At 41.3% G+C, this 57,671-nt stretch carries 53 protein-coding genes, 2 tRNA genes and 2 pseudogenes (1 of these 57 running past the window's edge); 37 read left to right on the top strand and 20 right to left on the bottom strand.

The features are described 5' to 3' along the window. Window positions 1–1,285 carry the start of a sensor domain-containing protein gene (locus tag SANK73390_RS15530; RefSeq protein WP_462767043.1) on the bottom strand. The gene continues 1,316 nt to the left of window position 1, outside the view, so 1,285 of the gene's 2,601 nt are visible here — the first part of the coding sequence; the start codon lies at window positions 1,283–1,285; its stop codon lies off the left edge, out of view. A gap of 168 nt (window positions 1,286–1,453) precedes the next feature. Between SANK73390_RS15530 and ubiD the strand changes: the two genes are divergently transcribed. Together ubiD and fre are read left to right on the top strand one after the other, a co-directional pair. Then, window positions 1,454–2,929 carry a 4-hydroxy-3-polyprenylbenzoate decarboxylase gene (ubiD, locus tag SANK73390_RS15525; RefSeq protein ID WP_462767040.1) on the top strand — a complete coding sequence of 492 codons (1,476 nt, stop codon included), beginning with the start codon at window positions 1,454–1,456 and terminating at the stop codon, window positions 2,927–2,929. A 76-nt stretch (window positions 2,930–3,005) separates the two neighbouring features. Continuing rightward, entirely contained in the window at window positions 3,006–3,719 is a 714-nt protein-coding gene (gene fre, locus SANK73390_RS15520; RefSeq protein WP_462767037.1) for an NAD(P)H-flavin reductase, read from the top strand. A gap of 178 nt (window positions 3,720–3,897) precedes the next feature. On the opposite strand, the gene add is transcribed toward fre, so the two are convergent. The 7 genes from add to cyaY form a co-directional block, all read right to left on the bottom strand. Continuing rightward, entirely contained in the window at window positions 3,898–4,890 is a 993-nt protein-coding gene (gene add, locus SANK73390_RS15515; protein ID WP_462767034.1) for an adenosine deaminase, read from the bottom strand. 299 nt (window positions 4,891–5,189) lie between these two features. Continuing rightward, window positions 5,190–6,299: a heme biosynthesis HemY N-terminal domain-containing protein gene (locus SANK73390_RS15510; protein WP_462767032.1), complete on the bottom strand. Its 1,110-nt coding sequence runs from the start codon at window positions 6,297–6,299 to the stop codon at window positions 5,190–5,192. Then, a complete protein-coding gene (locus SANK73390_RS15505) occupies window positions 6,296–8,101 on the bottom strand; it encodes a uroporphyrinogen-III C-methyltransferase (RefSeq protein WP_462767031.1) in 1,806 nt (601 codons plus the stop codon). Before SANK73390_RS15505 ends, SANK73390_RS15510 begins: the two co-directional genes overlap by 4 nt. After that, the gene (gene hemC / locus SANK73390_RS15500; protein WP_462767030.1) at window positions 8,101–9,036 is read right to left on the bottom strand and encodes a hydroxymethylbilane synthase; all 936 of its coding nucleotides are present in this window, start codon (window positions 9,034–9,036) and stop codon (window positions 8,101–8,103) included. Before hemC ends, SANK73390_RS15505 begins: the two co-directional genes overlap by 1 nt. Before the next feature lie 20 nt (window positions 9,037–9,056). Then, on the bottom strand, window positions 9,057–9,908 hold the full coding sequence (locus SANK73390_RS15495) for a DUF2914 domain-containing protein (RefSeq protein ID WP_462767028.1): 852 nt from the start codon (window positions 9,906–9,908) through the stop codon (window positions 9,057–9,059). Window positions 9,909–9,923: 15 nt separating this feature from the next. Continuing rightward, a complete protein-coding gene (locus tag SANK73390_RS15490; RefSeq protein WP_462767026.1) occupies window positions 9,924–10,577 on the bottom strand; it encodes an alpha/beta hydrolase in 654 nt (217 codons plus the stop codon). Beyond that, window positions 10,577–10,897 carry an iron donor protein CyaY gene (cyaY, locus tag SANK73390_RS15485; protein WP_261627007.1) on the bottom strand — a complete coding sequence of 107 codons (321 nt, stop codon included), beginning with the start codon at window positions 10,895–10,897 and terminating at the stop codon, window positions 10,577–10,579. Before cyaY ends, SANK73390_RS15490 begins: the two co-directional genes overlap by 1 nt. Window positions 10,898–10,969: 72 nt before the next feature. On the opposite strand from cyaY, the gene lptM reads away from it, so the two are divergent. The 7 genes from lptM to SANK73390_RS15450 all read left to right on the top strand — a co-directional run bounded on the left by lptM (window position 10,970) and on the right by SANK73390_RS15450 (window position 16,760). Beyond that, entirely contained in the window at window positions 10,970–11,218 is a 249-nt protein-coding gene (gene lptM, locus SANK73390_RS15480) for an LPS translocon maturation chaperone LptM (protein ID WP_462767024.1), read from the top strand. After that, window positions 11,219–12,472, top strand: a complete 1,254-nt coding sequence (gene lysA / locus SANK73390_RS15475) for a diaminopimelate decarboxylase (protein ID WP_462767022.1) — start codon at window positions 11,219–11,221, stop codon at window positions 12,470–12,472. Between the two features lie 65 nt (window positions 12,473–12,537). Continuing rightward, complete coding sequence (dapF, locus tag SANK73390_RS15470) at window positions 12,538–13,368, top strand: diaminopimelate epimerase (RefSeq protein WP_462767021.1); 831 nt, start codon at window positions 12,538–12,540, stop codon at window positions 13,366–13,368. 18 nt (window positions 13,369–13,386) lie between these two features. Next, a complete protein-coding gene (locus SANK73390_RS15465) occupies window positions 13,387–14,013 on the top strand; it encodes a DUF484 family protein (RefSeq protein ID WP_462767019.1) in 627 nt (208 codons plus the stop codon). Continuing rightward, window positions 14,010–14,951, top strand: a complete 942-nt coding sequence (xerC, locus tag SANK73390_RS15460; protein ID WP_462767018.1) for a tyrosine recombinase XerC — start codon at window positions 14,010–14,012, stop codon at window positions 14,949–14,951. The genes SANK73390_RS15465 and xerC overlap by 4 nt, the downstream gene beginning before the upstream one ends. A 29-nt stretch (window positions 14,952–14,980) precedes the next feature. Then, window positions 14,981–15,679, top strand: coding sequence for an HAD-IA family hydrolase (locus tag SANK73390_RS15455; RefSeq protein ID WP_462767017.1), 699 nt, complete (start codon window positions 14,981–14,983; stop codon window positions 15,677–15,679). Between the two features lie 205 nt (window positions 15,680–15,884). Beyond that, window positions 15,885–16,760: a dTDP-4-dehydrorhamnose reductase family protein gene (locus SANK73390_RS15450; protein WP_462767016.1), complete on the top strand. Its 876-nt coding sequence runs from the start codon at window positions 15,885–15,887 to the stop codon at window positions 16,758–16,760. A 48-nt stretch (window positions 16,761–16,808) separates the two neighbouring features. On the opposite strand, the gene SANK73390_RS15445 is transcribed toward SANK73390_RS15450, so the two are convergent. Beyond that, window positions 16,809–17,648, bottom strand: coding sequence for a glycosyltransferase (locus tag SANK73390_RS15445; protein WP_462767014.1), 840 nt, complete (start codon window positions 17,646–17,648; stop codon window positions 16,809–16,811). 139 nt (window positions 17,649–17,787) lie between these two features. Between SANK73390_RS15445 and SANK73390_RS15440 the strand changes: the two genes are divergently transcribed. From SANK73390_RS15440 to SANK73390_RS15430, 3 genes are all read left to right on the top strand, one after another. Beyond that, window positions 17,788–18,477 (top strand): pseudouridine synthase, encoded by a 690-nt coding sequence (locus SANK73390_RS15440; RefSeq protein WP_462767013.1) that lies wholly within the window; start codon window positions 17,788–17,790, stop codon window positions 18,475–18,477. 69 nt (window positions 18,478–18,546) lie between these two features. Then, complete coding sequence (locus SANK73390_RS15435) at window positions 18,547–18,924, top strand: BlaI/MecI/CopY family transcriptional regulator (protein WP_462767010.1); 378 nt, start codon at window positions 18,547–18,549, stop codon at window positions 18,922–18,924. A 1-nt stretch (window position 18,925) separates the two neighbouring features. Continuing rightward, window positions 18,926–20,143 (top strand): M56 family metallopeptidase, encoded by a 1,218-nt coding sequence (locus SANK73390_RS15430; protein WP_462767009.1) that lies wholly within the window; start codon window positions 18,926–18,928, stop codon window positions 20,141–20,143. Between the two features lie 37 nt (window positions 20,144–20,180). Here SANK73390_RS15430 and SANK73390_RS15425 read toward each other — a convergent pair whose 3' ends face one another. Then, on the bottom strand, window positions 20,181–20,564 hold the full coding sequence (locus SANK73390_RS15425) for an MAPEG family protein (protein ID WP_462767007.1): 384 nt from the start codon (window positions 20,562–20,564) through the stop codon (window positions 20,181–20,183). Window positions 20,565–20,806: 242 nt separating this feature from the next. Between SANK73390_RS15425 and SANK73390_RS15420 the strand changes: the two genes are divergently transcribed. Next, window positions 20,807–21,679, top strand: a complete 873-nt coding sequence (locus SANK73390_RS15420) for a multidrug transporter (protein ID WP_462767005.1) — start codon at window positions 20,807–20,809, stop codon at window positions 21,677–21,679. Here the strand turns inward: SANK73390_RS15420 and SANK73390_RS15415 are convergent. Continuing rightward, complete coding sequence (locus tag SANK73390_RS15415; RefSeq protein WP_261595049.1) at window positions 21,672–23,204, bottom strand: carbon-nitrogen hydrolase family protein; 1,533 nt, start codon at window positions 23,202–23,204, stop codon at window positions 21,672–21,674. The genes SANK73390_RS15420 and SANK73390_RS15415 overlap by 8 nt on opposite strands. A gap of 241 nt (window positions 23,205–23,445) precedes the next feature. Between SANK73390_RS15415 and SANK73390_RS15410 the strand changes: the two genes are divergently transcribed. Beyond that, window positions 23,446–24,492, top strand: coding sequence for a GGDEF domain-containing protein (locus SANK73390_RS15410; protein ID WP_462767003.1), 1,047 nt, complete (start codon window positions 23,446–23,448; stop codon window positions 24,490–24,492). Between the two features lie 6 nt (window positions 24,493–24,498). Here SANK73390_RS15410 and SANK73390_RS15405 read toward each other — a convergent pair whose 3' ends face one another. After that, a complete protein-coding gene (locus tag SANK73390_RS15405) occupies window positions 24,499–26,787 on the bottom strand; it encodes a penicillin acylase family protein (protein WP_462767001.1) in 2,289 nt (762 codons plus the stop codon). Between the two features lie 228 nt (window positions 26,788–27,015). Here SANK73390_RS15405 and SANK73390_RS15400 point away from each other — a divergent pair, with 228 nt between their 5' ends. The 6 genes and pseudogenes from SANK73390_RS15400 to folX all read left to right on the top strand — a co-directional run bounded on the left by SANK73390_RS15400 (window position 27,016) and on the right by folX (window position 33,737). Next, window positions 27,016–30,351 (top strand): ATP-binding protein, encoded by a 3,336-nt coding sequence (locus SANK73390_RS15400; protein WP_462767000.1) that lies wholly within the window; start codon window positions 27,016–27,018, stop codon window positions 30,349–30,351. 24 nt (window positions 30,352–30,375) lie between these two features. Next, window positions 30,376–30,999, top strand: a complete 624-nt coding sequence (locus SANK73390_RS15395) for a YceH family protein (RefSeq protein ID WP_462766998.1) — start codon at window positions 30,376–30,378, stop codon at window positions 30,997–30,999. A gap of 58 nt (window positions 31,000–31,057) precedes the next feature. Further along, window positions 31,058–31,894 carry an ammonia-dependent NAD(+) synthetase gene (nadE, locus tag SANK73390_RS15390; protein ID WP_462766996.1) on the top strand — a complete coding sequence of 279 codons (837 nt, stop codon included), beginning with the start codon at window positions 31,058–31,060 and terminating at the stop codon, window positions 31,892–31,894. A 200-nt stretch (window positions 31,895–32,094) separates the two neighbouring features. Continuing rightward, window positions 32,095–32,802, top strand: a complete 708-nt coding sequence (gene folM, locus SANK73390_RS15385; protein ID WP_462766995.1) for a dihydromonapterin reductase — start codon at window positions 32,095–32,097, stop codon at window positions 32,800–32,802. 12 nt (window positions 32,803–32,814) lie between these two features. Next, window positions 32,815–33,369 (top strand): GTP cyclohydrolase I FolE, encoded by a 555-nt coding sequence (folE, locus tag SANK73390_RS15380; RefSeq protein ID WP_261595042.1) that lies wholly within the window; start codon window positions 32,815–32,817, stop codon window positions 33,367–33,369. Between the two features lie 9 nt (window positions 33,370–33,378). Next, a pseudogene (gene folX, locus SANK73390_RS15375) lies at window positions 33,379–33,737 on the top strand (dihydroneopterin triphosphate 2'-epimerase). 4 nt (window positions 33,738–33,741) lie between these two features. On the opposite strand, the gene SANK73390_RS15370 reads toward folX, so the two are convergent. Beyond that, a complete protein-coding gene (locus SANK73390_RS15370; protein ID WP_462766991.1) occupies window positions 33,742–34,179 on the bottom strand; it encodes a YqaA family protein in 438 nt (145 codons plus the stop codon). 72 nt (window positions 34,180–34,251) lie between these two features. On the opposite strand from SANK73390_RS15370, the gene SANK73390_RS15365 reads away from it, so the two are divergent. Then, on the top strand, window positions 34,252–34,755 hold the full coding sequence (locus SANK73390_RS15365; protein ID WP_462766989.1) for a TlpA family protein disulfide reductase: 504 nt from the start codon (window positions 34,252–34,254) through the stop codon (window positions 34,753–34,755). Between the two features lie 65 nt (window positions 34,756–34,820). Here SANK73390_RS15365 and SANK73390_RS15360 read toward each other — a convergent pair whose 3' ends face one another. Beyond that, entirely contained in the window at window positions 34,821–38,315 is a 3,495-nt protein-coding gene (locus tag SANK73390_RS15360) for a S8 family serine peptidase (protein WP_462766988.1), read from the bottom strand. A 341-nt stretch (window positions 38,316–38,656) separates the two neighbouring features. On the opposite strand from SANK73390_RS15360, the gene SANK73390_RS15355 reads away from it, so the two are divergent. Next, window positions 38,657–39,106, top strand: a complete 450-nt coding sequence (locus SANK73390_RS15355; protein WP_462766987.1) for a c-type cytochrome — start codon at window positions 38,657–38,659, stop codon at window positions 39,104–39,106. Between the two features lie 55 nt (window positions 39,107–39,161). Here the strand turns inward: SANK73390_RS15355 and SANK73390_RS15350 are convergent, their stop codons facing one another. Both SANK73390_RS15350 and SANK73390_RS15345 read right to left on the bottom strand, forming a co-directional pair. After that, a complete protein-coding gene (locus SANK73390_RS15350; RefSeq protein WP_462766985.1) occupies window positions 39,162–39,803 on the bottom strand; it encodes a cytochrome b/b6 domain-containing protein in 642 nt (213 codons plus the stop codon). 180 nt (window positions 39,804–39,983) lie between these two features. Then, on the bottom strand, window positions 39,984–41,138 hold the full coding sequence (locus SANK73390_RS15345; RefSeq protein ID WP_462766984.1) for an iron-containing alcohol dehydrogenase: 1,155 nt from the start codon (window positions 41,136–41,138) through the stop codon (window positions 39,984–39,986). Window positions 41,139–41,315: 177 nt separating this feature from the next. Between SANK73390_RS15345 and SANK73390_RS15340 the strand changes: the two genes are divergently transcribed. Together SANK73390_RS15340 and SANK73390_RS15335 are read left to right on the top strand one after the other, a co-directional pair. Next, a complete protein-coding gene (locus SANK73390_RS15340) occupies window positions 41,316–42,191 on the top strand; it encodes a LysR family transcriptional regulator (RefSeq protein WP_462766982.1) in 876 nt (291 codons plus the stop codon). Window positions 42,192–42,229: 38 nt separating this feature from the next. Further along, window positions 42,230–42,715 carry a glutathione peroxidase gene (locus tag SANK73390_RS15335; RefSeq protein WP_462766980.1) on the top strand — a complete coding sequence of 162 codons (486 nt, stop codon included), beginning with the start codon at window positions 42,230–42,232 and terminating at the stop codon, window positions 42,713–42,715. A gap of 40 nt (window positions 42,716–42,755) precedes the next feature. Here SANK73390_RS15335 and SANK73390_RS15330 read toward each other — a convergent pair whose 3' ends face one another. Then, window positions 42,756–42,938 carry a PA3496 family putative envelope integrity protein gene (locus SANK73390_RS15330; RefSeq protein ID WP_261595024.1) on the bottom strand — a complete coding sequence of 61 codons (183 nt, stop codon included), beginning with the start codon at window positions 42,936–42,938 and terminating at the stop codon, window positions 42,756–42,758. A gap of 312 nt (window positions 42,939–43,250) precedes the next feature. Between SANK73390_RS15330 and SANK73390_RS15325 the strand changes: the two genes are divergently transcribed. Further along, a complete protein-coding gene (locus SANK73390_RS15325) occupies window positions 43,251–44,048 on the top strand; it encodes a YggN family protein (RefSeq protein ID WP_462766978.1) in 798 nt (265 codons plus the stop codon). A 33-nt stretch (window positions 44,049–44,081) separates the two neighbouring features. On the opposite strand, the gene SANK73390_RS15320 is transcribed toward SANK73390_RS15325, so the two are convergent. Beyond that, a complete protein-coding gene (locus SANK73390_RS15320) occupies window positions 44,082–45,524 on the bottom strand; it encodes an aminotransferase-like domain-containing protein (protein ID WP_462766976.1) in 1,443 nt (480 codons plus the stop codon). Between the two features lie 132 nt (window positions 45,525–45,656). On the opposite strand from SANK73390_RS15320, the gene SANK73390_RS15315 reads away from it, so the two are divergent. Further along, complete coding sequence (locus SANK73390_RS15315) at window positions 45,657–46,568, top strand: DMT family transporter (RefSeq protein ID WP_462766974.1); 912 nt, start codon at window positions 45,657–45,659, stop codon at window positions 46,566–46,568. Between the two features lie 36 nt (window positions 46,569–46,604). Here SANK73390_RS15315 and SANK73390_RS15310 read toward each other — a convergent pair whose 3' ends face one another. Next, the gene (locus SANK73390_RS15310) at window positions 46,605–47,444 is read right to left on the bottom strand and encodes a diacylglycerol/lipid kinase family protein (RefSeq protein ID WP_462766972.1); all 840 of its coding nucleotides are present in this window, start codon (window positions 47,442–47,444) and stop codon (window positions 46,605–46,607) included. 284 nt (window positions 47,445–47,728) lie between these two features. Between SANK73390_RS15310 and SANK73390_RS15305 the strand changes: the two genes are divergently transcribed. The 6 genes from SANK73390_RS15305 (at window position 47,729) to SANK73390_RS15280 (ending at window position 53,683) form a co-directional block, all read left to right on the top strand. Continuing rightward, window positions 47,729–47,872, top strand: coding sequence for a hypothetical protein (locus tag SANK73390_RS15305; protein ID WP_261595011.1), 144 nt, complete (start codon window positions 47,729–47,731; stop codon window positions 47,870–47,872). A 194-nt stretch (window positions 47,873–48,066) separates the two neighbouring features. Continuing rightward, window positions 48,067–48,157: transfer RNA gene (locus SANK73390_RS15300), tRNA-Ser, on the top strand. Between the two features lie 19 nt (window positions 48,158–48,176). After that, window positions 48,177–48,269: transfer RNA gene (locus SANK73390_RS15295), tRNA-Ser, on the top strand. 246 nt (window positions 48,270–48,515) lie between these two features. Further along, on the top strand, window positions 48,516–51,221 hold the full coding sequence (locus SANK73390_RS15290) for a CHASE domain-containing protein (protein WP_462766970.1): 2,706 nt from the start codon (window positions 48,516–48,518) through the stop codon (window positions 51,219–51,221). A gap of 79 nt (window positions 51,222–51,300) precedes the next feature. Then, window positions 51,301–52,575 (top strand): alpha/beta hydrolase, encoded by a 1,275-nt coding sequence (locus SANK73390_RS15285; protein WP_462766968.1) that lies wholly within the window; start codon window positions 51,301–51,303, stop codon window positions 52,573–52,575. Further along, window positions 52,562–53,683 carry a GNAT family N-acetyltransferase gene (locus tag SANK73390_RS15280; protein ID WP_462766967.1) on the top strand — a complete coding sequence of 374 codons (1,122 nt, stop codon included), beginning with the start codon at window positions 52,562–52,564 and terminating at the stop codon, window positions 53,681–53,683. Before SANK73390_RS15285 ends, SANK73390_RS15280 begins: the two co-directional genes overlap by 14 nt. On the opposite strand, the gene SANK73390_RS15275 is transcribed toward SANK73390_RS15280, so the two are convergent. After that, a complete protein-coding gene (locus SANK73390_RS15275; RefSeq protein WP_462766966.1) occupies window positions 53,663–54,250 on the bottom strand; it encodes a DUF938 domain-containing protein in 588 nt (195 codons plus the stop codon). The two genes, SANK73390_RS15280 and SANK73390_RS15275, sit on opposite strands and share 21 nt — an antisense overlap. Window positions 54,251–54,427: 177 nt before the next feature. Between SANK73390_RS15275 and SANK73390_RS15270 the strand changes: the two genes are divergently transcribed. From SANK73390_RS15270 to SANK73390_RS15250, 5 genes and pseudogenes are all read left to right on the top strand, one after another. Next, window positions 54,428–54,607 carry a hypothetical protein gene (locus SANK73390_RS15270; RefSeq protein WP_462766964.1) on the top strand — a complete coding sequence of 60 codons (180 nt, stop codon included), beginning with the start codon at window positions 54,428–54,430 and terminating at the stop codon, window positions 54,605–54,607. Between the two features lie 225 nt (window positions 54,608–54,832). After that, the gene (locus tag SANK73390_RS15265; protein WP_462766963.1) at window positions 54,833–56,212 is read left to right on the top strand and encodes a class II fumarate hydratase; all 1,380 of its coding nucleotides are present in this window, start codon (window positions 54,833–54,835) and stop codon (window positions 56,210–56,212) included. An 83-nt stretch (window positions 56,213–56,295) separates the two neighbouring features. Next, the gene (locus tag SANK73390_RS15260; RefSeq protein WP_462766962.1) at window positions 56,296–56,826 is read left to right on the top strand and encodes a hypothetical protein; all 531 of its coding nucleotides are present in this window, start codon (window positions 56,296–56,298) and stop codon (window positions 56,824–56,826) included. Between the two features lie 9 nt (window positions 56,827–56,835). After that, complete coding sequence (locus SANK73390_RS15255) at window positions 56,836–57,216, top strand: hypothetical protein (protein ID WP_462766961.1); 381 nt, start codon at window positions 56,836–56,838, stop codon at window positions 57,214–57,216. Between the two features lie 271 nt (window positions 57,217–57,487). Then, window positions 57,488–57,671: pseudogene (locus SANK73390_RS15250) on the top strand (transposase); the annotation flags it as partial.

Raw genomic sequence — 57,671 nt, 5'->3', positions numbered from 1 at the left:
GCTTACGGGAAGTAATATCGTTAAACAAAGCAACATACATCTCAATGTCACCTTGTTGGTCAAATACCGCTGACACTTGTAACCAACTAGGAAATACATCACCGCTTTTACGACGATTCCAAATTTCCCCTTCCCAGTGCCCACGCTCATTTAATGTTTGATACAGCCGACTAAAATAAGCGTGACCATGATGCCCAGAGTTAAACATAGCAGGTGACTGCCCCATGACTTCATCACCGCTAAATCCAGTGATTTCACTAAAGGCACGATTAACCATTTGAATACGGTTGTTCTTATCTGACACCATAACCCCTTCACTGGTGGTCTCAAATACTGTTCGAGCTAAGCGCTGCTCTTTTTCTTGAGCTAAAAGCTCACTAATGTCCTGTAACACATAAATATAACCTAGTAGCTGCCTATTAATATCTAATACTGGATTTTTAGTTACACTGAAGGTGCTAATTTGATTTTGAACCTGCAACTCATATGGAATTTGATGACATGAACTTTCATTCGTACAAGGATTGTTTTTTAGCATCTTTGCGATTGATTGATTGAGCCATTGCGTTTGAGAGCCAAACCTATCCGCAACTCGCTTATTGGTAGATAAAATTGTGCCATGCTCATCTGTAAAAATTAACAAGTCATCAATACCATTAAAAATGGCTTCTAATCTTGCACCTTGTGCCTCTGAGCGCAGTTTGGCTGTACGTAAGCGTAAAAATAAAACACTCAACACCGCTATTGAGACCAACAAAATAACGATGGTCGAAGCCAATAACAGCATACGCATACTATTTATTTGCTGAATTTCTTGCGTTTGAGCCTGTACTTGCTCTTCTAAGTTATTTTGATAATACCAGAGCGAATCTTGCAACTCTCGCTGGGTGCTTATGTCATGGATCACAGATAACAACTGTGACCGCCCATTCTCATCAACAAATGGGGTTGAATATACACTGACGGTTCTTAGCGAGCCATCAGCTAATTCATGGCGAAAAATAAAATAATTGCGACCCTCAGCCAATGCTTGCGTTCGCTCTTGTGCCACTTGCTCTGCATTAAGTTGATTAATATCTTGAATACGCATGCGCGTAAGTTCATCAGGCGGATAACCATAAAACTTTGCAGCAGAATTGTTTGCCGCGATAATCTGACCCGACTGAGGGTGAATGACCATCATCACCGCACTATGTTGCACAAAAACGGGGTCATGCGAAGACAGTGCAACCACACTGCTACAATACAAAGCTAAATACAACGTGATTGTTTTTATAATTTTCAATCTAGCCACCACAAAAATTAAGGCTCGAGGCCGACTATAGAGCAAAGCATACCCTTTTAAAACATATGGCAGCTTCAAGTATTACACAACATCAAATAAAGCGCAGGTTACTGCCATTTCAAAGTCATCTTGTTATACTTATGACAAATTCAGATGTCTAGTAATCAAATGAAATATAAAGACTTGCGAGATTTTATCTCGCGCTTAGAAGCGCAAGGCGAATTAGTACGTATTTCTCAGCCTATTTCAACCAAGCTAGAAATGACCGAAATAGCCGACCGCACACTCAGAGCTGGCGGCCCGGCTCTGCTATTTGAAAACCCAGTTGGGTTTGATATTCCCGTTTTAGCCAATTTATTTGGCACGCCAAAGCGCGTCGCCATGGGGATGGGCCAAGATGATGTGAGCGCTTTACGAGAAGTTGGCAAACTACTGGCTTTTTTAAAAGAACCAGAACCCCCTAAAGGTATTCGCGAAGCCCTTGGTCAGTTACCGGCATATAAGCAAGTGCTAAATATGCCAGCCAAAGAAGTGCGCAAAGCTCCCTGTCAGCAAGTTGTACTTAGCGGTGAAGATGTCGATTTAACGAAGTTGCCCATTCAACATTGCTGGCCAGGTGATGCAGCCCCTCTGATTACTTGGGGTTTAACCGTTACCCGTGGACCTTACAAAAAACGTCAAAACTTAGGCATCTATCGCCAACAATTGTTAGGTAAAAATAAAATCATCATGCGTTGGTTATCTCACCGCGGTGGTGCGTTGGACTTTCAAGAATGGTGTAAAGAACACCCTGGTGAACCGTACCCAGTATCAGTGGCATTAGGCGCTGACCCTGCCACTATTCTCGGCGCAGTGACCCCCGTGCCTGACACCCTTAGCGAATATGCATTTGCAGGACTGTTGCGCGGTGCTAAAACTGAAGTTGTAAAGTCTCTATCCAACGATTTACAAGTACCAGCTAACGCAGAAATAGTACTTGAAGGGTATATCATGCCCGGTGAAGTAGCGCCTGAGGGACCATATGGTGACCATACTGGGTACTACAATGAAGTGGATGACTTCCCTGTTATGACAGTCACTCACCTTACCCACCGTCAAGACCCTATTTATCACAGCACCTACACAGGCCGCCCGCCTGACGAGCCTGCAATTTTAGGGGTTGCACTAAACGAAGTGTTTGTACCAATTTTACAAAAGCAGTTCCCCGAAATTGTAGATTTTTACTTACCGCCTGAAGGGTGCTCATACCGTATGGCGATAGTGACTATGAAGAAGCAATATCCAGGTCATGCAAAGCGCGTAATGATGGGTGTTTGGTCTTTCCTTAGACAATTTATGTATACCAAGTTTGTGATAGTATGTGATGATGATGTCAATGCCAGAGATTGGAATGATGTGATTTGGGCCATCACCACCAGAATGGACCCAACCCGAGACACAACGCTAATTGATAATACGCCAATAGATTATCTAGATTTCGCCTCACCCGTTTCAGGACTAGGTTCAAAAATGGGCTTAGATGCAACCAATAAATGGGCTGGAGAAACCGACCGAGAATGGGGAGAGCCCATTGTAATGGATGACACCACAAAACAACGTGTAGACGAGATTTGGGACAGCCTAGGCATTAAAGTCAAGCAATAGGATAACCTTAAAGGCTGTGATAAAGTGCCGATACTTTATACAGTGATAAAATTAACCGCCGTGCGAAAGGTAGAATATGCAATTAGTAAAAGCGCAAGTGACCGCGATTAGCCCACTTACAGAATTTGTTCACAAAGTGACACTTAAGCCTGATGAGGCTGTGACATTTGAAGCAGGCCACTATTTACAATTAGTGTTAGGTGAAAAAGATAAGCGAGCTTTTTCTATCGCCAGCAGTCCTTCTTTACACGATGAGTTAGAGTTGCACATCGGTGCCTCTGGCGCTGATTCATATGCAATGCAATCTCTTGAACATTTACGAGATGCGCATGCAAACAATACCTCAGTGACACTTGAAGTTGGTTTAGGCGTATCTCAATTACGTGTTGATAAGCAGCGCCCCATTGTATTACTTGCAGGAGGTACTGGTTTCTCTTATGTAAAATCAATGGCCGATCACCTGGCTGAAATCAATTTTGACCAACCAGTACTATTTTACTGGGGAGTGAAAGAGGCATCGGCATTGTATGCAAAGCAAGAAATGGAAGCTTGGGCTGCCAGCCGTAAAAACTTTCAGTTTATTCCTGTGATTGAAAATGCGTCAGACTCTTGGAGTGGTCATACCGGCTATGTCCATAAGGCCGTAATGAAAGACATTGTTTCACTTGAACCTTACTGTATTTATATGGCTGGTCGCTTTGACATGATTGGCATTGTACGTGACGACTTTATCAATCACGGTGCTGAGCGCGAGCACATGTATGCAGACGCGTTTGCGTTTATTAAATAAATTATCAGCTAATACTGATAGATAAATGACCGAGTAGCATGGCAAAATTTCAGTACATAGTTATTCTGCATGAGTCATTTAGCTCGCTAAAATAATCAATGCTTTAATAACATTGGTACAATCTCATCGATATAAAAAGCGCGCCAGTTGGCGCGTTTTTTATATGTTCCTAACCACTCTAATAATGTGCGATTAACGCCTGCTTGTCGCAGTCACTTAGATAAGCTATTTCTAGCGCATTACGCTGTGTCTGTTCAATATCAGCTTGGGTTAAACCCGCTTTGGGCGCTGCTACTTGATATTCATATTCTAATTCAATACCTTGTACAGCTGGGTCGTCAGTATTTATACATGCCAATATATTATGAGTTAAAAACTGCTTTAGCGGATGCGTTTCTAAGCTGCTCACCGTACTGGTTAAAATATTACTGGTTAAGCAAGATTCAATACCAATACGACTATCGCGTAAGTAATCCATAAGTTTAGGGTCTTCAATGGCTTTAACACCATGACCGATACGGGTTGCACCCAGCTCTTTGATAGCTTGCCAAATACTTTGAGCGCCACGCGCTTCACCTGCATGAATCGTTGCCCCTAAGTATGCATTGTGCACTTGTTTAAAATGCTCAATAAAAAGCTCCCCTGGATAACCTATTTCATCACCTGCAAGGTCAACAGCGACCAAATCATTCTTACATGCCAAGAGTGCATCGAGTTCATACTGACACTTTTCTACGCCATAGGTTCTGGACATTATGCCGATTAGATTTACTTTAATATGTTGGCCTTGAGTGGCTGCTTTTACGCCATCAATCACCGCTTCCGTCACGCCTTGTGGGTGTAGATTATGGCTTTGTGCCATGTAATAAGGGCTAAAACGCAGCTCGGTATAGTCAAGATTTTGAGCTTGTGCATCTGCCACATTCTCCATGGCAATACGCCGGCATGCATCATAATCACCCAGTACTTTGACACCCCAGTCTAACTTCGCCAAAAATGACATGAGATCAGGCGCATTATCTATTACTTGCACATGCTCACGCAGCCCTTCTAAATCATGTGCTGGCAGGGGTAAGTTAAATTTCTGGCCAAGCTCTAAAATTGTACTAGCACGTACATTTCCATCAAGGTGGCGGTGTAAATCAAGCAAAGGTAAGGTTTTATTGATCATAGGTCACTCGGCTGCAGATAAAATTTTTGGGATCATACGCACCCATAGATAAATATCAAGGACACATGTCCATTTTTCATACCAATCGCCTTAAAAAGGCGTCTATTTTTAGTTAAAAAAATTGCTCGATAACAAGGCAGAAATTTTGCTATTTAGTTACTCTAAATGGTAAATTTCTAACGCAGTTAGCGTGAAATTTAATTCTAAAAATTGATTAAATACTTATGTCGATTGGTATAACACTGCTTGCTATTTATGCAAGTACAAAAAAGCCAGCATTTCGCTGGCTTAAAAATAATTTACCACTGATGACGGGTCAGTTGATAGGCCCGCTTAAATTGCCCTGTTTGCTCAAAACTATGCAGTGCAGGGTCTATCCAGTAACTTTGCCAGTCTTGCTCTGGTAAACTAGCAAATATTTTTGCAGCTAATTCGAAGTCTCCTTCTGCATTCGCCATACAAGCTAAGCAAAATAACAATTCACTGTGTTCTGGCTGTTTTTTTAAACTTGTTTGAATTGCTTGCGTCAGTTTTACATCCGCTCCTTTGGCATGGGATAATACCTGAGCTAACTGCTTATATTGGCCCTTTTTAAGTAACCTGATCAGCACCTCATGCACATTGGATAACTTGCCCTGATTGACGACGCTCTGAAGATAAGCTAGCTGAGCGTGTGCTTGAACAGCTTTAGGCAATTGCGCAAAAAAACTTGTCGCTTCTTGCTTTGCTGTGTCGAAAAAGCGCTTAAAAAACCCATGCCATTGGGGCTCACTCAAATCCAGCTGCTTATGCTTACTCGATAAAGTACTCACGACTTGTGCTAACTGCTGCTCATGCAATAAACCTTCTAAGTAATTACTCACTGCCGCAGCGTTCGGCTTTTTCTGTTGCATTGGTTGAGATAGCAATGCCAAAGCTTGCTCAGATTGGTTGGCATTTAACCATAATTTAGGCACTTGTGCTTGTGCATCATCTGACATAGCTTGCAAATGTTGTAAAGCTTGCGCTTGTTCGCCAGATTGCAATGCAGCTTTAGCAAGCAACCCATGCTGGTGATCTTGCCACTGAGTCGGTGCATTCACCTTTGCAAAAGCACTTTGCACCATATGCGCATCATCATTGAGTACTCCCCAAATAGCATCAGTGAGCGCCTGCTCAGACTTAGCGTGCTTTTTATTACTAAAGTGCCCGGTCGTTGAACGATACAATCTCCAACTAAATGTTAGTACTTTAAGTATCAGCCATGAGCCAAACACGGTTATCAGCAGCATAATAACAAAGGCAACAATAGTGCCCTCTATCGTTGTATCATTAAAGGCAATGAGTACATAGCCTTTTTCATCAATCAGCAAATGCCCCGCAGCCATAGCTAAAGCAACGATGGCTATCACCATGAGTGCTTTAATCATTGTAGCCACTCCTTAACTGCCGTCGCCGATTGTAAATTAATTTGCGAACTGAACTTCAGTGGTGCTTGCTGTAGCGCTACTAAACTCGTTTGCATTGATTGCACAGCACTGTCTTGTGGATTATAAAACTGCACTAAGGTTGCTTCAGCCGATTCTAATGCGCTAAAAAAAATACTGGCTTGTTTATCCATAAGTGCGGTTTGAGCTTGTGAAAGGTGACTTCGCAGTTGCGCTCTCAACAGCTGTTGTTGCTCTGCATCTAAAAGCGGGTCTATCACAGCGACTTCTCGCGTTCTCACTTGTATGAAATCATCCACTAGAGCTTGCCAAGTTTTCTTAAAATTACTTTTAAAGTCACCCACATCGCCGGATAGCTGATTATCAATTTGCTGCTTCGGCTCTGGCAATTGCAACGTTTTCAAAGCTAAATCATCAACTTGCTGCAACATTCCATGTAGTTGCATGTAAAGCGCCTCAAAAGCAGGTTTAGGCTGCGCTTGTAAAGTGGCAATATCTGTCGCTATTGCGCTTAACAATGTTGTATTATCCGCTTCGTTTTGTACGACTTGATATAAACGTTGTAACACCGCGATGGCACCTTGGTAGTCTTGCTCTGCATTGGCTTTAAACTGCGCCATACGCTGTAAGTAGTGTACTTCGCTGTTTAATGCTGGGCTAATCTGCTGTTTTGCTTGTGATAGAGCCGCTTGCAACTGTGCATCAACCGTTTGCGTTTGTAAGGCCAGTTGTTGCTCAATATTTTTATTCACTTGCAATTGTTGTTGTTTTAAACCAATCAATTGCGCTTGAGTTTGCTTTAATTGCTCACTCAGCTGTGTATTATCAGCACGAAGCTGAGCCAATGCAGCATAAGTTTTATCGCTTATCTGTTGGCCATGAATAATCAACCCTGTTGTAGCTGCGCCGCCAACCATTGCAACCAGCAAAGCTAACACTGCTAATTTGCTGACTTTTTGTTTAAAAACTGGTTGAGTTGCTGGTGGCTCAACGTGTTGCTGTACAGGTTCAGATTGCGTGTTTTGCTCGCTCATATGGCTACCTTGCTGATGTTGGTTTGGCACTATACTGGTAAATATCGCCAGATCACCTGGCCCACTGGCAACATGAATGTGTTGCGATTCCACCCCGTAGGAGTCTTCTAAATAGCTAGCACTGCGCTGGCTTACCAAAAAGAAGAGGCGTGTTTTCAACCACATTAAATTTTCAGTATGCTGGCAATTAAATATTGCATCTATCGCTGCGTTGCTGGTTATGACTATACCGTCAATCTGTTCACTTCGCCAGTGGTCTAACCAGACATCGGAGGTGCTTTGTTGCGCAACGCGTTTGTATACAGCGCACATATTTAAAATGGCTCCACGCTGCTTCATTGTTTTGGCTAATAGTGCGCGTCCACCTTGCCCTTTTACCAACACGACTTGCTTTGTCTCTAGCTGTTGTAATTGAGCTAGCGCTAATAGCCCTTCTGAATCTTGTTGTTTTGGCGTGATAGCATGGCGAGAAAAATGTGCGTGAATAGCCAGTGCTGTTTGCTCGCCCACAGCAAATAATTGCGCATTTTGTGGTAAAGTATTTACTCGTGATGCCAACTGCCTAACCGCATCTTGTGAAATAAACACAATGATGTCAGCCTCTTGCAATGGTGCTAACTCATTGGGGCTGAGCTCACAAGGTACAATACGCAACACCGGAGTGTGTACATTGTAAATATCTTGCTGATTCAGCAACTGTGAAAGTTGCAGTCCTTTACCCTCAGGGCGAGTAATAGCAATTCGCATCATTAGGCGTTTTTATAAACTTCGGCAAGAATTTTATCTGCCCCTTGCTTGAGCAGCTCTTCAGCAAGTTCAACACCCAATTGCTCTGCCTGTTCACTTGAACCTGTCACTTGCGCTCGTAATATTTCACTACCATCTAACGCCCCAACCAAACCGCGTAAAAAGACTTGCTCACCATTCACCTGCGCAAAAGCACCAATTGGCACCTGACAACCACCTTCTAAACGGCGATTCATCGCACGCTCTGCAAGCACGCGTATACGTGTTTCGGTATGCTCAAGCGGTGAAAGTAAGCGTTTAGTTAATGCATCATCACTACGACATTCAATACCCACAGCTCCTTGTCCATTGGCGGGTAATGATTGCTCTGGCTCAATGAAACTGGCAATACGCTCTGGCATTTCTAATCTTATCAAGCCTGCGGCGGCTAGAATAATGGCATCATAGTCACCATTATCGAGCTTTGCCAAGCGTGTATTAACATTGCCGCGTAGGTCGCGAATATCTAAATCTGGGCGTAGCGCTTTAATTTGGCATTGGCGACGTAAGCTAGATGTACCCACCACAGCCCCCTGTGGCAGCGATTCAATATCTTTATAAGTATTAGACACAAATGCATCTCGTGGGTCTTCTCGTTCACAGATGGTATATAGCTCAAGCCCTTGTGGAAACTCAACCGGTACGTCTTTCATAGAGTGCACAGCAATATCCGCACGACCATCCAACATGGCTTGCTCAAGCTCTTTAACAAATAGTCCTTTACCGCCAATTTTTGCCAGCGGCGTGTCTAAAATAATATCGCCTTGTGTAGACATGGGAGCCAACTCTACATTCAGTTCTGGATGAAAATGCATCAACTGCGCTTTTACAAATTCAGCTTGCCATAATGCCAGTGCACTTTTTCTGGTTGCGATACGCAAAGTATGTTGTTGTGTCATGATTAACCTTTGTTAGCCAATTAGTCGGCCGATGAAATAATTCGAAAAGATTTTTGTGCCAGAAGCTGCCCTTGCTCAGTCACTACTTCCACTCGCCATGGCCCTGTTTGGCTTGGCATAATATTTTTACTCGAGAATGTACGAAAGCGAACTGCACTAATAGACAGTGGAATTTCAGCCATAAGCTGGTCTTGATGAAACCACAAGTGCTGTACGGTTTGGTCCTGCATATTATTAATTTCCGTAAAGAAAAATAATTTTTCTGCAAACTTTGTGCGCTCTAAATTATCGTTAAGTACATCAATGGGCTCCCTGTTGACCACACCTGTTGTCAATACTGCGCGTGATACTAAATTACTATCAATCTGTGCGCCTAAGGCCACATTAGTGATAGTTGCATGCTCGGCAAAGACATTCTCTGTTTCTTGCGCATCAAACACGTCTTGGTCAGCGTCAGTAGAAGCATCAATAGCCCTCTCTGACCCATCACTTGACTCCAAATATGGCCGGTCTACCCCATCAAAGTTAGTCGACGTTAATGGCTGAGCTGTTTTCGCAACAAGTTGTTGTTCTAATTGCTGTGACACCTCAGTCTGTTGCTCAGACTCAAGCGGTACAATTATGTCACTTATTGCAGTAGAGTTGACGTGCACTGGAACTTGAGAAAGCAGCTTAGCCTTAACGCTAGTCTGTTCAGGTTGTATTTCATCAGCATTAACCGAATTCATCAGCCCGTACATTACAGCAACTGCAAACAATAACACCACACTAGAAGCCATAAATATTCGCCGCCAATGCCATTGATAACTTACTTTAGCGTTTGTCTGTGGGACTCTATTTACCGCCGTTTTAATAACGATCCTTTGTGTCATTGTTGCAGCTCCTAATTAAGACAGTGTCGCCATTAGCCATTCACGTATTGCGACGAGTTCTTCATAACATACTTGATGTTCCATCGGGTAATCTTGCCAGCTTACCTGATAACCTTGATGCTGCAAGGTATCTCGAGCCAGCAGCCCAGCAGACATGCTCACCACCGGATCGTGACTACCATGTGCCATAAAAATATTTAAATCGGGTTGCACTGCTTCATCAACCAGTTTTTGTGGTGCACACATATAGGTTGATAATGCCATAACACCACCCACTTTAAATGCTAAGCGCGGCGCTAGATGCAGAGCAATAACCCCCCCTTGTGAAAAACCAGCCAAAATAATTCTTTCGGCGGCAATCCCCTTATCCAACTCAGCTTGAATTAGCGCTTCAACCGCTTTAGCTGATGCTTTTACACCACTTTCATCTGCACGATTATTTAAATCTAATGATTTTATGTCATACCACGCACGCATAATCATACCGCCATTAATCGTCACAGCTTGCTCTGGTGCATGAGGAAAAATAAACCGTACACCCAAATCATCAGGCAATTTTAGCTCTGGGGCAATTGGTAAAAAACCTTCACCTGAATCGCCAAGGCCATGTAGCCAAATAATGCTGGCTGTGTGCTCGCCTTTTGCAGCGTACTCTACAAATGGCAACATTAGCTATGCTGCCATACAATAGTTGAGCCTGCTTGGCGGGTCGCCGCATCACACATAAACTGCCAAAACTCTGCGCCTGAGCGATTATCAATCCATTTGTCGCCATGAAGTTCAAAATGATGACCATTAAACTTAGTTGCCACCCATACCTGTTGCAAAGGCGCTTGCTTATTGATCACTATTTTACTTTTATCAGCAAAAATTATTTCTAAAATACCTGCTGCAGACTCATAATCTAAGTCAGCATCACAATCGTCAATTTGCTCTTCTATGGTGAACATCAAGGCTTCAGCCAGTTCATGGTACTCGGAATCAGTCATTCGGTATCCCTCATTTGTACAAAGTTTTAGCTATAGAAGGAAGAAAATACTTGCCCACAATAGCTGCTTTTTTTGCGAATTCTGTTACTCTGCGATTATAAAGGCACAGACACCATTAATCTAATGAAAGCGACACTCTCTCAATCTAGCTTATTCTTTTTCGTAATTTTCACTACGCTTATGTTAGTTGGCTGCGGGCAAAGCGGACCTCTTTATTTGCCCGACAAACAAAGTACAAAGCAAACCAACAAAGTTCAACCCAAGCCAAACGCTGAGCCAACACAAGATACCCAGACCCAAATCAAGCAGCAGGAAGGTTAGATGGATTTTTTTCAATACCAAGATAAACAACTATTTGCAGAGCAAATGCGTGTCGCCGATATTGCAAAGCAACATGGCACACCTTGTTATATCTACTCACGAAAAACCTTAGAACGACACTATCATGCATTTACCGATGCAGCAAAAGGCCACCCCCACCTTGTTTGTTATGCTGTAAAAGCTAACTCAAACATTGCCGTACTTAACGTGTTGGCTCGCTTAGGTGCTGGTTTTGATATTGTCTCTAAAGGTGAACTGGCAAGAGTAATAGAGGCCGGTGGAGATACCGATAAAGTGGTATTTTCAGGCGTTGCAAAAACAGCGGATGAAATTGCGTTTGCGCTTAAGCACAACATTAAATGCTTTAACGTTGAGTCAACCCCTGAACTAAAGCGCATTAGTGAAGTGGCAACTGATATGGGAGTGCCTGCCCGCGTTTCTATTCGTGTAAACCCTGACATTGATGCCAAAACCCACCCCTATATTTCCACCGGATTAAAAGAAAATAAATTTGGTATTGATATAAAACAAGCATTTGAGGTTTACCAACTTGCTTATGCGCTGCCAAGTATTGATGTGGTTGGTGTTGATTTTCATATTGGCTCGCAGTTAACTGAGGTAGACCCATTTTTAGCGGCATTAGACAAAGTAATCGCACTGATTGAACAGCTCAAAAGTGCTGGAATTGAATTACAACACTTAGACATTGGCGGTGGCTTAGGCGTACCCTATGATAGCGAAAAGCCGCCACATCCAAGCGCTTATGCCGCGCAAGTAAAAGCACGCCTCACGCAATACCCGCACTTAGAGCTGGTATTTGAGCCGGGTCGTGCAATTGCGGCTAATGCAGGCATTTTGGTCACCAAGGTCGAATACTTAAAACGCTCTCAAGATAAACACTTTGCCATTGTTGATGCGGGCATGAACGATATGCTCAGACCTTCATTATATCAAGCATGGCAAAGTATTATCGCTGTTAACCCGCGAGATGACGATACCCCAATACATGCTTATGATGTCGTAGGGCCAGTATGTGAAACAGGTGATTTTCTTGGTAAAAATCGCCTATTAGCCATCCAAGAAGGTGATTTACTCGCGCAGCGCAGCGCTGGGGCTTATGGCTTTACGATGAGTTCAAATTATAATTCTCGCCCACGTGTTGCTGAACTGATGGTAGATGGTGACACTTGCTATGTAATAAGACAAAGAGAATCACTGTCGTCATTATGGCAAGGTGAACACCTGCTACCTTAATTTATTAATGACGCGGCGCCCTTAGCATGGCAAAGTAAACGCATTAGGAGTTGTATTAGAACATTATGTTTGTAAATTTTTCTAAAATGCATGGCTTGGGCAATGACTTTATGGTGGTTGACAACATCACCCAAAATGTATTTTTGTCTCGAGATCAAATCAAAAAGCTCGCTGATAGAAACTTTGGTGTGGGTTTTGATCAACTACTGATGGTTGAAGCACCTTATTCACCTGAGCTCGACTTTCATTACCGTATTTTTAATGCCGATGGCACCGAAGTTGAGCAGTGCGGTAACGGCGCACGCTGTTTTGCCAGATTCGTTCGCATGAAAGGCCTAACCAATCGCCATAAGGTTTGTGTTTCCACCAAATCTGGCAATATTACGCTATATTCAGAAAAAGACGGCCAAGTGACGGTCAATATGGGTGGCCCACATTTTGCACCCAGTAGTATTCCATTTAAAGCTAGTAAACCTGAACTCACCTACATTATGCGGGCTGATGAACACACCGTTTTTTGTGGTGTAGTCTCAATGGGCAATCCACATTGCGTAATTGAAGTAGATGATATTGCTGATGCCGAAGTTGAAACATTAGGGCCTTTGCTTGAAAACCACGAACGCTTTCCTGAACGTGCCAATGTTGGTTTTATGCAAGTCATTAATGAAGGGCATATAAAGTTAAGAGTTTGGGAGCGTGGTGCGCAAGAAACGCTTGCTTGCGGCAGTGGCGCGTGTGCAGCTGTAGCCATTGGTATTGCTCAAAAAAAATTAGCCAATACCGTTCGTGTCGATTTACCGGGCGGCACCTTACAAGTACGCTGGCAAGGTGAAGGGCACAGTGTAAAAATGACAGGCCCTGCTGAGCATGTGTTCGATGGACAAATCTCTTTGTAACAACACAAAAGGTGTCTCATGAGTAAAATAAATGACCTAAATGAACAATTAGTGTGTGATTATTTAAGCCATTACCCCGACTTTTTACTCAAACACCCTTATGTTTTACTCCAGATGAACTTACATGACAAAAGCCAAGGTTTACCCAACTTAGCATTACAACAACAGCGCTTGCTTAGAAAACAAAATAACGAATTAAAAAAGCAGCTCAATGAGATTGCACAAAGCGCACTCGAAAACGAGCAAATATTTAAGCTATTGAGTGAATGTCAACGTCAACTTTGGCACTGTACAAGCTTTGATGAACTTGCAAAGCAACTCACAGATACACTGTGTCGGCCTGCAAATATTATGAGCTGCCAATTACTCCCATATCATGAACAGTTCAGTGAACTGGTTAGTGCTCGCCTTAAAAAAAATGCCAGTTATTTGGGTCGTTTATCAAAAAATGAGCTGCGTACACTTTGGCCAAATGACAACGATGTTCAATCCGTGGCGCTCTATCTCATTGGCGATATAAATAAACCAAGCGCGTTACTTGCCTTTGCCAGTGATAACCCCGAACACTTTTCGCCAAACAACGATAATTTGTTCATGAAAGAGTTTGTTACGACTTTGCATGTCCGCCTAAGTGCATTAGCTTGAGGCAGAGCATGCCAAAAACAGCTGAACTCGATAATCTATGGCTACAACCTATCGATAGCTTTATGGATCACCTGCGCTACGAAAAGCAATATTCTGCGCATACCCTCAGCCAATACCGCCTGCAATTACGACAAGCAGCAGATTATTTTTCTATGCAAACAACAAGCTGGTTAACGGTCAGTAGCGACATGATCCGCCGTTTTAGTATGAAACTACGTGCTCAACAATATAATCCACGCAGTATAAACCTTAAACTCAGTTGTATTCGCAGTTTATATAAATTTTTAAAAGCCAAGCACGAACAAGCAACGCCAATCACCAACCCTGGCGAAGGCATAAAAGGCCCAAAATTTGATAAGCCCTTACCGAAAAACCTCGATGTAGATCAGATGGCACAATTGCTATCAATTAATGCTGATGATGCGCTTGCAATAAGAGATAAAGCCATGATGGAGTTGATGTATTCAAGTGGACTTCGGGTGAGTGAACTGGTTAATGTCAATATCGGCGATGTGCGTGAAGGTGAAGTGCGCGTACTGGGCAAAGGCAACAAAGAACGGGTTATTCCTGTTGGCTCAAAAGCACTGAGCGCACTTGAAGCTTGGTTACAAGTAAGACCACAATTTGCTAGTGAAGGTGAAGTGGCGGTATTTTTAAGTCGGCGAAAGCAACGTATCTCTATTCGCCATGTGCGCGAAAGAATGAAAGAATGGGGACTTAAACAAGGCATTAGTACGCCTATTCACCCACATAAATTACGACACTCTTTTGCCAGTCACATGCTTGAATCAAGCGCAGACTTACGTGCTATTCAAGAAATGCTCGGCCATACCAGCCTATCTGCAACACAAGTATATACCCACGTTGACTTTCAACACCTTGCAAAAGTATATGATAAAGCACACCCTAGGGCGAAAAAGCGCCAAAGCAAAGATTAAACAGCAACATAAAAAATGGGCCAATAACCATGCGATTTAACCGTGCTATTAGCAAAATTAAAGTACTCAGCTTTGATTTAGACGATACCTTATATAACAACCATCCTATTATTCGCGCTGCACTGCAAGCACAGGCCAATTATCTATTACAAATCCCAAAATGGCCTCATCAAGATGCTGCTTTTTGGTCTCGCTGTCGTAACCAAGCAGTACAACAAACACCTGAACTTGCCCATGATGTCACGGCATGGCGGCAACAGGCACTTTATATTGGTTTATTGGCATGTGGTTTTAATCACGCTCAAGCCACAATGCATACAAAGCAAGCCTATGCAGCCTTTGCTCAAGCTCGAAGCCAAATCGTAGTTTGCCCAAGTGTTTTAACGCTGCTCGCTGATTTAAAACAGCGCTATACCTTAATAGCGATAACCAACGGTAATGTAGAAGTCGATAAGTTTAACCTCGCAGGGGTATTTTCACTGGTGCTACAGGCAGGAAAAGATGGCCGTGCTAAACCTTACCCCGACCTGTTCGATAACGCCGCAAGGCAATTAAACGTCAAGCACTCAAACATGCTTCATATTGGCGATAATCTGGATACCGATGTTCAAGGCGCGAATAATGCAAAATGCCATAGCGTTTGGCTAAATAACCAAGACTGCCAATATCAGTACCAAGGTCTCGCTGATATAGAAATAAGCAATATCAAACAGTTAAATATCCTATAACGCATAATATGGCGGTTTAATACCGCCGCGTAACGGCGGTATTCATTGTGGCTTTAACGTACAAAGTTTGGCTGGCATAAAAAATAATAATAATGGCCGCCCCCTCACAACCAGCCAACACATAATTATGTTTTTTCAATAGCTTAATGTTGTTAAGCTAACGGCTGTTCTTTACCCATTTTGCAGCTATTATGGAGCAGCCGCTATGCAAAAGATTATGATCACAGGTGCTACTGGATTATTAGGTCGTACGCTTTTCAACACACTCATCAATGATTTTGAAGTGATTGGCACCGGCTTTAGTCGAGCCAAAGCGCCACTGCACTCACTCGATTTAGGCAATCAACACGCTGTTATCGATTTTTTAGAGCATCATAAACCAGACGCTCTCGTTCATGCCGCGGCTGAACGCAAACCAGATGTGTGCGAAGCGGCTCCCGAGCAAACCATTGCGCTTAATGTTGCCGCAAGCGAGTTTCTTGCTAAACAATGCGCGCAGCGAGGTATTCATTTTATATTTATCAGCACCGACTATGTATTTGATGGTAAAGCACCGCCGTATCTTGAATCTGCTCAAACAGCGCCTTTAAACTTATATGGGCGCACTAAACAGCAAGCCGAGCAGGCGGTAATAGCACAATCAAAGCAACATAGTATTATTCGCGTCCCTGTGCTGTATGGTGACGTGGCAGAACTCGCAGAGTCAGCTGTGTCGGTAATAGCCACCCAAATCAGTGCCACAGAAAAAACCCAACACGATAATTGGGCGGTGCGTTACCCAACGCATGTAGAAGATATAGCCCTCACGCTAAGGGACTTACTGAAACACCCAGCAAACTTGGGGGGGATATTCCATATTTCTGATACCCAAGCCATGAGTAAATATCAGATCGCGTGTATTATGGCGGATGTTTTAGGTTACTCAAGCACACTGCTAGAGGCGATTGATCAGCCAAGCCAAAGCGCCGCTCGACCTCATAACTGTGCTTTGGCCGACTCACGATTGAATAAATTAGGCATAACACATCAGCGTGATTTTAAAGTTGCGATAGGGAAAGTTTTACGTAATGTAGCAACGTAATCTGATGTGCTTGCTTAGCAACTTAGTAAGCAGGCACACTTATTTACGCTAGCGCGGTACAAAACGCTCACTGCACAGCTTAATAAGCCAATTTGGAAATGGATATTTTTTATAGATAGTATCTAAAAAGCGTTCCCACGCATTTGTCTGTAATTGTGCAATCTCTTTGTTGGGCACAATACCGCTGTATAATTTAGCAAAGTCTCTGAGGAACTGTACATCACGGCGGCGGTTATTTTTAGCATACCCTTTGCCTGCATAATGAATAAAGTCTGCTTCTAAGTAGTCTTCTTGACCAAACATATCCATACGATTAAAATTGCTTGTCAATTCTTTATGCTGCAAATTGTTTTTAAAAATATGATAATTAAAGAGTGTTTGCTCATAAAAACGAATGTGATTACATACCGATTGCAACCCGTCGAGATCAGCATAATCAAACAACTGACATGGCTTAGAGGCTAAAATTACGCCCACGTTATAATAAGTTAAGCAGCCATTGCTTGCAGGCCAGCTGATGCGACCTAGCTTCTCTTCAATTAGTTGACGTTCTAGCTGACGATCGCACACCGCACCTTCATTAAGCATATATATGGTTTCAGGATCAGGGTATTGCTCAAAAATATTTTGAGCATTAGGTGCAACCAGAATATCAGCGTCTAAGTACAGTACTCTGTCGTACTCTTTGAGTAATTCACCAATTCTGAGTTTTTCAGCCCAAGCGGGGTTTGCATCATATTTAGCGTCACAAATATTGATTGGGAAATGTAACCGCTCTGAAACGACCAAATCCGCCCCCACTTTTTCGGCGTAATACTTAAAGCTCAAAATTGCAGCTTGATACATTGGATTATCGCCAATGGCGAGCGTAAATATGGCTTTTTTCATTGCAAACGAACGTCCTAGTTCCTAATTTTGAATCATTATCTTAACGCATAATTATGAAGGTGTATTGATTGTTGATCACTACAATAAACTTTGCATGTATTATGCTACTTAACATTACGTTAGATAAAGCATTTATTACATGACCCAACCTACCCGCCTTGCCAAATACCTTGGCCATGCTGGCATTTGTTCTCGCCGCCAAGCATCACGACTCATTGACTCTGGCGATGTAACGGTCAATGGTCGCCCCGCCAATCACATTGATCATGTGAACGAGCAAGATTGCATTATGGTCATGGGAAAGCCCGTTCTAGGAACAGCCAAAAAAGTGCTGTATGCCTATCACAAACCGGTTGGAGTAGACTGCAAGCTCAATCCAGATGACCCAACCAGCCTTATTCACCATTTGCCAACAGGCACCCGAACTTACCCTATTGGCCGCTTAGATAAAGACTCAAGAGGTTTGTTATTACTTACTAATGATGGTGAGCTATGCCAGCGTCTTATTCACCCAGATCATCACATAGAAAAAGAATACTGGGTAACAGTTGATGGCTCCTTAGATGACAAGTTTTGCCAAAAAATGGCCTCAGGTATTGTTGTTGATGGGCAACTCACTTTACCTTGTAAAGTGAGCCTACTCAGTGACACGCAATTTAAGATTGTGCTTAAACAAGGGCTAAACCGACAAATTCGTAAAATGGCAAAATACTGTGGCTACCGCGTAATTGACTTACATCGCGTGCGTATTGCTAATTTTAACCTGCCAAACACTTTGTTAGAAAACCACTATCACCTCATTACCCCCGCTGCTTTGCAATTAGATTAAAAAACACCCTTGACAGTTTTGATTACAGGTGTAATCTAGATATAAAGATTACATTTGTAGGCAATAAACATGATTGAACTTTCTAAAGCTGAATTTGCAGTAATGGAAGCGCTTTGGCAAGGCCATCCAGCCAAAGCCAGTGACATAATAGAACGCTTAAGTGACGATACCCAATGGCATGAAAAAACCATTAAAACGTTGGTAAGTCGGTTAGTTAAAAAACAAGCTGTGAGTTTTGAAAAACAAGGGCGAGAATATATTTATACCCCCACCATTGGCCGTGAGGCATACACACTAAAGCAAAGCGTCAGTTTTTTAGAACGCTTTTTTAGAGGTCGAATTGCGCCGCTGGTCAGTGGCTTTGCTAAAACAGAGCAACTCTCTCAGCAAGATATTGATGAGTTAAAACAGATCATAGAGCAGTGGGAACAAAAACAAGGAAAGTAATATGCTATACCCCTATACTGAGTGGCTGCTGAGCTTCAATACACAAATTGTTATCAGCGCAATCATGGTCACCTTAATGCTATTACAAAAATATGCAACGACTTGGCTAAGCGCTCGGCTAGTTTACGCATTATGGTGGATGGTGCCACTAAGTATCATCGCACTGTGCTTACCGAATGAATTAAAACCAATCACCAGTCAGGCCATCAGTTATTTTAAAGTAACGCCACAAACCAGTCAGGTTTCTGGGTTTTGGCAGCTAAATGCAACCTTGTTGTATTTAATAGTAACTATCTCACTACTGATGTTTGTGTTTTGGCAGCATTACAAGTTTGTCAAAACACTCAACCTAGAGCCTACTGGTGATCTGAATTATAAGTCGCCTATCTTTGTGAGCGCTAAGTTGAGCACGCCGATGGTAGTGGGCTTGTGGCAGCCTTGTATCGTTTTACCAAAAGACTACCAAAAGCAATTTGCGCCAGACACGCTCAAACTGTTGCTTGAACACGAACACACGCATATCCAGCGCTACGATAATTTAGCGAATATGGCCTTACTGCTACTTTGTATTAGTTGCTGGTTTAATCCGCTGCTATGGCTTGGCTACCAAAGCTTTCGCCGTACACAAGAGCTGGCATGTGATGAAACTGTATTACAACAAAAAACAACACATCAACAACTTATGTATGCAAAAGCGCTCGTACATTGCGCAAAAAACAATCGCAATAGCGCCTTAGCATACTCGTTCTATGGAGATAAGAGTACGATGAAACAAAGACTGACACACTTACAAAACTTAAAAAATACATCACTGGGCGCTAAATGCTTAGTTATTGCTTTAGCTTGCTGTTCACTAAGCGCGATGGCACTATCAAAACCCAATGAAATTCAAGCGAACAAACAGGTTAATGAACCCCATCCCATTATGCGTATTGAGCCGCTTTATCCAATTGAAGCTGCCAATGCGGGCATATCAGGGTATGTCACATTACAATTTACCATTGATGAGCGTGGCCATACCAACAACATTGAAGTAATCGATGCTCAGCCAAACGCGGTATTTGAGAAAAGTGCCATCAACGCATTAAGACAGTGGCAGTATAGTGGCGCCACTCATACCAGCGAACGCCATATAGTCCAGCTAGATTATGCATTAAGCCCACAATCGAAAGCTGACAAGAAAAAAGTAAAGCATGAGCGGATCAGTGTCTCACATTAAAAAACCTAAGCCAGCGCTGCATGCTGGCTTATTCTTTTTACAAGCTCACCACTATCATCGCAATGGCACAGCCTGTGCCCACCGCCCAAACGAGTGAACGCAATACATGTAAGTTTAAATAGTAGAATAAACAATAGAGTATGCGCGCAACAATATGTGTTATCGCCAAATACTGTACAGTTGCACCTATTGTATTGGTGCCTAATACCACGGCCACAGCAACCGCAAAAACCGCTAATGATTCAAAACAGTTTTGGTGTGCTGCCAGCGCTCTTGCACCAAAGCCTGTTAACTGTGTTTGCTGCGCTCTAGGGTGTTGATTGTCGTAGCCACCGAGTTTATTCATGGCGACAGCCAATGGGGCTTTTGCAAGGTAGGGAAGAATAACCGCGATTAACGCACAGATTAGAATAGTCGTCATGCCAAGTCCTTGAGTGATTAGTTTTTCAATGTTCACTCTATCATGCCACAAATAAAAAAGCCGCCCCAAATTCTCAGGCGGCTAAGTCGTGTAGCATCCAACAAAATAATACGATCAATTCAGTACAAATACACTGCGACAGATTGTCGCAGTGTATAAGCTCACACTCAATGAATGAGTAAAATGCAATAGCAGCAAATACCAGACGTTGTTACACTCAAAGAAAATAATTTGGATAGACAATGGCTTGGATTGCTTTTACTATTTTAGCAGCATTTTCTCAAGCGTGGCGCAATGCGCTGCAAAGCCAATTGAGTCAAACCGTGAGTATCGCGGGAGTCACACTAGCTCGATTTTTACTGGCTGTGCCTTTGGCTTTGATGTATTTACTGTGTCTATATCAGTTTCAAAACGCGCCCCTTCTCACCTTTAGTAACTCACTTATTGGCTACATCGCAAGCGCCAGTGTTATGCAAATTATTGCTACCGGACTCATGGTACTGTTGTTTAAACAAAATAATTACGCGGTTGGTGCGGGTTTAGCAAAAAGCGAAGCGCTGATGGCAGCAATATTAGGCATGCTGCTGTTTGGCTCAACGCTGTCTTTGATTGGCTGGCTGGGTGTTGCCATTGGCGCCATCGCAGTATTGTTACTCAGTGGTTTTAGTTTAAAGCAAATACAAGCTAAAACAGTTTTGCTGGGTCTGGCTTGTGGCAGTGCATTTGCCCTTACCTCACTTTCAGTCAGAGAAGCCAGTTTAGTAACAGAGTTACCATTTTTACACAGTGCAGCATGGGTGCTACTGCTTGTTCTGTGTACCCAAACTATCATTTTAAGCCTGTATATTACCCTTAAAGAGGCCCACACTTGGCAAGCTCTACGGCAAAAGCGCAATCTCACATGTGCCACTAGCTTAACAAGCTTTATAGGGTCTGTGGGTTGGTTTAGCGCCATGAGCTTACAACATGTCGCCTATGTTAAAACGCTGGGTCAAATAGAAGTGTTCTTTACCATGCTCATTGCTATTTTTTGGTTAAAACAACCTGTAAAAGCGAGCGACAATTTGGGTTTAACCCTAATCGGTATTGCCGCTGCTTTAGTGATGCTTAGTTAACTTTTTTCTTTAGTGTCACTTGATATAAGTCTGTTCGTCGGTCTTTGAGGTTGCGCACTGTGCCTTCACTATGCAGTAACTTCAATTTATCAAGGTCTAGATCACTAAATAACAGCATTTCGGTATTGGGTGTTGCTTCATTAAGTGCTGCATCATGTGGAAACGCAAAGTCTGATGGCGTAAGTACTGCTGACTGCGCATATTGCACATCTAATGAATCAACTTGAGGTAAGTTACCCACGCTGCCTGCAATAACTACATAACACTCATTTTCAACCGCTCTGGCCTGAGCACAATGACGTACTCGTAAATAGCTATTTTTAGTGTCCGTCCAAAATGGCACAAATAAAATATCTAAACCGCGCTGGGCCATAATTCGACTCAACTCTGGAAACTCCACGTCATAACATATTTGAATGCCTACTCGCCCCGCATCGGTTTCAAACACGCCAATTTCATCGCCACCTTCGATTACCCAATCATAGGCTTCATGCGGTGTGATATGAATTTTACGCTGTTCATCAACCTTTCCGCTTCGATGACATAAGTAACTGACATTATAAATTTTTTCATCTTCCATCAACGGCATCGACCCCGTTATAATGTTCGCATTATACTCAATCGCCATGGTCGACATAGCTTCTCTAAATTGGTCAGTATAATCAGCTAGAAAGCGGATTGCTTCGGTTTGATTTCGATGCTCTTGCAGGCCCATCAGCGGCGCATTAAAAAACTCTGGAAAGATAATAAAATCGCTTTGATACTCAGAAACTGTATCAACAAAATACTCTACTTGGCGCATAAGTTCTTCAACTGAGGAGACTTCACGCATTTGCCACTGCACAGCACCAACTCGCACAATGGTTTTTTTAGTGTCAATAACAGTATCTGTTGGCTGGAACAAAATATTATTCCACTCAAGCAGCGTAGCGTACCCCTCTGAATTTTCATCCTCTGGTAAATACTGCTTTAATAGTCGCTTTACTTGAAAGTCATTCGCCAACTGAAAGCTTAAAATAGGGTCATAAATCTCTTTGTGATCAACCTTGTCAATATATTCCATGGGGGTCATTTCATCACAATGATTGGTATAGCGAGGAATACGTCCACCCGCTAAAATAGCGCGCAGATTATACTGTCGGCATAGCTCTTTTCGAGCATCATATAAGCGCCGGCCCAAACGCATGCCCCGATGGCTTTTTGCAATCACCACATCTAACCCATACAACGCATCGCCATTACCGTCACTAAACACTCGGTTGTGTGCATCCACAATTTCATCGTAGGTATGTGGATTAGAAAAACGCTGATAATCTACTTGTACACTCAACGCTAAACCAACTAAACGGCCTTCGTCTAAAATACCTATTTGACCTTCTGGGAATTGGTCTATCAACCTAAATATTGTATGGGTTGGCCATGCGCCACCTAAATCAGGGTATGCCTCATCCATTAAGGTTTTAATTTGTGGATAATCTGCTTTGTTGATATTACATAGCGTAATACGCGCTTTTTCTATCGACATACTCCCTCCTAGTTTAGTTTATTTCTTCAATGCCTCATCAGCATAAGCATAGGCCTTTGAAATGATTACACTATCACTCGCTTTATACGAGTACCAGTTTTATCAATATCTTGTATTAAAAAGTCATCAACAAACATAATATTAATACTGACTTAAAATAAAAAGTAATAGAACCATCTATACTTATATTTTGCACCAAATGATAAAGCTGGCAGCCAACTATTAACGTAAGGAGCCGTATTTGGATCACCCACATAAACAGCCCAATGAAGTAGAGCAATTAAAAAACCAATTACTTAAACAGGTTGCGTGGTACTGCATGGGATTACATGCATGTTTAATTATTACCTTTTTATATGTCGGTGTAGAGCTACTGGCTATTGTTAACATAATGAGTGTTGCCACTTGGTGGTTCGGTATTAAACTGTTGGAGCGAGCACAGCAGTCGCTGGCTTTGCGCATTTTTAGCTTAGAAGTCACCATTCACTCTATTTTAGTCTGTGCAATTATAGGTATAGACTATGGGTTTCAGTTTTATTTGTGGGCTGCTTCATGCTTACTGCTGCTGGATACGCAACTAAAATTAAAGCAAGCAGTATTATGGTGCACAATGATAATCATCATGTTTGCTTGCACTTATTTAGTCTTTGAACAACCTACCCAGCACATTAATTATGATCAGTTTGCACCCTATTTGCATTTTCTCAATGTGGTTATTTGCGGTATTCCAATGATATATACCATTGGCTTGATCAGAGAAATTACCATTGGCCAGCAAGATGAATTAGAAATGCTAGCCGCCCATGATTCCTTAACTCACCTGTTCAACCGGCGTTACGCGCATAATTTAATTCAACAAGCCTATAGAAGTTGCATGAACAACCAACAACCTATTTGTGTGGTAATGGCAGATATTGACCATTTTAAGCGTGTGAATGATCAATATGGTCATGAACAAGGTGACGAAATCATTGAACGTGTAGCACAATGCTTAACTCAGCACTTAAACAACGCCGATATTGCAGTACGCTGGGGCGGCGAAGAGTTTTTACTCGTTTTACCTGATTATTCAATGCTAAAGGCCCAAAAACACTTAGAAATTATTCGTCAAGCCATTGAAGCAATGACATTTACGAGTGGATCACTGCAAATCACCATGAGCTTTGGTGTCGCACAATGGCAAGCACAATTTGACTTTGAGACTGTGTTAAAGCAAGCCGATATTGCATTATATAAAAGCAAGCATAAGGGCCGAAATACCATCACATCAGCCCCTAAATCTCATTAAATGCTGCTATTTTTTTGCTGTGATAACCAGTTTATGTATTGTTGTCATGGGCAATAGAGGCGTTGCCTCCCCTTGTGTATAGGCTTTAAAACCCGCTCGATAAAACGAAGATAGAGGGTGCCCACTTTGTCCACCAGCGATGGTCATAATTGCATTTTCGAGTGCTCCTGGTTGTGCAATAAAGCGCTGTGATGCACCAAAGCTTGGCTTTTGTACCGCTGGCATAAAAGTATCACCAAATGCAGGCATAGTGGGCATATCTAAAAAGCCACTTAAAATAGGTATTTGCTGACTAAATGGGTGGCGTACCTTTAAAGCATTAACTTTGCCCCACTGCCAAGCAGCTATGTCAGAACCATGTTTATTAGCCAGCTTTAATTTTGCTTGTTCAAATGCATGAAGCTGCAATGCTTGCCAGCTTTCATGTCCATTTAGCCAACTGGGTGGTTTATGCTTTAATAATTGCCAAAGTGCAGGCTCAAAATATCTTTTAATATGGCTCAGTGACGTATCATGTTGCAGCATCATGGCTTCAACCGGCGCAAATGCCTCGTCTATTAATGCAGCTCGAAAATGCTTTACTAAGGTGTAACCTACAGATTCAGAGCATGCACAGCCTTGCCAATTTTCTAAATACGCTAATTCATTACTATACTGATTTTGTGGAGCCTGACTTAATAACTGTGTTAAATGCAAATGCCAAGGCGTCAAAAAGCGGGCTTCATTATCTTGTTGCAACTGATTAAAGTCTTGCTCTGTAAATTGCTGCTTAGCATATAATCTATCTCTAATTTGCTGCGCTCTTGCGCCTAATGCGTAACCTCCATCACCAAAACGCGAATGTTCAGAAGTCGACACAACCCTAGCATTAGCGGTCCAAAGACGGTGTTGTTCCGGGTTAACAACTTGGGGCCGACGCAACTCATTTTTTTGCCATAATGGCGAATGATCTGCTTTTTTTACGGCAATATCAGAGGGGGTAGTACGACTCGGAATTGCCCCTATCGGTTGCCACCCAGCATGACCTAATGCATCGACTACCATCAAGTTTTGTACTGGTATACCTACCTCTGGTGCTAGCCTCATCGCTTCATCGACAGAAGACGCACGCTCAAATTCCAGTAAGTTTAAGTTCACAGCATATGGTTGATGCGCTACCCAACTTAAGGCATATTGCATCCCATTAAAGCTTTTGACAGGGCCATAGTCACTCATCAATAATTTGTATTGTTCTGATTGCCCATCTGGTAAAGCAATGTGCTCAGTCACTTGCCAAGTGCGGGTTTGCTCATTAAGTTCAATCCAATCTGCAGTATCTAAGTAACCGTTAGTAAACCCCCAAGCAACTTGATTATTACTCCCGACAACAATAGCTGGTGCACCTGGCAAAGATACCCCTGTCACTTGATACGGCTGATCATTGTGCTGGTAATTTAGCTGTGCTCGATACCATATTGCAGGCACATTCAACCCCAAATGCATATCATCTGAAAGCATGGCCTTATTACTGTGTGTTAATTCACCGGTTACGGCCCAGTTATTACTACCATATTGAGGTTGCGAGGAAATAGCTTGTGCTTGCACTTGCTTAACCATGCCTTCTAGATTGGGTGGTATCATATCTACTTGTGGTAACTTAGAGCCATCTAAAGCAGCTTGATACTGACTGGGCTGCGTTAAAAACAAACGCATTGGTGCACCAAATAAGCTATCTAATTGAATAAGCACTTGATCACGTTGAAAATTACCCGCTTGCAAGTCTAGGTACATAGCAAAAATGACAAGTATACTGTCTGCGGGTTGCCAAGGTACGATTGGCGCACCCGTTAGCAGGTATTCAAAGCTGTCCAAACTGACTTGTGAGCGTGCGTCATTCACTCCTTTGCTGTATGCCTGCAAAGCATACTTTTGATGCTCAGGAAGTTGCTCTACAATACTTTCGCTGCGCGCTCTAAATTGATGAAAACGGATGCGCTTATCAAGGTTAAGTGCCGCCTTACCAAATAACTCGCTGAGTTCACCTGCAGCACTGCGCCGCAGCAGATCCATTTGAAACAAGCGATCTTGCCCATGAGTAAACCCTAAGGCATAAGCCGCATCAGCTCTCGTTTTAGCATCAATCACCACTTGCCCCAACGCATCCCGAGCAATACTTACATCAGCAGCAACTGCGTCACTAGCGTGTTTGCCATCTAGCTTTGGTAAGCTTAGAGAGAGTAAGCCATATAGGGTGGCAGTAAGTACTAAAAAGCCGATAATAACAACTGTAATTAGCCACTTCAGTAACTTGAACATATCCTTTCCTCGCAGAATTTTTAGTCTTTAATTTAAGCAACTCTTTATGACAGTTAGCTGATGGTTCACCATTACAGCATACATATTGCATTCAAGTGCTTATATTGGAAGTGTATTTTTTAATATCAACACTCTATAAACAGGCTATTTTTTTATTATAAAACATACCTTTTGATAAAACGCACTGTAGTCTATAGTTAAAAAACGCTCAACAACGCTCAAAAAGTAATGTTTGAAAATCTGTCAAATGCACCAAGGAAGACACGCTCCATCAAAATCAGCTTTTGGTTGCTGTTAGGTGGGATTGTCGTTTTTGGCTGGTACGTTGATACGGTTAATTACAACCGCCTCGTTCAAGAAGAAAAAAGCAGAGCATATGAAACTGTGAATGTTTATCGCACACAAATTGAAGGTATTCTTGCGACCAATATTCAGCTACTCAGAGGCTTGGCTGTTGCCATCGCTCAAGATAAAAAATTAACACAAAACTCATTTGAACGTATTGCCGAACCTTTATTTCAATCCAGCGGCGTATTAAGAAATATAGGCGCTGCACCTGATATGGTATTGCAATACATCTATCCACTCTCTGGTAATGAACAAGCGTTAGGTCTTAACTATTTAACCCATCCCACACAAAGTACTGAAGCCATACAAGCTAAAGACTCTGGAGAAATCGTGTTAGCAGGGCCACTAGATTTATTGCAAGGAGGGCAAGCATTAATTGCCCGCGTACCCGTTTCAGATAGAAATAACAATTTTTGGGGACTCTTATCTGTGGTCATTGATACCGAAAAGCTATTCTCAATGGCTAGAATGGAAGACCTGAAAAACCATTATTATGTTGCGATTCAAGGTAAGAATGGCCTAGGCAAGCAAGGTGAGTTTTTTTATGGTGACAGCAATATTTTATTAGAGCAACCACTGTCTTTAAGTATCTCTGTTGCATCAGGTAAATGGCAGTTGTATATATACCCAACTAAGGGTTGGCAGCCTCAAAGCGCCACAATCTGGCCATTTCGACTAGCATTAATCACGATTATTCTGCTCTTTATCGGTGCGTTTGTATTCTTTAACCGCTTATTAAAACAGCTACAAGATAACGCCCACTCCTTAAGTAGTATGGGAGCACTCGCAGAGGTGGGAGCATGGACGATTAACCTTAAAAGCAGAAACATTTCATGGTCAGAGGTGACTAAGCAAATCTTTGAAGTACCTAATCACTATCAACCATCTTGGATAGCCACAACTGAGTTTTTTGTAGCAGGCCATCATCGCCGATTAATGCAAGAAACATTTGATAATGCAATTAAGCAAGGCATTGACTTTGAACAAGAAATGTTGATAAAAACAGAAACAGGAAAAGAGCGCTGGCTATTAGTTAAAGGCAGAGCGATTCGACATGGTAAGTATACTAGTCAGCTATATGGCTCAGTACAAAATATTCATACCCGTAAATGCTTAGAAATAGAACGAAATAAAGTTGCTAAAAACAACGAGTTACTAGCAAGGTTAAGTAGCCATGAAGCCGTTTTAAATTTAAATTTAGACCCAGCGCAAAATGTTGCGATACAAGTTATTTGCGAGGGCCTTAAAGCACAGCGTGCAAGTATTTGGCTGCTAAACTCCGATGGTTCGCAGCTTATACCCACAGGCTTTAGTAATACTCGAGATGAGAACCTACAGCACTTTCCACCATGGCGGAAAAAACAGTTACCTGAACTTTTCTCTGCGGTTTATAAACAAGAGTTAATATCGGCTAATTTCGCGCATACACACCCATGCACCCAAGAACTTAAAGATAACTATCTCAGTCCATACGAAGTGAACGCAATACTTGGTCATAGTATTTCTTATAAAGGACATGCCATCGGCCTATTATGTGCCGAATATCAGCACCCTCACTTAGAGTGGGATATTACAGATGAAAAGCTCATCAAAGCAGTCGCCGCTACTTTAGGCAGTTTATTCGCTAGCCAAGAGCAACAACAAGCTCGTCAGCAAGCCGTTATGGAAAAAGAACTTGCACAACAATCGGCAAAAATAAAAGCTGAGTTTCTTGCTAGTATGAGCCATGAAATTCGCACCCCCCTTAATGGCGTATTAGGTATGTTAGAGATTGTCACAAACTCCAACTTATCTCCTTCGCAAAAGCACCATCTGCAACTAGCCCAAAATTCTGCAGACTCTTTATTAACCATTATTAATGACATATTAGACTTTTCAAAAATTGAAGCAGGCAAGCTACATGTTGAAACAATTGACTGCGATCTTGTACAGGTAATAAGCGATAGTATTAGCAACTTTGCGCCTCGTGCATTAGAACAGCATACTCGCCTCATCTTAGATACACATAAATTACAAGTTCAATGGGCCAGAACAGATCCTAACCGGCTTAAACAAGTACTCAATAATCTACTCAGCAATGCCATAAAATTTACCAAACATGGTACGGTTACTCTAACTTGTTATACCGAACAACAGGCTAAACACACGCGATTATGGTGTAATATAGAGGACACAGGTGTCGGTATTAGTAAGTCTCAACTCGGTAAAATATTTGACTCCTTTACCCAAGCCGACCCCTCAACCACACGTAAGTTTGGTGGCACAGGGCTTGGACTCACCATTGCTCGTCAATTATGTGAACTGCTAGGGGGCTCTTTGAATGCCTACAGCAAAATTGATGTTGGCAGTACGTTTAGTTTTTATATTGAACTTCATGAGCCACAATCAATCCAACCTATAGAGTGTAACTGTGGGGCATTAATGATTATAGACACCATGCTAAATAAAGAGGCTCAGCAACATAACTTGTTTGATGCATGGGGTATTAATGTCGTTCATACAGACTCTATAGTAAAAGCATTAGAGTATATACAAAGCCACCAAGTCACCAATCCTGACTTCATTATATCGTGTGCGCAAATTTCCGATGCAACGCCACAGGCACTTAAACGATTGCAAGCTTTAATCGAGCAATCTACTAGTAGCTTAGCGGTACTAGGTAATGAATTGACAAGTAATCAAGAGTACCCACCTTTAAAACCCGATTTATCATTACTGCGACCTTTAACACCTGCTGATATGCTGAAACTGTGTCAAATTGAACTTCCTGACTCTGAACAAAATGAAACTACTTTAGATATTAGTCACTTAAACGTATTACTTGTAGAAGATAATAAAATCAATCAAACCGTTGCCCTTAAACTGTTATCTAGGTTTGGGATAACAGCAATAAGCAAAGATGATGGTCAACAAGCCGCTGAACACTTAAAAAGTACGACTACTGCATATGATATTATTCTTATGGATTGTTTAATGCCTGAACTCGATGGCTATCAAACCACAAACTTAATACGAAGTGGGGGGGTTGGAAAGCAACATAAGCACACACCAATCATTGCACTTACCGCAAACGCTATGCAAGGAGACAAACAAAAGTGTTTAGCTGCAGGTATGGATGATTATTTATCTAAGCCGGTCAAAGTGGATGAACTAGAGGCAAAATTAAGACAATGGAATAATGAAACTAAACAAAGCGTCGCCAATAGCGTACAGTAATAAAAAACTATTGTGAGTCTGCATATGGAATTAAATGAAGTTGAGCAACGCATCGTTGGCTGCCTGCTAGAAAAACAAACTACTACGCCTGAACACTACCCATTGTCTCTCAATGCACTAACAAACGCATGCAATCAAAAGTCGAATCGCGACCCCGTCATGACTGTGATGGAATCAGATATTCTAGACACGCTAGAAACATTAAATACAAAACACATTGTAATTGTCGATGAAGGATTGTCTGGTCGCGTTAATAAATATGGTCATCGATTTTGCAATACCGAATTTAGTCAATTGCAGTTTAGCGAGCAGCAAAGAGCCATCATATGTGTATTGCTACTCAGAGGCGCACAAACACCCGGTGAGCTCAGAACACGTTGCGCTAGACTAGCCGCTTTTAGTCAAGTAAGCGAAGTGGAGTCTGCGCTTGAAGATTTACAAGCTCAAAGCTTAGTAAAAAAGCTAGATAGAGAACCTGGCAAGCGAGAAAGCCGTTATGTTCATTTGTTTCAAGATATAGCCCAGCAAGTTAATACTTCACAAATGTCGCCGCAGAAGTTAGACAGTAGTGAGTTAGATGCATTGCTAAATGAAGTAGAGCAGTTGAAAAAAGATCTCGCAGATATCAAACAACATTTAGGGCTTTAAATTAGCTGCTATTCAAAACATAATATCCCCAAATAGTATTAGCAATGAGGAGCATAAAATGCGCCAAGCGATACTGGCAGAAATGCAAGTACAACCACAAATTGATGTAGCCTTTGAGATTACTCGTAGAGTCAACTTTATCAAACAGCGCCTTATGTCGGCACACTGTCAAACACTCGTGCTAGGCATAAGCGGTGGCGTTGACTCATCGACATGCGGCAGATTGTGTCAACTAGCCGTCCAAGCACTCAATGAAGAACAAGATACAAACCGCTACCAATTTATTGCAATGCGCTTACCGTATGGTGTTCAGGCAGATGAAGATGAAGCCCAACTTGCACTTGACTTTATTAAGCCTTCACAACGTATCACAGTAAACATCAAGCCTGCAGTAGATGCTATGCACGAGCAAGCAACACAAGCAATATTATCCGCACGATTATCTATGCCAGAATCAACAGCGGTTGATTTTGTTAAAGGTAACGTCAAAGCTCGCCAGCGTATGGTAGCCCAGTATGAAGTAGCCGGATTAACTAATGGCTTGGTTGTAGGCACAGATCATAGCGCAGAAAACATTACGGGCTTTTATACTAAGTTTGGTGACGGCGCATGTGATCTCGCCCCTTTATTTGGCTTATCCAAGCGTCAAGTACGCGCTTTAGCAGAACATTTAAATGCCCCTGCAGATCTGGTAATTAAAGCACCTACCGCTGATCTAGAGTGCGACAGACCGGGACTAACAGATGAAGAAGCACTAGGTTTGAGTTACGATGAAATTGATGACTTTTTAGAAGGTAGACAGGTAACCCCAGAAGTGGCCGATAAACTGATAGTTATATATCAACGCACTCAGCACAAGCGTCAACCTATTCCTACGGTTTATGACTTACTTTAATTTCATGCTCTAATTCTTTTTTTGTTATTGATATTGGGCACATCGCAACACTTAATATGCCGTTGTGCCCGCCATCTAAAAGATAAACCTCAATATTTTCTAATGATTAGTCTTCATTGATATGATCGATAAACCATAACATGACGTAAAAATTACGTTATAGTTAACTTATTGATATTTTCAGAGGATAAGCGTTTTTAATGACTGCACCAATATTGATCACTGGCGCTGGGCAGCGTATTGGATTGGCGATAGTACAGCACTTTGTTGCTAATAACCAACCTGTAGTTATGACCTTCCGTACCCGACACAGTGTAATAGATGAATTAGAGCAATTAGGTGTGCATTGCATGCAAATAGACTTTAATGAGCCAGATTCGCTTACCAGACTTCAGGCTACATTGCACACTCATTACTCGGCACTCAGAGCAGTTATACATAACGCCTCCAGTTGGGACTGTGAAGCAAACAACCCAAACTTTGATACTCTATTCGATAACATGATGCGAATTCATGCAAAAATACCTTATCAGCTGAACCTAGCACTTGCTAATTTGTTACAAGCTTCTAGTTCTACGTCAGATATTATTCATTTGACCGATTATGTAGTCGAAACTGGGAGCCCAAAACACATTGCATACGCAGCAAGTAAAGCGGCACTAGACAATTTAACCCGTTCCTTTGCAACTAAGTTTGCCCCCAAGATTAAAGTAAACGCCATTGCACCTAGCCTAATCATTTTTAATGAACACGATAATGAACAGTATAAAGCTAAAACACTGAGCAAATCTTTAATGGGTATTGAACCTGGCTGTGAAGAGATCATCAACAGTATAGAGCTACTCCTTAGAAGCAATTACATTACAGGGCGTACTATCCCTGTTGATGGCGGACGTCACTTAAAGTAAACAGAGAATATTATGCACGACAACTTAAAAGATAGTTACAAACAAATTATTGCCGCAGTTGGGGAAGATGGAAGCCGAGAAGGCTTGTTAGACACACCTAAACGTGCCGCAAAAGCTATGGAATACTTAACCAAAGGTTACCATGAAACACTTGAGAAAATTACCAATAATGCGGTATTTACTTCAGATGCAGACGACATGGTATTAATTCAAGATATTGAGCTGTACTCAATGTGTGAGCACCACTTACTGCCATTTGTTGGTCGTTGTCATATTGCTTACATTCCGAATGGAAAAGTGCTCGGCTTATCTAAATTTGCTCGTATTGTTGATATGTATGCGCGCCGCTTTCAAATTCAAGAACAGTTAACACATCAAATTGCCAAAGCAGTCGAGCAAGTAACCGGTGCTAAAGGCGTAGGCGTGATTGTCGAAGCCAAGCATATGTGCATGATGATGCGTGGCGTAGAAAAACAAAACTCAAAAATGCGTACATCCGTTATGTTAGGTAATTTCAGAGAAGACCCTAAAACACGTAATGAGTTCATGCAATTGGTAAAAAACTAAGGATAGCCTATGCAAAATGCCATTATTAATATTACCAACCTGCGCTTGCGTACCTTTATTGGTTTTAATCCTGAAGAACGTGAAAAAAACAAGATGTCGTGGTTAATATCGAAATCCACTATCCTGCGGATACTGCCTGTGTAAGTCATGATGAAATAGAGCATGCACTGAATTACAAAACAGTCACCAAGGCTGTGATAAAGCTTGTCGAAGATGGTCACTTTCTATTGCTAGAAAAATTGGTCTCGGATATTTTAACTGAATGTCACAACCACTGTTCAGTGACTTACGCCAAAGTCAGAGTAGATAAACCACACGCATTACGCTTTGCTGATTCTGTGTCTCTGACGTTAGATTGGTATCAATGAGTAGCTAAATTAGCTGCTCAACTTTCACTGCAACCGCTATCACCATGGCGTATCTCACGCCTTTTCCAATTGTTATTAATAGCAGAAATAAGCGTTTTTTCATTGCAAATACACCTGCAAATACCGTAAGTGGATCACCAATAATCGGTAACCAAGCTAATAAAAGACTATAACTACCATAACGTTTGTAATGCAACTGTGCCTTATTAATTTGATCGATTGATACAGGAAACCAACACCGATGTTTAAAGCGCATTAAATTCATACCAAGCCAATAGTTAATACAACTCCCTAACACATTACCCATTGTTGCAACGAGCCAAAGCGATATCAAATTAACTTGATTTTCGAGCGCTAGGCTAGAGAGCAAAATCTCTGAAGAGCCCGGCAATAATGTTGCAGAACTCAATGCTGATATAAACAAGCCACTATACAGCCACATAATTTTTATAGCCCCTACATCAAAATGGGTTATTCTGTACGCCGATTTTGGCCATTTAAAAGGAAGATAACAATGATAAAAAAGATTAATCAGCTCATACTTGCATCAGCCATTTTACTACATGTTTCAGGTTGTTCATTGGTTCAAGCTAACACTCAACATCCGAAGGGCTATGAAACTTATATCACCCCTGGTGAGCAGTTTAAGCACAGCTCATTCACAACCATAAATAATGATATTGTCGAGCTTGGTGATACACGTAAACTCATCATTCTATTTGCCACTTGGTGCAGCGACTCACAAAGAACACTAAAAGAGTTACAAGCCTCACCGCTTATTAACGACCCAACCTTACAGATTATTGCTATTGGTCGCAATGAGCAACGCGAAACCTTAAAAGAATTTAATCAAGAATATAATTTGCCATTTGCGTTAGTTGCAGACCCAAGCAGAGAAATATATAGCCAATATGCTAATGCTGGTATTCCAAGATTGATTTTATTAGATAAGAGCAATAATGTGGTCAAAACACTGATTGGCGAACAATCGAACATTATTAATAAGCTGAATTGGTAGTATTTTAATTAACAAACAAAAACGCCAGTCAAATAGACTGGCGTTTTTAGTTTAAGTATTAAAGCTTACTTTTGCTTGCGACGACGTAGCGCTGCAAATGGAGCCGCAAGAAGCACTAGCCATGCTAATGAACCTGAAGAGCTCTTAGGCGCTGGTGTTACGTCAACAACTGGAGGCTGTTCAGCATCAGTATCAACGAGGTTAGTAATGTTAACCGTCACTTCTGCTGCTTCTGAGGTATTCCCCATTAAGTCAATGGCAGTAACAATTAGCTTCGCCTCGTTGTTACCCGCTTCAAAGTCAAGCAGCTCACCATTTGCTACAACAATTTCACCTGCAGCATTCACTGACAAGCCTGCATGTGTTGAAGATTGAAGATAAAACTCAGCGATATCTAATGAGTTTTCAACCTCTTCCGCCGCAAGTGTAGCAATTACAGTACCTGTCTCTGTGTTTTCCGCAACACTTACTTCAACACCATTAAGTACTGGTGCATTAAACGGCATAGGGTTGTTTAACACTTGGTCAGTCATTGGCATAACCGCACCAGAGAAATCACCGTTAGTTAAAGCAAATGGCGCCTCAGCACTAACATACGCTTTTTCACCTGCCGCTAGTGTTGTCACTGTTTCGCCTGAAGCCGTTACTAATTTAGCATTTGATGTTGCAAATTTAGCCGAGCCAGATAGCTCATCCTCGAAATCACGATACATACCTAAGTCATAACCAAAACCTACGCGAGATTCAAAAGCAATATCTTGGCCCAGATTGTCAGATGTCAAACCAATCAGCTGTGAACAACCAGTAAAGGTTACGGTATTAGAACCGCCCTCGTGAAGCATTGCTGTCACATAAGCTTCACCCCAGTTTGGAACACCATCGACTAAAGGTGCGATAGCAGTGCGCGAGCGCCCAGGGATTTGTGCACTACGACCAACATCGCTGTATTGAGCAAGCAAGTAGTCATGTACACCATCACTGTCAATATCTAAACGGGTTTCGTAACCACCAGCCTGACGCAGATGAGATAAGCTATCACGCAGTACTAATGAAGAAGTAAACCATAGACCTGAATCACAACTTGCGTCTTCATAGACATTGAAGGTAGTTGCAACTAAGTTAAATTGCTTATCTTCTTTTGACATCGCATCACGTTGTGCAACCAGTTGCTCAGTAATCGGCATAAACTCTTCAGCACCATTGTTTTCAACAGTTACTATTACCTTGCCATTTACTAATTCATAACCAAGCTTAATACTGTGCTCAGCTTTTGGTAGTGCGTGATACACCAAATGTAGGTCATGATCACCCTCAGTAGATGGGTCATCGAATACCAATGCACCGTCAAACTCAGCTAACGTAAGAGCAGGGCTAAATGCAGATAAATCATCTGCGTTTTGAGGGTTGTTAAGTTTCCATTCTGGTAGCTTAGAAGCGTCAACACTGAGTGTTACATCAAACTCAACAGTTTGACCCGCAGGCACAGTTACAGACTCAGGAATGCTCCAGCTAATAGCGCCAGTCTCTGTGTCATTTGCATAACGAGCCTCAGTACGAAGGTTGTATGTTTTCTCTTGAGCAGAGAAGTTTTTAAGTGTAACCGTTTTAGTATACTCAGCGGTCCCATTTACTTTAACTAAACCAAACGATAATGCTGCTTGGTTTGTGTCATATTGCTCTTGATGAACCCAAGCCGCTACTGGTGAACTAACTGCTTTTTCAACGTCGACTAAACCAGCACCAATCATACTGATAGGCGCTAATTCGCTATCAGGGTTAACCGTCAATGCTTCATTTGTAACATTTAGGTCAGCCGTATTCATTAATGTCGCTTTAATTTCATAAGCGTTACGCTCTGGTAATGCCTCTCTGACTAACGCAACCGCACCTGCGGTCATCGGGCCTGAGAATGAAGTACCCGTAGCTCCTGCGACACCGTTTTGAGTCCCCGTTGCAGCAACCATGATGTTAGTGCCTGGCGCTGTAATCTCTGGCTTCAATAAGCCATCCATTGAAGGGCCACGAGATGAGAAGTTTGCAACCGCACCAACAACATTCTTCATTTCAACTTTAATACTATAGGTTGCATTACCTTCGGTTAGCTGCGCTTTTAACGCATCGCCAGATTTCTTCGTAATACCTACTGAATTAATAGTTACTTTATCTGAACTACCACCCATTGATGTTGGCGTATTATCATCAGCATTATTGGCAATAAGTACAAATGCAGCACCTTTGTTCTGAGCTTTAATGACTTTCTCTGTGAAATAACACGTACCGCGATCTATAAGTACCGCTTTACCAGTAAAGTCAACATCATCGCCAAAATCAATACAGGCATCTTGGTTAGTTTCAGGGTATACAAGAGGAGCAACCGTATTATTCATTTCATATGAATTTTGTGGACCCCAGCTTGCACTTACAATGTCAACGCTTTCACCCGCGATGTTACTTTCTATAGTGATTGCATCTTCAATAGTCGGGTGCGTCATCGCACCTACAGATAATGCGTTAGGCGTTGTGCTTGGTCCGCCTATACGGAACGGGTTGTCGCCATCATTACCCGCAGAGATAACCATATTAACACCTAAGTCTACAGCTCGTTGAATTAAGTATTGAGTACCGCTAGCCGCAGAGGTACTACCGTACTCTCCACCTAGCGACATATTGATGACATCAACACGATCACTAATATCACCATCACCATTTGGGTCCATTGCAGCTTCTAATGCTGCTGCTTGAGCCTCACCAGGACAACCACCACCACACACTGAGTAAACATATAGCTCAACATCAGGGGCAATACCTGTTACCGAGTGAGAAACTGATGTTCCATGACCTGTAGGATCACCTTCTGCAGGGCCAATTGAAGGATCATTTTCAATTGGATCTGCATCGTCACGCATATAATCGTAACCACCTTTAACTTGACCCTGAGGCCATGATACGCTTGTAGGATCAGCTTGCGCAGCCTCATACGCTTCGACGGTGCCTGCGCCATCAAAGATAGCGTGGGTATAATCTATCCCCGTATCCAATACAGCTACTTTTTGGCCCATACCTGTTGCTACACCAGCAGCTCTAACTGGAGTCGCTTTTACATAATCAGAAGACTCCGCAATGTGCAACTCAGAATCAAACATCGGTAAAATCTTAGATACGCGCGGATCATTTTGTAATTTTGCAATTGTTTTTTCCGACGCTTCGATAATTAACGTAGGTGCCAACACTTTAGTACTACCAATTACTTTAGCGTTAAGTTCTAAACTACTGAGCTCTAGGCTAACTGCATTCTGAATACGTTCAATTTGCGCAATTGTAGCTCGTGCGTCACCAGCTTGATATGTGCCTTGTGCAAATAAGTCAGCTGAAGAGGTTGCTTTTAAAACAACCATGTATGAAACAGGTTTTTGCTTTTGAATGCTACTAACATTAATTTTATCAGCTTTTAAACTTGCGTACTGGCTAACTAGCTGCGCTGTTTGCGCAGAAACACTAGCAGATAGGATAACACCACCTACCGCAGCTGCAATCGCAGTCTTCTTAATCATATTAGACATCTTTTCCCCTAGGACTTATTGTTTATTATGTGTTGCTGTTATTTTTAAAACGAATGGACGTTTAATATAATGTAAATGTGTAGGTGCAAGCAATACGCCTGAGACACAAAATAAGAGTATCATTCACAAAAAAACAATAAAAAACTTTAAGTACCTGTTTATTAAATACAAAAAAATGTAAAAGAAAGTAAATGTCCATAAAAAATGTAACAATCTCATGATTCAAGGGTCATACTCTTAGTTAGGTTATAATTTTAGACACCCCTACCTCATAGCACTTGCCTCTGCAGACTTTTTCCGTAACACTGAATTTTTAAAATAGCATTTAATGGAGTAAGTAAATGAAAAAGGTACTGATCGTGGCATTAGCCACTGCTGGCTTTAGTACAAACGTCGCCGCAAGCAGTTTGTTTGAATCAAGTGAGGACGCAATTGAATACCGTAAAGCCGCATTTCAACTTATTCGTTACCAAATTGGTGATATGGGTGATATGTTAAAAGGGAAAATACCCTTTGATGCAAAACGTTTTGAGCAACGTGCAAATAATGCTGCACAATTATCAACAATCCCTTGGGAAGCGTTTATTGCTGGGTCAGATAAAGGTAATACCGATGCATTACCTGCAATATGGTCAGACAAGGCAACGTTCGATAAAAAAGCACAAGCTTTTTCGAAATATGCTCAAGAGCTTGCGGTAGCTGCACGCACCGCTGATAAGGCCGTGATTGGTCCAGCATTTAAAAACTGGGCAAAAGGCTGTAAAGACTGCCATAAATCTTTCAAAGATTGACACTATTTAAGTAAAGACCTAAACAATTATTGTATTTAGGTCTTTACTACATTATTTAGCCAAATAATGCCGTCAATGGTTGAATACCCCATGTGCTCAGAATGAGCACCGTCAGTCCAATAAAAATTAAATACGCCCATTTGCCCGAACGCATAATTGGCGCATGAGTCGCATCTTGATCTTTGCCTGTAATAAGCGTTTTAGCTAAATTTTTGCCTTTCATTCGGTAAACAGTGATTGCCACGATATGCAATGCAATAGCAATAAGCAGTATATCAAAGTTATCATGGTGCAACTGTGAAGCAAGCTCACTCCAAGAGTATGGCACGTAAGCAACTAATGGCCCTTCAATAAGAATATCATCTGTGCTCATTAAGCCAGTGAGTAATTGCACTATGATCAGCACAAAAAATACTAACACCATGTAACTGCCTGCAGGGTTATGTCCAACTGTTGATTCACTTTTACGTATTGCAGATAGTGCGACCTTAGGCGAGTGTAATAATGCTGTCAACTTAGCCGTATCACTACCAATTACCCCCCAAATAAGGCGCGTCAGCATCAAAGCCAATAACGTGAAACCTACAACAAAATGAACGTCCAGCCACCCCTCTTCTCCACTAATATATAGCGCTGCAATAGCTATTACTAGTAGCCAATGAAAGCCTCGAATAAACCCATCCCACACTTTTGTCATTTCGACTCTCTAAATCAATAACAGATGCGCCTACAATATCAAATGTTCATTTGAAAGACAGATAAAAGGCTATGATTGACCAAAATTATGTATTTAGCCGTATGGTTTTGATTGTGGCTTCGGATGTTTAAAATAGTAAGAAGGAGTTTACCCGTTTACGGCAAACCCCAATGAGACATGTTAAACACTTTGTAAAAGAATGCGATGACTTTTTTCAAGTGTCACAGCTTGGTGCTCTCCTAGCGCTGTCATGCCATGGCGCTCTAACTGTGTAACAATTGCATCAGCAACTTCTTCACCTAATTGGTAATCTTGAAAACGGGTAGGCATTTGCACACTATGGAAGAACAGCTCTGTTTTTTCAATCGCTTGCTCAATAGCTATTTCAGGGTTAGAGACATCTAATTTAAGTACCCGCTGCGCATACTGAAGTATCTTTTCTCGCTTCGCTTCTTTTTGCTCTGCCATCATACGTGGTAACACAATTGCTAATGTTTGCGCATGATCAAGGCCATATACAGCGGTTATCTCATGACCAATCATATGCGTTCCCCAATCTTGAGGTACTCCGGCGCCAATCAAGCCATTTAATGCCATTGTTGCAGACCACATCACATTTGCGCGCACTTCATAGGATGCATCATCTGCCAGTACTTTTGGCCCTTCTTCCATTAGTGTCAAAAGTAGCCCCTCTGCAAATCGATCTTGTACTTTGGCATCCACAGGGTAAGTAAGGTATTGCTCCATCGTATGTACGAATGCATCAACTACTCCATTTGTTAATTGACGCTTTGGAAGCGTAGTCATAACATTTGGATCAAGTACGGCAAATTTAGGTTGAACTAAAGGGGTTGCAAATGGCAGTTTATCATTCGTTTCTTTGTTAGATACAACACTAAAACTATTTGACTCTGAACCTGTTGCTGGCAACGTCAACACCACCCCCAGTGGTAGAGCAGCGTCAACCTCTGCGCCTTTGGCAAGAATATCCCAAGGCTCACCTTGAAAACATGCTGCTGCGGCAATAAATTTGCACCCATCAATGACTGAGCCGCCGCCTACAGCCAATATAAAGTCATAATTATGCTGCTTAACAAGCTCAACAGCCTGCATACAGGTTTGATAACTTGGGTTTGGCTCAATACCCGAGAACTCTCCCCATGAGTGGGCACTTAAGGCCTCACAGACTTGATCATAAACGCCATTTTTTTTAATGCTACCGCCACCGTATACCACCAGCACTTTTGCATCAGTAGGTATATTTGAACTTAAAGTTGATATTTGCTGCTCACCAAAATGTATTTGCGTTGAATTTGCAAAGCTGAAATTTAGCATACTGTGCTCCGTGGTTATTTATTACAATTTTAAAGTGTACGTTTAACACGTAATTATTAATGTCCAGTCTAGTCAAAGCTAGCCATAACAAACATATCTGAAATACAAATCACTTTTGCTGCACAGCAAAAATAAAGCATTTATAATATTATTATTGTATGAAAAACTGGTAAAGTGATGATGATTTGGCAAGGCCTCGAAGTATTCTTAGCGGTAGTTGAGCAAGGTAGCTTTAGTAAAGCTGCTGAAAAACTTGAAGTGTCTACATCTTACGTAAGTCGGCAAGTGCAACAATTAGAGCAACGCCTTGGCACGGTGTTAATACAGCGAACAACTCGCACCCAAAACTTAACAGATGCTGGCCGCCAGTACTCAGCCAAGCTTAAGGTTATACAGCAAGAGTTAATTGATGCGACCAATCAAGCACAAGGTGTACAAAATACGCCTAAAGGATTAATAAAAATAGCGGCGGCCGGTGATTTTGTAGCAAACCAAGTAGCGCCTCGTATAGCTGACTTTTTGAAGCTATACCCAGAAGTTACTGTTGATCTTGATTTTAACAACCGTAATGTGGACTTAGTAGAAGAAGGCTTTGACTTAGCCATACGTTTTGGCCAACTTCAAGACTCCAACTTAGTGGCTCGTAAACTGTGTACCCGCCCTATGACCTGGGTCGTCAGCAAAGGTTATCAAAGTCAGCATGGAGATATTCACCACCCATACGAACTACACCAACATAATTGCTTGTCTGCAACCCACGGCCGTTGGCGATTTGTCATTTGCCAACAGCAAGAGGAAGTAAAAGTCTCTGGCAATTGGAGAAGTAACAACTCTTTTGCATTGATTAATGCTTGCTTAGCGGGGTTAGGCGTTGCGCATTTGGCCAAAGACATCGTGCAACCTTATGTTGAACAAGGGCAACTCAGGTATATACTAGAACCTTTCCAAGTAAATGATGGGGCAACCTGGTTAGTTTACCCTCGTAAAGATCTCATGCCTTACCGCGTACGTTTACTGATTGAGTTTTTACTCGATAGCTTTGCAAAAAAGTAATACGTTCTTTTTAAAGCAACGTATCAAAGGAGACAATTATGTCACAGTTTTATCAGCTTGCTGCTAACACTTTACAAGGTCAAGCGTTTGACTTTGAAGTACTTAGAGGCAAAGTAGTATTAATAGTAAATACTGCAAGTCAGTGTGGTTTAACACCCCAGTATCAAGGACTACAAGAATTACATGAGCAATATAAGGATCAAGATTTAGTTATTATCGGCTTTCCATGTAACCAGTTTGGCGGACAAGAGCCGGGAGACGCTCAACAAATCCAGCAAGGATGCTTAATTAACTACGGCGTTGACTTTACTATAATGGAAAAAATTAAGGTCAATGGCGAACACACTCATCCAATTTTCCGCTTTCTCAAAAGTGCCTTACCAGGACTATTTGGCAATCGTGTTAAGTGGAACTTTACCAAGTTCTTGGTTGGTCGTGATGGTACACCATTGCAGCGCTTTGCGCCAACCACAAAACCAAGTAAACTAACTACTGCAATTGAAGATGCCCTTAAGCACACTTAAAATTACCGAATTAAAAAGGAGGCTGCTGCCTCCTTTTTAATTAGTCTAGATAATCAAAATCATCTTCACCTAAATTTTTGCGCAAACGTTTTTGTTCAAGATAATCATCAAGCTTTCTCTTCACCTTTCGCTTTTGCTTATCATGCTGATTACGACCGAGGTTCTCATACTCGTCATCTACAAAATCATCATCAAGCGCATCATAAGAAAATGTCTTACCCACAACCCACTCCAAATAAGTGTTAATATTAGTTACTTGGTGAAGCGCCAATAACTAGCATTAATTCTTCACCTAAATGATTATTTAGCTGGAAAATGCAAATCTGAAAAGTGAGAGTTTTTTATCGTTTTAATAAATAATTTTTATCATTGTTTTTATTTTGGTCAAAGAAGCTAAATAATGGTCAAAAATATAATGCAACTTCTGCATACAACAACAAAAAAATACGTAAACCACTAATATTTAATAATTTATTTTTTTGGCATTAGTTTTGAATAGTTATATACATATCATTCATCAGCAAGGCTTTATCACATGAAAAAATTAATCTTGGCAGCAACAATTACATTCAGTTCCGCTTCTTTTGCACACTCGCAAATAGATGGCTCTCATTTCCAATTTAGCTCAGATGAATGTGCGGTGAACTTTAAAAATGATGTTCGCATCACACCTGATGAACTATTCATTACTAATAGTGAGAACAATCGTAAGTTACGCATCACTGACTCTGGTTTAGTTTTTTTAGATAGTACGCCTATTTCATTAAGCCCCCAACAACAACTGGCAGTTGTGAACTATGCGGATGAACTCAGGGTAAAATTACCACAAGTGGCAAACATCGCACTTGATGGGATAAAAATAGCGGGTGTTGCTCTGGAAGAAGTGGCAGCAGCATTTGAGCTTAAAGAATTTAGTTCATTAAACACTTTACTTGGCGAAATAGAAACAGAGGTGAATGAGACTTTTTATCAACAAGGTGCATTTGTTATGGGAGAGCAAACTTTTACTGAGTTTGGTCATAACTTTGAGCTGCAATTTGAAACTCGTATTGAGTCTGCAGTAGAGGGCGCTATGATGGAATCAATTGGTAGTATTCTCATGGCTGTTGGCTCAAAAATGGTCAGCTCTGGCGGCGATATGGCAACCTTTGAAGAACGCATGAAAAACATGGGCCAACAAATTGAAGACAAAGTGCAAATGCAAGCTAAAAATCTTAAGCAACAAGCAAATGCATTGTGTGGCCAGTTTGAAGTGATCGCTCAAACTGAAAATCAACTACAACAGCAGATCCCTGAGTTCGCTGATTATCAGCTGTTTACCTACAAAAACTAATTCTATCTCCCTGAAATAGTCGGCATCTGCCGACTATTTTTTTGCTTGGTCCACCAGCTTTCCAAGAGTCGCGATTGCTTGCTCTGTGTGTTCATTCCACTGCACACCATAACTCAAGCGAATACAACTGCTAAACTTATTGCTGGCACTAAATAGCACACCTGGTGCTATGCTTATTCCTTGAGCTAAAGCCAATTGAAATAGTTTTGTACCATCGTATTGCGGCCCTAAATCAAGCCATAAAACACACCCACCTCTTGGTTCACTTACTCGTACAAATTGAGGAAAGTATCTGCGCAATGCCATAATCATATAATCTTTCGCCACTAATAAGCGCTTGCGCATTAACTTTAAATGGCGGTCATATTCACCACTGGCCAAATAATCAGCTAACACCCACTGGTTCATTAACGATGATGAGCAACTCAAGGCTCTTTTTAAGCGCTTGGCTCGGCCTATTAGTTTTGGTGTAATCAACCATCCAATTCGGTAGCTCGGGGCGGCTGTTTTAGAAAATGATGAACAGGTAATTACATTGCCGGTTTGAGAAAAGCACTGGGCTGGCTTTCCTCTATGTTCTGCAAAATGTAAATCGCCATACACATCATCTTCAATTAATGTCACTTGCTGGCTTTCTAACAGTCGTACTAATGTTGCTCGCTTTTGGTCACCCATACATGAACCAAGCGGATTATTTATACTGGTTGAAAAGACGCACACTTTTATATCATGCTTGCTCAAAACACGCTCTAAGTCCGCAAGCCATAAACCACCCTCAGGGCACAAGGGGATCTCTACAACTTTAAGCCCCAAACTCTCAATTAGCTCCACAATGCCAAAATAACAAGGTGACTCAATGGCCACAACATCCCCAACTGACGTCGTGCATTGCAAGGCGATTGCTAATGCTTCTTGCGCGCCATTGGTAATCACAACCTCTTCAGGGCTAACAACAAGGCCAATATCAAGATACCTTTTGACTATTTGCCGTTTCAACTCGGCCAAGCCATCCATTGCGCCATAGTTAACCATGCTTTGCCCTGCTTTATTCATAGCACTGCGCATGAGCTTGGCAAGCACCTTATCAGTGCTGGCCACTGCAACAGGATTTGCAATACCAAACGGTATAACATTCGGTTGATGAATCGCATGATATACCTGCTCAATTAAATACTGTTTATTAACTGCCATCGGTTGTGCCGATAAGCGCACACGCTTTGGCATAGCATGTGATAACTGTACAGCTTGTAAAAAGTATCCAGACTTTTCTCGAGCGGTGACTTTACCCTGCGCTTCTAGCGCTTGGTAAGCTTGCTTTACAGTTGGAATACTGACATCAAGTTTTTGAGCCATCATTCGCAAGGAGGGTAGCTTTTCACCTGCCCGGATCACGCCTTGCTCAGCCATATCCAAAACCAATTGCACTACCTGCTGGTATAAGTATGCGTCTTGCTGTTTTGATATTACAAAGCTCATAACCCCTCCATCTGTATAGGTTGTTTTTATCATTTTCTGTATATGGCATATACAAAATATAACTCTAAAATAGCAACTATTCCAACCTTAAAAAATAGTAAGTTAACGCTTACGAACTCTATAGGATTAGCAATGAAAGATATATTACTTTATATAATAACGGTAATGATCTGGGGCTCAACATGGTTAGCGATTGAATTTCAGCTTGGTGATGTGAATGAGGTTGTGTCGTTGTTCCTTCGATTTGCACTTGCGGCAATTTGTATGTGGATTTATGTTTTAATTAAAAAGTTGCCAATGCGCTACAGCCTAAAAGAGCATGGTTTTTTTATTTTATTAGCAATCTGTAATTTTGGCGCAAATTACCTCTTTTTATACTGGGCGCAAAATAGCCTCAACTCAGCTATGGCCTCAATCGCATTTTCGCTGCTATTAGTATTCAATATCATCAATACTCGTTTGTTTTTTGGCAAACCAATCGCCAAACGCATCTACTTTGGTGCCGCACTGGGTTTAATGGGGATTGTTTCACTGTTTTGGCAAGACTTAGCCCACTTTGATTTAGAAAATGCTGTGATCAGCGGATTAATATTCGCCTTACTCGGTACTTTGATTGCCTCATTTGGCAATATGATCAGTGTCCGTAACTCTAATCGCCAGATAGGTGTATTACAGGGTAATGCGTGGGGCATGTTATACAGCGCATTACTGTTATTTATATATATTCAACTAACAGGGCTGTCAGTGTGGATTACTGCAAACTGGCAATACTGGGCTTCTTTGGTATATCTAGCTATTTTTGGCACTGTAATCGCTTTTGCCAGTTATTTTTCATTACTTAAACGGATAGGACCTGAGCGAGCGAGTTATATCATTGTACTATTTCCGTTAGTTGCTGTTATGTTGAGTACATATTTTGAAGGGTTCGTATGGCAAAATAATACTTTCATCGGGTTCTTATTGGTGCTGTTAGGTAATGCCATCGTGTTAACGCCTTTTGACAAGCTTCGAACCTGGCTAGTCCCTTCCCCAGTAAATAGCTAACCAGCGTCAAACTAAAATGCCACATTCGTGGCATTTTCATACTCTTAAAGAAATAGCACTATGGAGAATACTCACTTGTGCAGGCGTTTTTCCTATAATCTCTCCATCAGCTTCAATATCTAAGCCTGGTGTGATGATATCAAAACGTGTCAAATTACGGCTGTATACACTTGGCTGCTTTTTATGCCTTGCAAACAACATCGATAAGAAAACTTTAACTCTTTCCCAACGTGTTTTTGGTGAAAACTGTATGCATCTCAATAAACCATCATCAGGGCTCGCATACGAAGAGCAACACACTCCCGCAGCAAAGTATTGCCCATTAGCAAACAATAACATCATCAAAGCTTGTGGTGTTTTATCAATCTCAGATTGCACGATTACACCCTCATAAGACAATAATGCGCTTAAACCAGCCCATAAATAACGAAAGCGATGCCTCGCCTCATTGCGCTCAATTTTTTTAACAACATAAGCACTATAACCCAGCCCCATCACGTTTATGAAGTAACGCTGATTTACCTGCCCTACATCAATTGACCTTGTTCTATCTAGAAATAGGCTCTGTCGCCACCGCTTTGTGGTGCGTTTAAACTGTCGAGTAAAGTCATTGCCTGTGCCTGCAGGCAAAATAGCAAGCTGACAATCTAAACCTACAATGGCATTCACGGCTATATTAATTGTACCATCACCCCCGATCGCCACAAGCAAGTCATGCCGACACATCAAAGTTCGCAGCTTTTCGACATCCAGTTCATAATGACCGCTTGTGTAAAACCAATCACATGATATTTTTTTACATGCTATTTGCGTTTTTAACCACGCAATATGTGCCGACGTGCTTTTTGCACGACTAGGCTTGACTACCACCAGCATATAAACCCTTTAAAAATAAAATTAATTAACCTGAATAACTATTCAACAAAAAACAGGGGGCCCAAGAAAAAAACCACCAATATACTGGAAAATAATAACAAAAAATAAATTACACTTTTGAATAAGTGAATAAAACCACATTAAACTTGTAAAAAACCATCTCATAAATTAAAAATACATTAGATAATCTTATCCGAAAGAGATAAAAAATATCGTTTTATTTTTATCCAATTAGCGCGCAAAATAGCCTTGTTTTCAGTCAACATTATAAAGCAGGAGTCAACATGCTTAATTCAGCTGCTGCGTGCAGCAACACGCAAGTCAACACCACACATACCGTACCAGCAAAAAAATCTTTTGACTGGATGTCGTTTTTAAACCGACTTGGTAAATTGCTCGCGTTAAGTCATGTAACGCTTTATAAGTAAAACTTTACTAAAAGTGCTGCACCTCCCAACCTGCAGCGCTTTGCCTTTTTAATTCAATGGCCCCTTCCAACTGTTTAAATTTACTTCACTTTTAGCCCTTAACTAATAAATTCAATGATTTTAGCTCAAAATCTAGGCAATCAGTAGAAAAACAGTTTACAGCAGCAATTTCGCTAAGTATTATCTTTGCCCATGGAGAGATGGCTGAGTGGTCGAAAGCACCGGTCTTGAAAACCGGCAAGGGTTTATAGCCCTTCTAGGGTTCAAATCCCTATCTCTCCGCCATATTTTACAGTTTTGCGCCGGAGAGGTGGCCGAGTGGCTGAAGGCGCTCCCCTGCTAAGGGAGTATAGGGTTTGTAGCCCTATCGAGGGTTCGAATCCCTCCTTCTCCGCCATTTCTTTTGAGAAACCGCTCTTATGAGCGGTTTTTTTATAGCTATTTTTTCGCCCATCACTAAAATATAGCCACCAACTCTTTACTTCTTAATTCAAATAATTCACATTAGATCATCGACTTAAATATAACTATATAAGTTAAAAAAGTTCTTTGCCCATGCTAGAAACAATACACTCACATTTCGTATATAATCTAGACTATGATACTTGCTTGCAACCACATAGATTAACTGAGTAAGTGGATTATGAATTTTAAGCAAAAATGGCAATCTCAGCTCTGTTACTTATTGCTCGCATCGAGTTACTTTATATTTGGCAAATTACTAACCGTATTTGCTTTTCAAGATCAAGTTTTGCCCATTTGGCTACCAGCAGGTGCCGCATTGGTCGGCGTGTTTATTTGGGGTTGGCGCTTTGTGCCCGGCTTAGCGCTAGCATCAGCAGCATTTAATTGGACTACTGCTCATGGCTGGAGTGTAGTTGCTTTGTCTTTACCAAATGCCATTGAAGTATGCGTAATTGCTTTTGGCGCCGTTTTACAAGCGCTAGTAGGAGGATACTTACTACGAGCATGGCTTGGCCACCCGTTACACCTACAAAGTCGTTTACATATTGGTTATTTTATTGGCTTAATTGGTATTGCGATTAACTTGATATCTGCCAATGTTGGGGTATTTGCATTAAGTTTTTACCACCCTGAATATAGTTTTGCTAATCACTGGAACAATATGCTTGCTTGGTGGCTTGGTGACTCTTTGGGTGTACTGATAGCAACACCAGTTCTGCTTATAGCGTTACAACCTTGGCTTACGAAAACTAAAAAATTACACAATGTAGCCAGTACCTTTGCTGCGTGCTCGGTGCTTTGCTTGTCGGTTGCACTAACAACATTTTTATATAACCAAAATAACCTTAAAAGCGCTCACCTCAACGCTCAGCGTGAAGTACAAATTATTGAAAATATAATTTACCGCTATGTAAATCAAAGTATGTTAGCAATACAAGCTCTAGCGCATCAACTACAAGCTCGAGAACAGTTTTCGAGACTAGAGTTTGAACAAATCGCAAAGTCACTCAAAACTCAGTACACCTTTTTACGCGCATTGTCGTGGAATGAGCGTATTGATCTGAGTCAACGGGCTCAATTGAACAAGCAACTTGCAGAACTCTATGGAGACGATATTGATATTAAAGGAGAGCCAATTATTCAATCCGATCCATTAGTCGTAGTTAAATATATTACACCACTGAATGGCAATTTAGGAGCATTAGGCTTTAATGTTTTCTCTAAAAACAATCGTAAGCAAGCAATTATTAAAGCGGATAAAACCACCGAGCCACAAGCCAGTGATATTATTTACTTAGTACAAGATAGCCGTCCTTCACCTGCATATTTGCTATTTTCACCAGTCTTTAAACCAAGTTCTTCCTCAGACAAATATGAAATAAAAGGCTATGCCACAGCCGTTGTGCAAGTTGAGACCCTGCTTGGCGAGGCACTTAGACAAGCTCAAGCACAGTTATTCAATATTGCCTTTTATGATATTAGTAACAATGATGTGTTTTATAAAAATTTTAGCTCAGATCAACTCATAGATGAGCACAATAAAAAAATCATCACTTTATTTTTTGCAGGGCAAAAATGGCGTATGGAACTTTCCGCCAAAGACGAGTACACCTCACGCCAGAACCACAAACTAACGCTCATGCTACTAATATTACAGCTCAGTATTACCGCTTTAATTGTTTATATATTGCTACTGTTTAATTACCAACATCACGCCTTAAATGCGCTTGTTGAACAACGTACCCGCTCACTCGCTCAAGCAAAGTCGCAATCGGATCGCGCCAATCAGGCTAAAAGCCGTTTTCTAGCCAACATGAGCCACGAAATACGCACGCCACTGAATGCTGTTATTGGTTTTGCTTCATTGGCCAGTGCTACGCAAAATAGCTGGGAGCTTCGCGACTACATAGAGAAAATAGGTTCAGCCTCAAAGACACTACTCAATTTAGTCAATGATATTCTTGATATTGCTAAAATTGAATCAAACCATTTGCAAGTAGACGCTCATCCATTTGACCTACAAGCACTATTTTCGCGAATAGACACGATGTTTTCATCTAATGCCCAGCAAAAAGGTATAGCATGGCAAATCATCCACAACTTGCCCGGCCCAACTTGGGTCATAGGTGATGAAATGCGCCTAGAGCAGGTGTTGATCAATTTATGCAGTAATGCGATTAAATTTACTCAACGAGGCAGTGTGATGCTTGACGTTGAGGTTGAATATGGCACAAAGCAAGTGGGCTTGATTATTCATGTGACAGATACAGGTATCGGAATAGAGGCGGATAAACAGCTTGCTATATTCAATGCCTTTAGCCAAGCTGACAATTCAACATCACGGAAATATGGCGGTACCGGGTTGGGCTTAGCCATTGCAAAAGAGCTCTCAGAACTTATGCAGGGGGCTCTTAGTCTCAAAAGCCAAGTTGGTCAAGGAAGTACATTCACCTTAACCATTAAACTGTTAAATTCAAGTGCTCAAAGTACACAGTTAGAACACGTTGATACGTCGAAAATACATTGCCTGCAAGTCTTAGTGGCTGAAGATAACCCAGTGAACCAATTAGTGATCAAAGCGATGTTATCATCATTTGATATTCAACATACCGTTGTCGCCAATGGCCAAGAAGCCCTTGAGGCTGTGAAACATCACCACTTCGATATTGTGCTAATGGATTGCCAAATGCCCATTATGGATGGATACCAAGCCACAGCGGCAATACGTCAGTTTAAAAATGCTGACGACCTCCCTATTATTGCGCTCACTGCAGATGTGATGCCTGAAGATAAAGCCCATGCTTTAGCCATTGGTTTTAATAGACACCTTGCAAAACCATTAGAGCGGGATAAGCTAGCAATATGTTTAGCCAATTACTGTTAACTCGATGAAAGTATTATTTGTTCTGTTTTTAATATGCTGGTGTGCCAGTACTAGCACTCTGGCCTCGTCAGATAAGGTTATGACACAAACTTGCTTAGATGTGATAAAGAACTGGCAACAAATACCTCAAGCACAACAACAAGGGTTATACCGTTTCGCACACGAGCAAGACCCTATCATCATTCCTAACAACATCGATGTTCCATTTCGCGACTATCTAGCCCAAATTAAGTCACTCATAGCAAGTCGCAATATCCGAGCACAGCAACCTTGCCCTATCCTCACCCCGGTTGCCAAAGAACTTGGGTATAATGCCGAACAGCTCACAGTCTCTGACCTTATTGCACCCTTTGAGTTAAGTCAAAATAACCAAAAACGTGCCATTTTACTTATTCACGGCTTAACAGATTCACCTTTTACTTTCCATTACTTAGCTAAGGACTTATATCAACAAGGATATAACGTACGTACACTACTGCTCCCAGGTCATGCAACGGCACCCAGTGATTTACAGTATGTCACACTAAAAGATTGGCAAGACACCGTTGAATACGCCATCACACGAACGGCAAAAGACTTTGAACAATTCGCTATACTAGGCTATTCCACAGGCGCTGCTTTAGCCATTGCACATGTTGCACAACATACACCAAGCAACTTAAAAGGACTTGCATTAATCTCTCCTGCCAGTGAACCTCACAATAAACACGGCTGGTTAGCTAAATGGATCGCCAAAATACCGTTCATAAATTGGATTGATAAGGATGCCGACCTAGACTTTGCCAAATATGAATCGTTCCCATGGCAGGCGGCAGCTTTAGCTCATGACGCTATGGCTGAACTAAAGTTGCACTCACTACCTGCACATTTGCCACTATTTTCTGCTTTTAGTGAGGTAGATACTACGATTGATAGCGTAGCTAACTTAGCAATGCTAAGTCGCTTTAACTCTGTCAGCAAACAGCCTCAAACACATATACTGTACTATTATGGCAACGCCAACAACGCAACAGCCAAATTACCAAAAGACTATAAGTTGATCACACCACAGTGCACACATCACACATGTGACAAAGTCATAGACATGTCACATATTGGTATCTTGCAACCAGCTTCGCATCCTTATTATGGATGGCAAGGTTTATATCGTAGCTGCAGCGGATATTTATCTGACATTCCAGAGTATTTAGCATGCAAACAACACCCGGCACCTTTGCTTGGCGAGCGCACTGAACAAAACACCCGTCATACTGCCCCCTTGCAGAGACTAACATTTAACCCTGCTTATGATGACTTTACACGCCAACTTAGCACTTTTTTAAATAGCACAATGTCAAACTATGTTCAGCCATAAATTTATCTCATCTATCAACGCTATTTCTTTGCAAACTTGGCAAGAGCTTGCAGGAGATAACTTATTTTGTAGTTACCCATGGATGCATACACTGGAAGAAAGTGGCTGTGTAAATAGTGAAACCGGATGGCAGCCCCAGCATTTACTGATTTATACTGAGAAAGTTCTCGTAGCAATTTTACCCGGGTATCTTAAAAGCCACTCGTATGGTGAATATGTTTTTGATTGGGCTTGGGCTGACGCATACCAGCGATACGGGCTGGACTATTATCCTAAATGGCTCTGTGGAGTGCCTTTTTCACCTATTACGGGCAACCGCATACTATGTAAAGCGCTTACTGAGCCGTTAGCTGAGTATATTTTTCAAACGCTCAAGCATAGCTGTAATATCAATAATTGGTCTGGCGCACATATCAACTTTTTTACAGAACACCTCCCCGCTAATGATGACTTTCTCTCGCGCCAAGGGGTACAATTTCATTGGCATAACAATAGCTATATAAACTTTAACGACTTTTTAAATACACTCACCTCAAGACGGCGCAAAATGATAAAGAAAGAACGTCAACAAGCGCAAAGTAATGCACTAACAATAAAATGGTTAACCGCTGATGAAATTGATACCGATACACTAGTCAGTTTCTACCAATGCTATCAAGCAACCTACCTCAAACGCTCAGGTCACCAAGGATATCTTAATCTAGCATTTTTTCAGCAGCTACTTTTAGCTCTACCAAAAGCGGTTCACCTTTGTTGTGCATTCAATGCCCAACAATTGGTCGCAGCCAGTCTTTATTTATGCGATAAACACACCTTGTATGGCCGTTATTGGGGAGCTTTAGAGGATTACCAATCACTACATTTTGAACTTTGCTATTATCAAGGAATTGAACATGCAATTGAGTTTGAAATAGAAAAGTTTGATGCAGGGGCACAGGGTGAACATAAACTAATGAGAGGTTTTAAGCCTGTCACAACTCACTCTATTCATCATATTGCAAACTCAATGTTCCGCGATGCCATTGCAGATTTTTTGCAACGCGAACATATGCACATAAAGCAATACAAAGCACAATGCTTATCTGTATTACCGTTTAAACAACAATAAACGATTATTTGCGGGCATTGTAAAGTCTTCAAGTAAGCGAAGTCCTACATGTTGTGCCTGTGAGCAAATCCACTCGAAGTCTCTAATACCGCTTTGTGGGTCATTCATTTTTAAATGCGCATCAAAGTGTGCATTACTATCACTCGTAAATTCCCCCCCATAATTAAATGGCCCATAGATACACAAAAGCCCCTCTACAGCTAAGTGTTTTGCCACCCCTTTAAAGAACATTTTAACTAATTCGACACTCACTATATGCATGGTATTTGCAGTATAAATAACTTGTACTTGTTCTATGGGCCAACCCTCGTTCAAGTCAAGTGGCAATGGCGCTATTACATTATTCACTTGGCTATCATCCAGCCACTTTTGAATACCAGCATGATTTTGAGCTCTGTCGCTCGTTTGCCATATTAAATGCGACAACTGCTGCGCAAAGTAGATGGCATGCTGTCCAGTGCCTGACCCAACTTCTAACACATGGTCATAATCCTGTAGATAAGGCTTTAACCTCGACAGTATAGGGGCCTTATTATTTTCGCATGCTTGAGAAAAGGGTTTACTCACATTAAATTCCTTGCACTTATTTTGCTCATTATTGCCCAATATTGACGCAACTCATTAAAGAACATACCGAGAAAGAGCTGCACAAAAATATTAGTTCATTGTTTTTGTGTAGCTTTTTTATGATGGCATAACATCTGCTATATTTATAGTGACATATAGCCACACGAGGACCTAATAATGTTTATTTCTACCATCACTCACATGCCTATTCGTGAAAGTGGTCTTATTGAAGCCCATGATGATAACTTATTCGTACAAAGCGATGATTACCGTAAAGAAGTACAAGATATTCTCACTCCTAATGAGCAAGAAGATGTGCCGAAGACGGCACAAGTTTTTGTCCTTGGTTACAACTAATCAAGTGTGTACTTTTCACTAAGTTTTTATCCTACTTAGTGGCTAACTATGTAATGCGTTATCATTACATAGTTAGCGAAAATTAAATTACTTACCAATTAAACACACCTTTTTTCATCATAAAAAAGCGCCTATCAACTCAAAAATTAGCGACGTAATTCATTAATACCCCAATACAACTGTGCTACCTTAGCATGCACTTTGAGAAAATAACTAGGAGCAATAATGTCACAAACACGTCTAGAAAAAGACAGTATGGGCACACTTGAAGTACCTAAAGATGCGTTATACAAAGCACAAACACAACGTGCAATAAACAACTTCCCCATAAGTAACCTTACACTGCCAACTTCATTTATTCATGCACTGGCATATATCAAGCAGGCAGCAGCGCAAACAAACAGCAGCTTAGGTCATTTACCTGCTGATAAAGCAGACGCAATCATAAAAGCCTCACATCTGATTATTGATGGAAATCATCTAGATCAATTTCCTGTAGACGTTTTTCAAACGGGATCTGGTACTAGTACCAATATGAATACCAATGAAGTAATTGCCTCATTAGCAAGCCAAATAAGTAACTTAACAATACATGCTAATGATGATGTCAATATGGGGCAAAGCTCCAATGACGTTATACCAACAGCAATACACGTCAGTTGCGCAATGCAAATCACTTATCAACTACTTCCTGCGCTTAAGCACTTATCTCAATCAATTAGTGATAAAAGTGACGCTGTAGGTAAGCATGTAAAAACGGGTAGAACACATTTGATGGATGCAATGCCTATAACATTTTCTCAAGCTCTTGGTAGTTGGCAGGCTCAAATAGACCATGCATATCATAATATTCAATCGCAGTTAAAAAACCTATGCAAGCTTGCTCAAGGGGGAACAGCTGTAGGTACAGGCATTAATGCCGATCCTAATTTTGCTAAACTTTTTAACAAAGAGTTAAGTAATAGTGTGGGAATTGAATTTAGCCCGTCAAGCAACTTCTTTTTTAGTATAGGCAGTCAAGACAGTATAGTTAACTTATCAGGCACATTAAAAACACTCGCAGTCGCAATTATGAAAATAGCGAATGACTTGAGGTGGATGAACTCAGGCCCCTTAGCTGGTCTTGGTGAGATAGAACTGCAAGCATTACAGCCAGGATCATCCATCATGCCAGGTAAAGTTAACCCCGTTGTTCCAGAAGCTGCTGCTATGGTGAGTGCACAAGTTATCGGTAATGACGCAACAATTACCGTCGCAGGTCAATCGGGTAACTTTGAACTCAACGTGATGCTACCTATTATTGCATACAATATATTACAAAGTATTGAAATCCTCTCTAATATTAGCCACTTACTTGCTGATAAAACCATTTCCAGTTTCAAAATTAATGAGTCAAACCTCAAAAAAGCATTAGCCAAAAACCCTATTTTGGTCACTGCACTAAACCCAATTATTGGTTATGAAGAGGCGGCGAAAATTGCTAAACTTGCGTATCAACAAGGCAGGCCAATTATAGAGGTTGCAAAGGAGCACACAAAATTAAGTGAAAAAGAATTAAAAACTTTGTTAGACCCAGAAAAGCTCACTCGAGGCGGCCTGTCATAATATGACTGTTTTTAAGTTATGTAGGTTAACACTTGTAACATGTATAGTTAACGGGCAAAATAATCGAAAAGAAAGGAGTAAATATGTTCAAATTAACACACACACTACTACTATCAATGTCCATACTTTTGATAAGCTGTAACCAAGTTACTAACGGTAGTGAAGAAAGCCCCAAAAACAACAGTAAAACAGACTCTCATCAAGCTACGGTTATCAATAAACAAGAAAACAAAAAACAGAGTAACCCGGTTGCCCCAGCAGAAAAGCTACCTAAATCAATTATCAGTGAAGTATCACAGCTGGACATTCAGAAATTGCACAACCAGTTGAAAACACTTACCCAAGATTTAAGCTGTGATAACAGTACACAGTGTCAAGTGGAAGCAGTTGGCAGTCGCGCATGTGGTGGACCAAGCAGCTACTTGGTATATTCAAGCAAGTCAGCAGCGACAGAAACGGTTAAGCAAGTGACAACTAAAATCACACAATACGAAAGCACTTATAATGCCAAGAACAATATGGTTAGTATTTGCCAGCATTTAACACGCCCTGCAACACAGTGCGTTGCAAGTAAATGTGTTAAATTAGAAAATTCGTCTCAAGAAACGTTCTAAAGAGCCACCATGACCCAGCAACTGCGCCTTATATCTATCATTTTATGCGGATTATTACTTAATGGCTGTCATACAATATGGACACCACAGCAAAGTACACTCGCCACACCTCATGCTGAGACTCTAAATAGTCTTATTGCTAATAAACAGTGTGATGCCAGCTATCAATGCAAAGTACTAGCGCTGGGTGAGCGACCTGCTTGTGAAGGCCCCAGCCAATACGTAATTTACTCAACGAAACATAGTGATAAGCAAGCATTGGACTATATCGCTACAAAAATAACAGCCCAAGAACGCCTTAAGAACAAAAAATCATCTGCGCAAAAAAATGTGCAAACCTGTCATTCCTGTTACACCTCTATGTATAAAGCAGCAGTGCCAAACCTATAGACCATAGCCTATTTAGTTAAAAACCATTGCCCTATTACCGAAATAACTACAACCGATAGGGCACACCCCCCCGCATACCATATATACTGGATCTCTATACGTCTCTTTACTAAATAAAAATATAAAAAGCGCAGAAAATAACTCGCTGACGTACCGAATAAAGAGAATATCACCAATAAATAGATTAAGTAAAGCGACACAAGAACCCTTATTTTATTTACCTGTCCCAATAGTAACGATAAATACTCAATATTGCACATAATGGTAACTACTCACGCTAATAAAGCTTCCTCCTTATTCACCAGAGCTAAATCCAATAGAACAAGTATGGAGCTGGATACGACAACATTGTTTATTCAATAGAGTGTTTTCGGGGTATGAAGAAATTGTTGATGAAGTCTCAAAGGCATGGGATCACTTTATTTCAATACCGGATCGAGTGACGAAGATGTGTA

The organism is Pseudoalteromonas sp. SANK 73390 (assembly GCF_054966645.1).
This window is presented reverse-complemented; position numbering and strand designations above follow the sequence as displayed.

Excerpts from the sequence above, each read along its gene's own strand:
- ubiD (WP_462767040.1), top strand. The coding sequence starts at position 1,454 with ATGAAATATAAAGACTTGCGAGATTTTATCTCGCGCTTAGAAGCGCAA.
- fre (WP_462767037.1), top strand. The coding sequence starts at position 3,006 with ATGCAATTAGTAAAAGCGCAAGTGACCGCGATTAGCCCACTTACAGAA.
- add (WP_462767034.1), bottom strand. The coding sequence starts at position 4,890 with ATGATCAATAAAACCTTACCTTTGCTTGATTTACACCGCCACCTTGAT.
- SANK73390_RS15510 (WP_462767032.1), bottom strand. The coding sequence starts at position 6,299 with ATGATTAAAGCACTCATGGTGATAGCCATCGTTGCTTTAGCTATGGCT.
- SANK73390_RS15505 (WP_462767031.1), bottom strand. The coding sequence starts at position 8,101 with ATGATGCGAATTGCTATTACTCGCCCTGAGGGTAAAGGACTGCAACTT.
- hemC (WP_462767030.1), bottom strand. The coding sequence starts at position 9,036 with ATGACACAACAACATACTTTGCGTATCGCAACCAGAAAAAGTGCACTG.
- SANK73390_RS15495 (WP_462767028.1), bottom strand. The coding sequence starts at position 9,908 with ATGACACAAAGGATCGTTATTAAAACGGCGGTAAATAGAGTCCCACAG.
- SANK73390_RS15490 (WP_462767026.1), bottom strand. The coding sequence starts at position 10,577 with ATGTTGCCATTTGTAGAGTACGCTGCAAAAGGCGAGCACACAGCCAGC.
- cyaY (WP_261627007.1), bottom strand. The coding sequence starts at position 10,897 with ATGACTGATTCCGAGTACCATGAACTGGCTGAAGCCTTGATGTTCACC.
- lysA (WP_462767022.1), top strand. The coding sequence starts at position 11,219 with ATGGATTTTTTTCAATACCAAGATAAACAACTATTTGCAGAGCAAATG.
- dapF (WP_462767021.1), top strand. The coding sequence starts at position 12,538 with ATGTTTGTAAATTTTTCTAAAATGCATGGCTTGGGCAATGACTTTATG.
- SANK73390_RS15465 (WP_462767019.1), top strand. The coding sequence starts at position 13,387 with ATGAGTAAAATAAATGACCTAAATGAACAATTAGTGTGTGATTATTTA.
- SANK73390_RS15455 (WP_462767017.1), top strand. The coding sequence starts at position 14,981 with ATGCGATTTAACCGTGCTATTAGCAAAATTAAAGTACTCAGCTTTGAT.
- SANK73390_RS15450 (WP_462767016.1), top strand. The coding sequence starts at position 15,885 with ATGCAAAAGATTATGATCACAGGTGCTACTGGATTATTAGGTCGTACG.
- SANK73390_RS15445 (WP_462767014.1), bottom strand. The coding sequence starts at position 17,648 with ATGAAAAAAGCCATATTTACGCTCGCCATTGGCGATAATCCAATGTAT.
- SANK73390_RS15440 (WP_462767013.1), top strand. The coding sequence starts at position 17,788 with ATGACCCAACCTACCCGCCTTGCCAAATACCTTGGCCATGCTGGCATT.
- SANK73390_RS15435 (WP_462767010.1), top strand. The coding sequence starts at position 18,547 with ATGATTGAACTTTCTAAAGCTGAATTTGCAGTAATGGAAGCGCTTTGG.
- SANK73390_RS15430 (WP_462767009.1), top strand. The coding sequence starts at position 18,926 with ATGCTATACCCCTATACTGAGTGGCTGCTGAGCTTCAATACACAAATT.
- SANK73390_RS15425 (WP_462767007.1), bottom strand. The coding sequence starts at position 20,564 with ATGACGACTATTCTAATCTGTGCGTTAATCGCGGTTATTCTTCCCTAC.
- SANK73390_RS15420 (WP_462767005.1), top strand. The coding sequence starts at position 20,807 with ATGGCTTGGATTGCTTTTACTATTTTAGCAGCATTTTCTCAAGCGTGG.
- SANK73390_RS15415 (WP_261595049.1), bottom strand. The coding sequence starts at position 23,204 with ATGTCGATAGAAAAAGCGCGTATTACGCTATGTAATATCAACAAAGCA.
- SANK73390_RS15405 (WP_462767001.1), bottom strand. The coding sequence starts at position 26,787 with ATGTTCAAGTTACTGAAGTGGCTAATTACAGTTGTTATTATCGGCTTT.
- SANK73390_RS15400 (WP_462767000.1), top strand. The coding sequence starts at position 27,016 with ATGTTTGAAAATCTGTCAAATGCACCAAGGAAGACACGCTCCATCAAA.
- SANK73390_RS15395 (WP_462766998.1), top strand. The coding sequence starts at position 30,376 with ATGGAATTAAATGAAGTTGAGCAACGCATCGTTGGCTGCCTGCTAGAA.
- nadE (WP_462766996.1), top strand. The coding sequence starts at position 31,058 with ATGCGCCAAGCGATACTGGCAGAAATGCAAGTACAACCACAAATTGAT.
- folM (WP_462766995.1), top strand. The coding sequence starts at position 32,095 with ATGACTGCACCAATATTGATCACTGGCGCTGGGCAGCGTATTGGATTG.
- folE (WP_261595042.1), top strand. The coding sequence starts at position 32,815 with ATGCACGACAACTTAAAAGATAGTTACAAACAAATTATTGCCGCAGTT.
- SANK73390_RS15370 (WP_462766991.1), bottom strand. The coding sequence starts at position 34,179 with ATGTGGCTGTATAGTGGCTTGTTTATATCAGCATTGAGTTCTGCAACA.
- SANK73390_RS15365 (WP_462766989.1), top strand. The coding sequence starts at position 34,252 with ATGATAAAAAAGATTAATCAGCTCATACTTGCATCAGCCATTTTACTA.
- SANK73390_RS15360 (WP_462766988.1), bottom strand. The coding sequence starts at position 38,315 with ATGTCTAATATGATTAAGAAGACTGCGATTGCAGCTGCGGTAGGTGGT.
- SANK73390_RS15355 (WP_462766987.1), top strand. The coding sequence starts at position 38,657 with ATGAAAAAGGTACTGATCGTGGCATTAGCCACTGCTGGCTTTAGTACA.
- SANK73390_RS15350 (WP_462766985.1), bottom strand. The coding sequence starts at position 39,803 with ATGACAAAAGTGTGGGATGGGTTTATTCGAGGCTTTCATTGGCTACTA.
- SANK73390_RS15345 (WP_462766984.1), bottom strand. The coding sequence starts at position 41,138 with ATGCTAAATTTCAGCTTTGCAAATTCAACGCAAATACATTTTGGTGAG.
- SANK73390_RS15340 (WP_462766982.1), top strand. The coding sequence starts at position 41,316 with ATGATGATTTGGCAAGGCCTCGAAGTATTCTTAGCGGTAGTTGAGCAA.
- SANK73390_RS15335 (WP_462766980.1), top strand. The coding sequence starts at position 42,230 with ATGTCACAGTTTTATCAGCTTGCTGCTAACACTTTACAAGGTCAAGCG.
- SANK73390_RS15325 (WP_462766978.1), top strand. The coding sequence starts at position 43,251 with ATGAAAAAATTAATCTTGGCAGCAACAATTACATTCAGTTCCGCTTCT.
- SANK73390_RS15320 (WP_462766976.1), bottom strand. The coding sequence starts at position 45,524 with ATGAGCTTTGTAATATCAAAACAGCAAGACGCATACTTATACCAGCAG.
- SANK73390_RS15315 (WP_462766974.1), top strand. The coding sequence starts at position 45,657 with ATGAAAGATATATTACTTTATATAATAACGGTAATGATCTGGGGCTCA.
- SANK73390_RS15310 (WP_462766972.1), bottom strand. The coding sequence starts at position 47,444 with ATGCTGGTGGTAGTCAAGCCTAGTCGTGCAAAAAGCACGTCGGCACAT.
- SANK73390_RS15305 (WP_261595011.1), top strand. The coding sequence starts at position 47,729 with ATGCTTAATTCAGCTGCTGCGTGCAGCAACACGCAAGTCAACACCACA.
- SANK73390_RS15290 (WP_462766970.1), top strand. The coding sequence starts at position 48,516 with ATGAATTTTAAGCAAAAATGGCAATCTCAGCTCTGTTACTTATTGCTC.
- SANK73390_RS15285 (WP_462766968.1), top strand. The coding sequence starts at position 51,301 with ATGACACAAACTTGCTTAGATGTGATAAAGAACTGGCAACAAATACCT.
- SANK73390_RS15280 (WP_462766967.1), top strand. The coding sequence starts at position 52,562 with ATGTTCAGCCATAAATTTATCTCATCTATCAACGCTATTTCTTTGCAA.
- SANK73390_RS15270 (WP_462766964.1), top strand. The coding sequence starts at position 54,428 with ATGTTTATTTCTACCATCACTCACATGCCTATTCGTGAAAGTGGTCTT.
- SANK73390_RS15265 (WP_462766963.1), top strand. The coding sequence starts at position 54,833 with ATGTCACAAACACGTCTAGAAAAAGACAGTATGGGCACACTTGAAGTA.
- SANK73390_RS15260 (WP_462766962.1), top strand. The coding sequence starts at position 56,296 with ATGTTCAAATTAACACACACACTACTACTATCAATGTCCATACTTTTG.
- SANK73390_RS15255 (WP_462766961.1), top strand. The coding sequence starts at position 56,836 with ATGACCCAGCAACTGCGCCTTATATCTATCATTTTATGCGGATTATTA.